50 protein-coding genes (2 of these 50 cut by a window edge) are annotated in these 57671 nt (G+C 42.6%); 20 read left to right on the forward strand and 30 right to left on the reverse strand.

Annotation, left to right across the window (positions count from 1 at the left end; genetic code table 11):
* The 6 genes from recO to ABWT76_RS21510 all read right to left on the reverse strand — a co-directional run.
* On the reverse strand, positions 1-885 hold the 5' portion of the coding sequence (recO, locus tag ABWT76_RS21485) for a DNA repair protein RecO (protein ID WP_054465471.1). Its footprint begins 15 nt before the window's first position; only the first 885 of its 900 coding nucleotides appear in the window; its start codon is at positions 883-885; its stop codon lies off the left edge, out of view.
* A gap of 280 nt (positions 886-1165) precedes the next feature.
* Complete coding sequence (gene deoC / locus ABWT76_RS21490; protein ID WP_190877423.1) at positions 1166-1870, reverse strand: deoxyribose-phosphate aldolase; 705 nt, start codon at positions 1868-1870, stop codon at positions 1166-1168.
* 286 nt (positions 1871-2156) lie between these two features.
* A complete protein-coding gene (locus ABWT76_RS21495) occupies positions 2157-3665 on the reverse strand; it encodes an N-acetylmuramoyl-L-alanine amidase (RefSeq protein WP_190877421.1) in 1509 nt (502 codons plus the stop codon).
* A 435-nt stretch (positions 3666-4100) separates the two neighbouring features.
* Positions 4101-5978, reverse strand: a complete 1878-nt coding sequence (locus ABWT76_RS21500; protein WP_354634927.1) for an N-acetylmuramoyl-L-alanine amidase — start codon at positions 5976-5978, stop codon at positions 4101-4103.
* 574 nt (positions 5979-6552) lie between these two features.
* Positions 6553-7683, reverse strand: a complete 1131-nt coding sequence (locus tag ABWT76_RS21505; protein ID WP_054465467.1) for a cob(I)yrinic acid a,c-diamide adenosyltransferase — start codon at positions 7681-7683, stop codon at positions 6553-6555.
* A gap of 137 nt (positions 7684-7820) precedes the next feature.
* Positions 7821-7988, reverse strand: a complete 168-nt coding sequence (locus ABWT76_RS21510) for a hypothetical protein (RefSeq protein WP_156331603.1) — start codon at positions 7986-7988, stop codon at positions 7821-7823.
* Positions 7989-7995: 7 nt separating this feature from the next.
* Between ABWT76_RS21510 and fraC the strand changes: the two genes are divergently transcribed.
* Complete coding sequence (gene fraC / locus ABWT76_RS21515) at positions 7996-8511, forward strand: filament integrity protein FraC (protein WP_190877419.1); 516 nt, start codon at positions 7996-7998, stop codon at positions 8509-8511.
* A complete protein-coding gene (locus ABWT76_RS21520; protein WP_156331602.1) occupies positions 8508-9512 on the forward strand; it encodes a DUF5357 family protein in 1005 nt (334 codons plus the stop codon). Before fraC ends, ABWT76_RS21520 begins: the two co-directional genes overlap by 4 nt.
* A gap of 231 nt (positions 9513-9743) precedes the next feature.
* Here ABWT76_RS21520 and ABWT76_RS21525 read toward each other — a convergent pair whose 3' ends face one another.
* Positions 9744-11048, reverse strand: a complete 1305-nt coding sequence (locus ABWT76_RS21525) for a C1 family peptidase (protein WP_354634928.1) — start codon at positions 11046-11048, stop codon at positions 9744-9746.
* 137 nt (positions 11049-11185) lie between these two features.
* The gene (locus ABWT76_RS21530) at positions 11186-12196 is read right to left on the reverse strand and encodes an NAD-dependent epimerase (protein ID WP_190877415.1); all 1011 of its coding nucleotides are present in this window, start codon (positions 12194-12196) and stop codon (positions 11186-11188) included.
* Between the two features lie 594 nt (positions 12197-12790).
* Here ABWT76_RS21530 and ABWT76_RS21535 point away from each other — a divergent pair.
* Complete coding sequence (locus ABWT76_RS21535; RefSeq protein ID WP_354634929.1) at positions 12791-15130, forward strand: SLBB domain-containing protein; 2340 nt, start codon at positions 12791-12793, stop codon at positions 15128-15130.
* Between the two features lie 192 nt (positions 15131-15322).
* Entirely contained in the window at positions 15323-17677 is a 2355-nt protein-coding gene (locus ABWT76_RS21540) for a polysaccharide biosynthesis tyrosine autokinase (protein ID WP_354634930.1), read from the forward strand.
* 77 nt (positions 17678-17754) lie between these two features.
* Here the strand turns inward: ABWT76_RS21540 and ABWT76_RS21545 are convergent, their stop codons facing one another.
* A complete protein-coding gene (locus tag ABWT76_RS21545; RefSeq protein WP_354634932.1) occupies positions 17755-19347 on the reverse strand; it encodes an Hsp70 family protein in 1593 nt (530 codons plus the stop codon).
* A 126-nt stretch (positions 19348-19473) separates the two neighbouring features.
* Between ABWT76_RS21545 and ABWT76_RS21550 the strand changes: the two genes are divergently transcribed.
* The 3 genes from ABWT76_RS21550 (at position 19474) to ABWT76_RS21560 (ending at position 20830) form a co-directional block, all read left to right on the forward strand.
* Positions 19474-19782 carry a hypothetical protein gene (locus ABWT76_RS21550; protein WP_354634933.1) on the forward strand — a complete coding sequence of 103 codons (309 nt, stop codon included), beginning with the start codon at positions 19474-19476 and terminating at the stop codon, positions 19780-19782.
* 385 nt (positions 19783-20167) lie between these two features.
* A complete protein-coding gene (locus tag ABWT76_RS21555; protein WP_354634934.1) occupies positions 20168-20509 on the forward strand; it encodes a hypothetical protein in 342 nt (113 codons plus the stop codon).
* Positions 20510-20683: 174 nt separating this feature from the next.
* On the forward strand, positions 20684-20830 hold the full coding sequence (locus tag ABWT76_RS21560; protein ID WP_190877411.1) for a hypothetical protein: 147 nt from the start codon (positions 20684-20686) through the stop codon (positions 20828-20830).
* Here ABWT76_RS21560 and ABWT76_RS21565 read toward each other — a convergent pair.
* From ABWT76_RS21565 to ABWT76_RS21575, 3 genes are all read right to left on the reverse strand, one after another.
* Positions 20827-22374, reverse strand: coding sequence for a serine/threonine-protein kinase (locus ABWT76_RS21565; protein ID WP_190877409.1), 1548 nt, complete (start codon positions 22372-22374; stop codon positions 20827-20829). The genes ABWT76_RS21560 and ABWT76_RS21565 overlap by 4 nt on opposite strands.
* A 156-nt stretch (positions 22375-22530) precedes the next feature.
* The gene (locus ABWT76_RS21570) at positions 22531-23007 is read right to left on the reverse strand and encodes a hypothetical protein (protein ID WP_354634935.1); all 477 of its coding nucleotides are present in this window, start codon (positions 23005-23007) and stop codon (positions 22531-22533) included.
* Positions 23008-23038: 31 nt separating this feature from the next.
* Positions 23039-23533 carry an antibiotic biosynthesis monooxygenase gene (locus tag ABWT76_RS21575; RefSeq protein WP_354634936.1) on the reverse strand — a complete coding sequence of 165 codons (495 nt, stop codon included), beginning with the start codon at positions 23531-23533 and terminating at the stop codon, positions 23039-23041.
* A 1456-nt stretch (positions 23534-24989) separates the two neighbouring features.
* On the opposite strand from ABWT76_RS21575, the gene ABWT76_RS21580 reads away from it, so the two are divergent.
* Positions 24990-25874: a hypothetical protein gene (locus tag ABWT76_RS21580; protein WP_354634937.1), complete on the forward strand. Its 885-nt coding sequence runs from the start codon at positions 24990-24992 to the stop codon at positions 25872-25874.
* Positions 25875-25894: 20 nt separating this feature from the next.
* On the opposite strand, the gene ABWT76_RS21585 is transcribed toward ABWT76_RS21580, so the two are convergent.
* The 5 genes from ABWT76_RS21585 to ABWT76_RS21605 form a co-directional block, all read right to left on the reverse strand.
* Positions 25895-28330: an ATP-binding cassette domain-containing protein gene (locus ABWT76_RS21585; RefSeq protein ID WP_054465451.1), complete on the reverse strand. Its 2436-nt coding sequence runs from the start codon at positions 28328-28330 to the stop codon at positions 25895-25897.
* A 108-nt stretch (positions 28331-28438) separates the two neighbouring features.
* Positions 28439-28669 carry a hypothetical protein gene (locus ABWT76_RS21590; RefSeq protein WP_190877397.1) on the reverse strand — a complete coding sequence of 77 codons (231 nt, stop codon included), beginning with the start codon at positions 28667-28669 and terminating at the stop codon, positions 28439-28441.
* Between the two features lie 856 nt (positions 28670-29525).
* Positions 29526-29798: a hypothetical protein gene (locus ABWT76_RS21595; RefSeq protein ID WP_190877395.1), complete on the reverse strand. Its 273-nt coding sequence runs from the start codon at positions 29796-29798 to the stop codon at positions 29526-29528.
* A gap of 106 nt (positions 29799-29904) precedes the next feature.
* Positions 29905-30699 (reverse strand): GTPase, encoded by a 795-nt coding sequence (locus tag ABWT76_RS21600; protein ID WP_354634938.1) that lies wholly within the window; start codon positions 30697-30699, stop codon positions 29905-29907.
* A gap of 13 nt (positions 30700-30712) precedes the next feature.
* Positions 30713-31306: a GTPase gene (locus ABWT76_RS21605; protein ID WP_354634939.1), complete on the reverse strand. Its 594-nt coding sequence runs from the start codon at positions 31304-31306 to the stop codon at positions 30713-30715.
* Between the two features lie 253 nt (positions 31307-31559).
* On the opposite strand from ABWT76_RS21605, the gene ABWT76_RS21610 reads away from it, so the two are divergent.
* Together ABWT76_RS21610 and ABWT76_RS21615 are read left to right on the forward strand one after the other, a co-directional pair.
* Positions 31560-32390 (forward strand): hypothetical protein, encoded by an 831-nt coding sequence (locus ABWT76_RS21610; protein ID WP_190877389.1) that lies wholly within the window; start codon positions 31560-31562, stop codon positions 32388-32390.
* A gap of 318 nt (positions 32391-32708) precedes the next feature.
* A complete protein-coding gene (locus ABWT76_RS21615; protein WP_354634940.1) occupies positions 32709-32903 on the forward strand; it encodes a hypothetical protein in 195 nt (64 codons plus the stop codon).
* 498 nt (positions 32904-33401) lie between these two features.
* Here the strand turns inward: ABWT76_RS21615 and ABWT76_RS21620 are convergent, their stop codons facing one another.
* Positions 33402-33815, reverse strand: coding sequence for a hypothetical protein (locus ABWT76_RS21620; RefSeq protein WP_054465443.1), 414 nt, complete (start codon positions 33813-33815; stop codon positions 33402-33404).
* A complete protein-coding gene (locus tag ABWT76_RS21625; RefSeq protein WP_231636682.1) occupies positions 33812-34243 on the reverse strand; it encodes a hypothetical protein in 432 nt (143 codons plus the stop codon). Before ABWT76_RS21625 ends, ABWT76_RS21620 begins: the two co-directional genes overlap by 4 nt.
* A gap of 293 nt (positions 34244-34536) precedes the next feature.
* Here ABWT76_RS21625 and ileS point away from each other — a divergent pair, with 293 nt between their 5' ends.
* From ileS to ABWT76_RS21640, 3 genes are all read left to right on the forward strand, one after another.
* Positions 34537-38100, forward strand: a complete 3564-nt coding sequence (gene ileS, locus ABWT76_RS21630; RefSeq protein ID WP_354636433.1) for an isoleucine--tRNA ligase — start codon at positions 34537-34539, stop codon at positions 38098-38100.
* A gap of 206 nt (positions 38101-38306) precedes the next feature.
* Positions 38307-38552 (forward strand): hypothetical protein, encoded by a 246-nt coding sequence (locus ABWT76_RS21635; protein ID WP_054465442.1) that lies wholly within the window; start codon positions 38307-38309, stop codon positions 38550-38552.
* Positions 38549-38971: a type II toxin-antitoxin system VapC family toxin gene (locus ABWT76_RS21640; protein ID WP_054465441.1), complete on the forward strand. Its 423-nt coding sequence runs from the start codon at positions 38549-38551 to the stop codon at positions 38969-38971. The genes ABWT76_RS21635 and ABWT76_RS21640 overlap by 4 nt, the downstream gene beginning before the upstream one ends.
* A gap of 228 nt (positions 38972-39199) precedes the next feature.
* On the opposite strand, the gene ABWT76_RS21645 is transcribed toward ABWT76_RS21640, so the two are convergent.
* Together ABWT76_RS21645 and ABWT76_RS21650 are read right to left on the reverse strand one after the other, a co-directional pair.
* Complete coding sequence (locus ABWT76_RS21645) at positions 39200-39562, reverse strand: PEP-CTERM sorting domain-containing protein (protein WP_054465440.1); 363 nt, start codon at positions 39560-39562, stop codon at positions 39200-39202.
* 81 nt (positions 39563-39643) lie between these two features.
* On the reverse strand, positions 39644-39943 hold the full coding sequence (locus tag ABWT76_RS21650; RefSeq protein ID WP_054465439.1) for a hypothetical protein: 300 nt from the start codon (positions 39941-39943) through the stop codon (positions 39644-39646).
* Between the two features lie 861 nt (positions 39944-40804).
* Here ABWT76_RS21650 and ABWT76_RS21655 point away from each other — a divergent pair.
* The 3 genes from ABWT76_RS21655 to ABWT76_RS21665 all read left to right on the forward strand — a co-directional run bounded on the left by ABWT76_RS21655 (position 40805) and on the right by ABWT76_RS21665 (position 43904).
* Entirely contained in the window at positions 40805-40990 is a 186-nt protein-coding gene (locus tag ABWT76_RS21655; RefSeq protein WP_190877387.1) for a hypothetical protein, read from the forward strand.
* Positions 40991-41247: 257 nt separating this feature from the next.
* A complete protein-coding gene (locus ABWT76_RS21660; protein WP_054465437.1) occupies positions 41248-42168 on the forward strand; it encodes an Npun_R2821/Npun_R2822 family protein in 921 nt (306 codons plus the stop codon).
* A 434-nt stretch (positions 42169-42602) separates the two neighbouring features.
* Positions 42603-43904 carry a pentapeptide repeat-containing protein gene (locus ABWT76_RS21665; RefSeq protein WP_199317259.1) on the forward strand — a complete coding sequence of 434 codons (1302 nt, stop codon included), beginning with the start codon at positions 42603-42605 and terminating at the stop codon, positions 43902-43904.
* Here the strand turns inward: ABWT76_RS21665 and ABWT76_RS21670 are convergent.
* The 3 genes from ABWT76_RS21670 to ABWT76_RS21680 form a co-directional block, all read right to left on the reverse strand.
* Positions 43901-44158: a hypothetical protein gene (locus tag ABWT76_RS21670; RefSeq protein WP_054465435.1), complete on the reverse strand. Its 258-nt coding sequence runs from the start codon at positions 44156-44158 to the stop codon at positions 43901-43903. The two genes, ABWT76_RS21665 and ABWT76_RS21670, sit on opposite strands and share 4 nt — an antisense overlap.
* Before the next feature lie 383 nt (positions 44159-44541).
* Positions 44542-44976: a hypothetical protein gene (locus ABWT76_RS21675; protein WP_054465434.1), complete on the reverse strand. Its 435-nt coding sequence runs from the start codon at positions 44974-44976 to the stop codon at positions 44542-44544.
* 6 nt (positions 44977-44982) lie between these two features.
* The gene (locus ABWT76_RS21680; protein WP_054465433.1) at positions 44983-45555 is read right to left on the reverse strand and encodes a hypothetical protein; all 573 of its coding nucleotides are present in this window, start codon (positions 45553-45555) and stop codon (positions 44983-44985) included.
* A gap of 344 nt (positions 45556-45899) precedes the next feature.
* Between ABWT76_RS21680 and ABWT76_RS21685 the strand changes: the two genes are divergently transcribed.
* Positions 45900-47303, forward strand: coding sequence for an NB-ARC domain-containing protein (locus ABWT76_RS21685; protein ID WP_354634941.1), 1404 nt, complete (start codon positions 45900-45902; stop codon positions 47301-47303).
* Between the two features lie 55 nt (positions 47304-47358).
* On the opposite strand, the gene ABWT76_RS21690 is transcribed toward ABWT76_RS21685, so the two are convergent.
* From ABWT76_RS21690 to ABWT76_RS21700, 3 genes are all read right to left on the reverse strand, one after another.
* Positions 47359-47724, reverse strand: coding sequence for a hypothetical protein (locus tag ABWT76_RS21690; protein WP_054465431.1), 366 nt, complete (start codon positions 47722-47724; stop codon positions 47359-47361).
* Between the two features lie 211 nt (positions 47725-47935).
* Positions 47936-49639 (reverse strand): AarF/ABC1/UbiB kinase family protein, encoded by a 1704-nt coding sequence (locus ABWT76_RS21695; RefSeq protein WP_054465430.1) that lies wholly within the window; start codon positions 49637-49639, stop codon positions 47936-47938.
* A 255-nt stretch (positions 49640-49894) separates the two neighbouring features.
* On the reverse strand, positions 49895-51055 hold the full coding sequence (locus tag ABWT76_RS21700) for a DegT/DnrJ/EryC1/StrS aminotransferase family protein (protein WP_054465429.1): 1161 nt from the start codon (positions 51053-51055) through the stop codon (positions 49895-49897).
* Positions 51056-51320: 265 nt separating this feature from the next.
* Here ABWT76_RS21700 and bcp point away from each other — a divergent pair, with 265 nt between their 5' ends.
* The 3 genes from bcp to ABWT76_RS21715 all read left to right on the forward strand — a co-directional run bounded on the left by bcp (position 51321) and on the right by ABWT76_RS21715 (position 53358).
* The gene (gene bcp / locus ABWT76_RS21705; protein ID WP_054465428.1) at positions 51321-51782 is read left to right on the forward strand and encodes a thioredoxin-dependent thiol peroxidase; all 462 of its coding nucleotides are present in this window, start codon (positions 51321-51323) and stop codon (positions 51780-51782) included.
* 125 nt (positions 51783-51907) lie between these two features.
* Positions 51908-52363, forward strand: a complete 456-nt coding sequence (locus ABWT76_RS21710; RefSeq protein ID WP_054465427.1) for an NUDIX hydrolase — start codon at positions 51908-51910, stop codon at positions 52361-52363.
* A gap of 185 nt (positions 52364-52548) precedes the next feature.
* Positions 52549-53358, forward strand: coding sequence for an alpha/beta fold hydrolase (locus tag ABWT76_RS21715; protein WP_054465426.1), 810 nt, complete (start codon positions 52549-52551; stop codon positions 53356-53358).
* Positions 53359-53488: 130 nt separating this feature from the next.
* On the opposite strand, the gene ABWT76_RS21720 is transcribed toward ABWT76_RS21715, so the two are convergent.
* From ABWT76_RS21720 to ABWT76_RS21730, 3 genes are all read right to left on the reverse strand, one after another.
* Positions 53489-54280, reverse strand: coding sequence for a pantothenate kinase (locus tag ABWT76_RS21720; protein ID WP_054465425.1), 792 nt, complete (start codon positions 54278-54280; stop codon positions 53489-53491).
* Positions 54281-54531: 251 nt separating this feature from the next.
* Entirely contained in the window at positions 54532-55890 is a 1359-nt protein-coding gene (locus ABWT76_RS21725) for an ATP-binding protein (protein ID WP_190877384.1), read from the reverse strand.
* 207 nt (positions 55891-56097) lie between these two features.
* Positions 56098-57671, reverse strand: partial view of a hypothetical protein gene (locus ABWT76_RS21730; protein WP_354634942.1) — the 3' end only. It continues 3616 nt past the right edge of the window; the window shows 1574 of its 5190 coding nt (coding positions 3617-5190); its start codon lies off the right edge, out of view — the gene reads right to left on this strand; the stop codon is at positions 56098-56100.

The raw sequence follows: 57671 nt of genomic DNA on the forward strand, positions 1-57671 counted from the left end.
CAAATAAGTATCTAAGAGTATAGGCGATCGCAGCGATCGCTCCAAATGGACTTGGGCATATTGTCGTAAAAGTTTTTCAATTGTCAGCCAAACTTGGTTAAAGGATAAGTCCCTCAATTTTGAAGGTAACTGACTTAAGATCGCTTCTACCGGGGGTAATTCGGGATGGGTGAGTTGCTGAAGCATGGCTAATTCAACTGCATTAAGCTTGCTGTTAATTGCCGGTAAATTTTGAGTTTCGAGGGTTGAATTTAATCGTGAATTTGATCTTGACATAATCGGCGGTGAGTTTTGCATCATCCATTCAGAAGATACAGTTCCGCCACCGAGTATACTGAAGCCGACTTGCCAGTTAGTTTGGGTAAAATTCGGCTGAAGTTTTTGTTGCGTGAGACAACAGTGATGCACTTGAGGGGCAATTCCCCCCAATGCCAGCAGATGATAAATCCCGTGAGTTAATAATGGAATTACCGGCATAAAACAGGGATGATTATGGACTGTTGGCGATCGCGAAATTCGGCTTAAATGTTCTCCCAGCAGGAAAAACAGTTCCGCTTGGGGTTGATCGCTGAGGGCTTGATAGAGGGCTAATTCTGCCAAATATTGACCCGCTGCCAACTTGCCCAAGTCTTTACTCAGACCGGGATAAGACTCCACGGTTTCTGCTTGAGTGATTCTATCAAGCGATCGCCCCTTATAGATTAACAACTCATTCACCACAAACAAACCACTGCGACCGCCCATTGTTGATTTTGGCTTACGACTCCCAGGGGCGATCGCCTGAATTAAGCCTAATTCTGGGGTTAAAATCGTCAGCAACCGATCCGACTCCCCCATTGGCATCGACTTCAGATTAATCCCCCGCACCTTATAGCTTCGATCCATCTTTTCTCTTCATCTATATTGCTTGAATTGATTGGTTTTACTTGTGCATTTTTACTGTTAAATTGCCTATTATTAAGGCAATTTATTCATTCACCTTATAATTGGGTATATAGGCAATGGATAAAAAACGATTTTATCGGGTTTATTTATTTCATAATAACCACTATTTAATTATACTTTATTGGAGATATTTTTCTACAAAATATCGAAGCAGGCAACAAATGCAAAATCAGCCAATAAAATGCGATTAATTTTATAATTAATCCTGAACAAATCAGAATTAATATTCATCAGACTGACTCAATGGGGGTTCAAATTTTTCCCGTTGACGTAGAATATCCGGCCCGCGAGAAGTCCCCAATCTCGTTGCCCCAGCCACAATTAAATCTAAAGCTTGCCCTGGGGTACGAATGCCCCCAGAAGCTTTAATTCCCACATTACCTTTGGTGATTTCTTTGAGCAATTTCACATCTGCCACCGTAGCGCCCCCATGAAAGCCGGTACTGGTTTTGAGATAAGCCACCCCCGCATCCATGCAAATTTCCGCTGCCAGTTGTTTTTCCTCTTGAGTCAGTAAAGACATTTCCAAAATCGCCTTCACCAATTGGCCGGTTTCCTGGCAAATTTCCGCAATTTCTCGATAAACTTCATTGGTTCTACCGGACTTCAGGGCGCCTAGATTAATCACCACATCCAATTCCGTGGCCCCATTCTCCACCGCTTCTTGGGCTTCGTAGAGTTTCACCATTGGCGTAGTGGCACCACTGGGAAACCCAATCACAGTGCAGACTTTGACGGGTTTGCCATGCAAAAAATTACTGGCAAGTCCCACATAAGCCGGGTAAACACAGACCGTGGGGAAATGATACTTCAGCGCTTCATCACACCAATACTCTACCTGTTCTGGAGTGGCTGTAGGGTTGAGCAGGGCATGATCGATAAAGGAAGCCAAATCGATATTACTGTCAAGTAAAGCTCTGGTCATGGTTGAATCTCTAAGTCATCTATGTTTAATTTGTATCAAAATTTTAAGAAAAATAAACACAAAACCCCGGCTTTTCTTCAAGCCGGGGTTTTATCCGCAGGGGAGTGGGGGAGCGGGGGAGCGGAGGAGCGGGGGAAAACAATTAACAATTGATAATTGACAATTGACAATTAAATACCATGATCAATTATCAATTATCAATTATCAATTATCAATTATCAATTATCAATTATCAATTACACCCCACAACCCAACCAACCAACAATCAACAACCAACCATCAACAATTACCGAGTGCGTTGAACATATTGGAGAATGCCCTGGGCGATCGCCTCAGCAATGCGGGTGCGATTGTCTGGGTTAGCCAAAATCTGCGAATCATCACTGCCGGTGACAAAACCCACTTCCACCAACACTGCTGGCATCTGAGTATTTCGCAACACATAAAATCGAGCCTGCTTAACCCCCCGGTTATTCATTCTCATGGTTTGCAGAATACTATTTTGGATATATTGCGCCAGTAAATTACCGCTTTGGTAATAATAAGTTTCCACCCCATTCACTTCTGTGCGTCCCCCACCCACAGCATTGGCGTGAACACTCACAAATAAATCCGCACTGATGCGATTAGCCAGTTGGGTTCGAGGCGCCAGGTCAATGGTGCGCTCATCCTGACGAGTCATCACTACTTGAATGCCACTTTGCTCCAGCATTTCAGCCAGCTTCTGGGAAATATCCAAAACCACATCAGTTTCCCGAAGTCCCCCCAGACCGACGGCGCCGGGGTCAGTGCCCCCATGACCAGGGTCAATTACAACCACCAAACGCCCATCTTGGGTTCTGGGGGCTTGAATTTGGGGATAATTTTCTGGGGGTAAGGGAGTGGTGGGACGAGGCGATACAGAACCCTGACCGGAGCCAGAAACTCCTGCTTTTGGTTGCAATTGCAGCGCAATTTGATTCGGGCCTTGTGACACAACCCCCATGACGTGGTAATTCGGGTTAGGCTGCACCATCAGGGTGACGGTTTCTGGTTCGTCTTCTCGTTCCTGTAAAGATAAAATCGGATTATTGGCATTAAAACCATTGGGCAATCTTACCCCTTCTCCGAGTTGAGCGGAAAAAATCTGAATGGCATAGTCTAAGGTCTGTCGATCCCAACTAGCGTTGTACTGGATTGGCCGATCGCTTCTAATCAATAATTGCGTCCCATTATTCACCAACTGAACCGACTCAATGGTGGCAAAGCCATTGCCTTGGGCAATTTCCGGCGATCGCTTCTCCCCAGAACTGACTAATGGAGTAACCGATGGTCTGACTGCCGTATTAATCGGTTGAGGTTCAGGTAATTGCACCGTCCAGTTATTCCCGGACACTGGCTCGAATTGCACCCCTGAAGGATCCAGAGTATAACCGTTCGCCAATTCCACCACAATTCTGGCCATATTCGGCTCAACTTGTCCCACGCGCACTTCGCGAATGGCACCGCCGACGGACTGCGATCGCAAATTGCGGGGAATATCGGCAATACTAATTCCCGGCAAATCGATCACTAATCTAACCGGGTCAGAAATCAATTGGGCTTTAGGCTGAACCGGAGTGGCAGTCCTAAAAGACAGTTGATTTTGGGTTGCTTGAAAGCGCCAATTTTGCAGTCGGCTGGCTTCAGCGGGAGAACTCAGGCAAACAACCCCGATTAAACTAGGCAGGATGCATTGCCAGAGCAGAGTTTTCCAAAGTCTGGAGTCAGAAAATTTTCCGAATTTTTTGTCCGTTGGCTGGTTAGTAGTTTTCATGGCACTTTTCTATATAAACTGTTTTGGATATGATACATTGGCGATGATTTTCGGCGGAAACCGAGACTGAGTTTAGTCGTAATCTGGGCTTTTTTTAATGGATTTTGCTCAGGTTGTTATCTATTTCTTTCGGCATGATTCGGTCAATGAATTGTGATAGACATTAAAAATCCCCGAAGACGATTTTTCAGCATGACGTGAAAAAACCGAGCGGGGTTCATTAAAATATAGACGCGATCGCGCCTATATCTGGAGTAATGGTTGTATATCTGGATACGGTATTTTCTCAACGATCTGGAGAACTTCACTAATTTTTAACAATGTTTATGATATTTAGCATATTTTGGCTTAAATTGTATGCCGGTTTTCTCTCCTGATCGCGAGGTTTTGCACACTATATAATAAATAGTTTCATTAATGCTACCGTAAACGATTTTACAAATTTCGTTGCATATACTGTAAAATCCCACGAGCGATCGCCTCAGCCATCAGACTGCGATAAGCGGGGTCAGCCAATTTCGCGGCATCTTGCGCTCCTGTAACAAAGCCCACCTCCACCAACACCGCTGGCATCTGGGTATGTCGGAGGACATAAAATCTGGCTTCGCGGACGCCGCGATTGGGCGATCCAGTCGTTTGCAGAATACTATTGTGAATATATTGAGCCAGTAATTGACCACTGCGACTCTGAAAATAATAAGTCTCGATGCCATTCACATCAGGACGAGTCATATCGATCGCATTGGCATGAATACTAATAAACAAATCCGCATTGACGCGATTTGCCAGTTGTGTCCGAGGTTCCAACTCAACTTCTTGGTCATATTCCCGCGTCATCACCACCTGAACTCCGTTTTGTTCCAGGATATCCCTGACCTGTTTGGAAATGGGCAACACCACATCAATTTCCCGCAGTCCACCAATGCCGATCGCCCCGGTATCATTGCCCCCATGTCCCGGATCGATCACGACCACCACTCGTCCTTGTTGAATTGGACGAGTCTGCGGACTGGGAGTAGTTTGCCTGGGTTGGGTAATCGGCTGGGGATAGGAGGAATTATCTCGGTTGTTTCCTGGCACAGGTGTCACCACCGCTGATTGTTTAGGTTGCAGTTGCAGCGCAATCTGCTGACTACTCGGTTGATAAATAGAATTAGAAGCAATCAAAAAGTTGGGATTGGGCTTCACCAATAGGGTCACGGTTTCCTCGTCGTCTTGCCGTTGTTCCACCGCCAAAACCCCATTGCTGGCACTGAAATTGGGCAGTCTGACTCCTGAACCGATCTGAGCGCCGGGAATCGTGATTCGATAAGCCATCGGCGTATCCCAGCCACTACTATAAGTCAGTGGGCGATCGGCTTTAATCACCAGTTCTGTACCATTTTTGCTCAGTTCAACGGACTCAATGATGCTTAAATCACTGCCTTGGCTAATACTCGGTCGCATACCGCCTTGGGGCCATAGAAGCACCGCACCGGCTGAACTCACCTGAGCATCCCAAGCTTGGGCGCGATCGCTCATATCCAACGTCACACGCACCACTGGGGCTGAACCCAAACCCGGAGTCACTTGCACCCTGCTAACCCCTAAGCCGCTCATATTCTGATTCGGAGTGCGAAAATCTGGGGATAAAGTAGCACCAAATATACTAATCGTCATCCAAGAACCATCCGCCGCGAAATTCTTTTCTATCCGTGGCAGTTGTCCACTGGTACTTAACACAATCCCTTGTTCACTCACCTGAACATTCTGCACAATGGTTTGAGCATTGGTAGAACCGGCGCCCCTTGACCCGTTAGAAGAACTGTTGGCAGCCCCGTTGGGAGCGGGTGACCCCCCAGTGCCGATCCGTTGAGGCGTAGGGATTTGCACTGTCCACTCACTCGCGGAAAGTCCATCAAATTGGACCTGAGTCGGATCAACCGTATAGCCTTCAGCAAATTCCACCACAATTCTGGCGGTGTCGCTTTCAAACTGTCCCACGCGAATTTCTTTAATGGCACCGCCCAGGTATTGAGAGCGTGGTGACTGCCCAATGGTTGTACCGGGCAGATCGATCACTAACCGAGTCGGATTGGCCAACAGTTGGGCTCTGGGCTGAACCCCACCAGCGGTCGTAAAAGATAATCGGTTTTGATTCGACTGAAACTGCCAAGATTGCAGCCTTGCCGCCTCTGCGGGGGTGGCCAGCATTAATAGACCGGCAAGGGTCGGCAGGACTCCCTTGAGTAAGATATTTTTACCCACTTGAGTCTGGGGAAAGGCCTTAACACGCAAGCTAGGGGTGACATTATTCATATTTTCGGACACCACATATATTCTCTACTTTTGGCCACCAGATAGATAGGATTCAAGAAATCCATTTCCGCACTAAATTTTTCCGTAACCAGAAATCAACCAAATGTTTCCAGAAGGTTGGTTGACACAGCACCCCGGAAGACAAACCTCTAATATTTTAATCAGGATTTTCATCAGATGAGGCATTCCTCAAAGATCAATATCTGATAGGGTACAATGTCGATCGCAGTTTCTCAGTATATATGACCCATAGAGATTTGACACTGTAATCCATAAATGGCCAGTGGCTATTACTGCTTCATGCGAAATGGTGGCACCTCAATGCTAATGGTTTAATGGTTGAGAATCTCCTGGCTATGCTTACGAAATTACAAACGGCGATCGTGCGGATCCGGATGGTCAGCAGAGATTTCTTTTGGGACTTCCCCAGAAAAGAAACCGAAACTCCGGGGCTACCTCCTACCCCTGTTCCCTTCTCTTTCTTAACTAAAGCGCTTTTCACTGTCTGAAAACCACACCCCCCAACCCTCTTAAAAAAGCAGAGTTAGGGGGATTGATGTTTTTGCCAGAATTGCTCCAGAATTGTTGATTAAAAATCTACCCCCCGCTTTAACTCAACCCCTTGGTTAGCATAATGCTTATGGCAGTAAACTTCTGAGTGAATGCTGGCCAATTCAAAATAAGCGGGGATATTTTGACAACGACCTGTAATAATAATTTCCGTATCCCGTGGTTTGCGTAAGAGGGCTTCCACAATGGGTTCAACCGGGAGTAATTCTAAATCCACCGTAGGATTTAGTTCATCCAAGATAATCGTTTTATATAGACCAGAGGCGATCGCTGCCCTAGCAATTTCCCAGCCTCGTTCCGCTTCCACATAGTCGATTTCTTGTTGTTTTCCCCGCCACACAATCGCATCTCCCCCGCAACGCTGATGATCCACTAAATGAGGATAACTTTGGCGCAAAGCCGCGATCGCCGCATCCTCAGTGTAGCCGCTGCCCCCTTTCAACCATTGCATAATCAACACTCGGTGAGATTGGTCTTGGGAAATGCCTTTGCCAATGGCTTGCAAAGCCTTACCCAAAGCACTGGTAGACTTGCCCTTACCTGCCCCGGTATAAATTTCAATCCCACTTAACCCCTGTTCCGCCGCTAACGGATGATATTGCGGCTTCATTTCCGAATGTAAATCAGCAATTTCCAGTAACGCCGCCGGGGTATTGCGACCCGTGGCAATAATTTCGACATGTTCTGGTTTATGCTGGAGGGTGCGGACAACTTCATCGACTGACAACAATCCCAAATCTAACAGGGGGTTCAGTTCATCCAAGACCACCACGGAATACAACCCAGAGGCGATCGCCCCCTTGGCCACATCCCAACCCCGTTGGGCTTCCATGCGGTCAAAGCGGGTAATTTCATCGGGACCAAAAAATTCTGCCCGACCTGTGCGAACTTGGTCAATCAAATGAGGAAAGCCCTGTTGCAAAGCAGCGATCGCGGCATCTTCCTCGTACTCTCTCCCTGGCCCTTTCAGAAACCGCAGCAGTAGCACTCGACTCTGATCCGGGGTATTAATTCCCAGGCCAATTGAGCGTAAAACCACGCCCAAAGCGGCTTGAGACTTCCCCTTGCCAGCCCCATCATACACATGGATTTGACCTATAATCCGGTTTTGAACTTGAGCGGTGCGAATGCCGATCCCAGCGCGTGTCATAATTTCGTCTCTTTATCCGTTGTGAATAGTATCAGTAGTAATTCGTTAAGCTAATTGGGAACGCACAACTATAGCATGATTATTGCCTAGTTAAGATAATTTCCTGTTTCTGTCTAGTTTAGAATATCAGAAAGAACTTATGCAGCGTAACCGAGATGTTTTCTTCCTGTCAAGTTAATAAAAAAATCGATTTTTGCCGACTTACCAACCCTTTTTAGTTTCCCCGAACCGATTAAATCATGGTTAACTTTTTCAGCCAATGCCTTTTTCCGTTTTTCTATTTCCTTATTGTATTTTGATTGCAATTGTGAAATGCTTTCCTCAATTATTCCTTTAAAAACCGTTTTTTTTCAAACTTTTTTTTTGTTAATTCAAATTACAATTGAAGCATTATTTTTTTATAAATTTATCAAAATATCTCGAAAAAAAAGCTTAGAATATTCCATCCCAGTCAACTTATTCTCTAACATTATTGGTTGGTTAATTTTTTTTGTATTTGTACCATTGGCAAACTCAGAATTTCAATTTCAATTAATGAACTTTATTTTATTTAATAAATTACCACCCAATCCAGAGTGGCTTATACTCACGTTCTTTATTGTAGTATTTGCTTTGGCATTAACCTTAAAAATTACGACATTTATGCTAATGGAGAGAATTAGTAAATATTCGGATGAACTGGAAACCCCAACCAAAAAAAAATATAGACATTTATCGCTATATCAAATAAAATACCGCAAAAAATATCAGGTTATTATTTGGGGACATTCCTTGAGTCATGGAATTATCTTATTAATTTTAATCTTAGTCAACTGGAATTCAAAATGAGTCCAATATTTCAACAGATAAAAGACTACGTTAACCTTTTTAAGCCACCGAAAGCTATTTCATGGCAAACCATCATACTGCTGAGTATGTTTTCTGGTTTATTTGCATTTTTTGCATATATTTTACCTGGCAATAATGGGATAATTGCCGCTAATTTTACGGCAAATTTTGCTTTATTATTTTTAATAATAGGTGTTTTTTGGCTGCTAACGGAAAAACGTTCAAAATTTTTTGGCATTAAACTGAGACCCATTATAGTTAGCTTATTAATTTGTGTATTTTTATTTAAAACCATAGAAATTAATTTCGTGTTTGTGTTTGGGCAATTTGCCCCAATCCTTTGTGGACTGATGGCGATTATACCGGAATTTTTTAACAATTTTAAACCTAAGCAACCTCAGCCAGAAAAGCTCAAAGAATTAATCAACATTTTTTTGATTTACTTATTAATCAGTTGTTGGTTTACTTTTTACGTTTTTATCCAAAATTGGGCTGAAATAAATTATCCTAAAAACTTTTATATTAATCAAAATTTTAGCCAAAGTTTTTTTGTGGTGCAGACATTACCAATTCAGGACAAAAGTTTTTCTATAAGTAGCAAAATATCAGAAGATATTTTAAATTATTTTGAAGTATATCTAAACAAACAATTAAATGCTAAACCTTGGTCAAGAGTTGAAGCTTATTTAAAAATGTTAAACTCTCAATATTTGAAAAATAAAATTAATCAAGTGTTAATCAATCAAATAGAAGACAGCCAATGGTCAGTGAGACTTGAAGTAGAGCCGATTGACGGCATCAATCCATCAACAATCTCAGAATATAATTTAACCTTATGGGTAATATTGTCAGGAAATAATGATAATCCAGAGCAATATAAGCTCAAAAAAACTTGTAAAGTTAGGCAAAGTTTTATAAATCCTTCTAGTTCCCACCCCAAAGCAGTTGCTGAATTTATTTGCGAAAAAACAAGCGTGATTCAGCCCCGTCATAATCCTTAACTTTTATTTAAAACCTATTTATTTTTTAAACTCCCCAATTATCAAAAATATGGGGAGTGTTTAGGCTTTCAATCACCGTTAGATCACCGATTAATCAGCGAGCAAATCCTATAAACTAACCCTGCTTAAAAAATATTTGTTAATCCCACAATGTTACTTCCTTGATTAGTCCGAGATTACTCAAAGTTATTGGCATCCCTTAAACATTGTTGAAACCCGATTGATTACGCATTAACTCTCGTCATCATCATCGTCTTCATCATCATATTCGTCATCGTCTTCATCATCATATTCGTCATCGTCTTCATCATCATATTCGTCATCGTCTTCATCATATTCGTCATCGTCTTCATCATCATATTCGTCATCGTCTTCATCATCATATTCGTCATCGTCGTCTTCATCATCATATTCGTCATCGTCTTCATCATCATATTCGTCATCGTCGTCTTCATCATCATATTCGTCATCGTCTTCATCATATTCGTCATCGTCTTCATCATCATATTCGTCATCGTCTTCATCATCATATTCGTCATCGTCTTCATCATCATATTCGTCATCATCTTCATCATCATATTCGTCATCGTCTTCATCATCGTATTCGTCATCGTCTTCATCATCATAATAGTAATACTCTTCTTCGGTGTCTTCCTCTTCTTCATATGCTTCATAGTAGTAGTTGCGATCGTCATCCTCGTACCAGACATCAGGGCTAAAATCGAGGTCAGTCAACGCTCGAATTGTCCAGCAGTCCCAACATAAATCAGGATCAGTCATATAGTTATATGGAATATAACAATAACCTTTGTCTCCCCAGTCCTCTCCCCAAGAGTTACGCACAATGAAGGCTTGAGATTTATCAGAATAGCCAACGCAGAGCATCGCATGGGCTCCGTGAGTTTTTCGCCCTTCTTCCGTATCTAAATTCGGCATAGGGACAATTCCCTGGCGACGAGCATGATCAAAAGAATTAAATAGTAATAGTCCAAAAGCAAACGGATATCCCTCGGCTAAACAATGTTTCATCGCGTACAGATCCACATTAATTTCTTCCGCTTCTTCGATGAGAAATTGTTTCGCTTCTTCATACGCTTCATCGGCAGGCCGCTTGTTGACTAATTTTGGATCATAAGGCCAAGTTTCTTCGGTGCAAGCACCCATTTCTTCTAATACGGCAATGCTGCCAGAAATGGTGCTGCCTTGATCTCCTTTGATGCGATCGTATTTCCGGGCATTGAAATAAACAAATAGACGGCTCACATCTCCCGAAAAGCCTAAAATTCTTTTGGCAAGATATTCATAAGCTCCGACTAAAGCATTGGCGGTACAACTGTTGACACTGGATTGATCTTCAACTTTGGTCATGTGCTGACGGAGGTCAACTTTCGGGGGTAATTCTTGAGATCCATAGCGACTGGTGGCATAAGCTCTGGCTTTTGGGGGGGCTTTTTGCGATCGCATACAGCCACCGATTTTGATTTTTTTACCAGTGGACTTTTCCACTAAATAAGATGCCTGATAGGTTTTGGCCATAAAAATATCCTCTTTTTTTCTTTAAGGGGAGTCAGTAAATACAGGGTAAAACGAAGATCAAATTCTGGCAACTACACAGATAGTTAACAGAGTAAGTTTAACCTTCCATCGAATTTTTGCTGGATCAGATCAAGGAATTATACTTGATAATAAGACCGATACCAGTCAACAAAGTGACGAATTCCCACTTCAATTGGTGTACTTGGCTTAAAGCCCACATCTTTGGATAAATCCTCAATATCCGCATAAGTGGCTAGGACATCTCCTGGCTGCATGGGCATCATTTGTTTTTGGGCTTTTACTCCCAAACAATCTTCTAACACTTCAATGAACTGAAGTAATTCCACTGGTTGATTATTGCCAATATTATAAATCTTATAAGGAGCCGCACTACTTCCAGGAGAACCACAATCAAAAGCATAAGCTGGATTGGGTTGAGGAATATGATCTAACACTCTAATAATTCCCTCAACAATATCATCAATATATGTAAAATCACGGCGCATTCGACCTTGGTTAAATACTTTAATTGGCTGTCCTTCTAGAATTGCTTTAGTAAATAAAAAATAGGCCATGTCAGGGCGTCCCCAAGGCCCATAAACTGTAAAAAATCGTAATCCGGTGGTGGGTAAACCATATAGATGACTGTAAGTATGTGCCATCAATTCATTGGCTTTTTTGGTAGCAGCATAAAGGCTGACTGGATGGTCTACGTTGTCATTTACGGAAAAGGGCATTTTGGTGTTGGCACCATAGACCGAACTGGAGGAAGCAAATACGAGATGTTTGACTTGATTGTGCCGACAACCTTCTAGAATATTGACAAAGCCAACTAAATTGCTATCTACATAAGTATGGGGATTGGTCAGAGAATAGCGGACTCCGGCTTGAGCGGCTAAATGTACGACTTTTTCCGGTTGATGACGGGCAAATAAGTCGGCCATTCCTGCGCGATCGCTTAAATCTAATTGCTCAAATTGAAAATTATCCAACTGATTTAATTGGGATAATCTGGCTTCTTTTAAAGCAACTTCATAGTAATCATTTAAGTTATCGATACCAATAATATTAATTTTTTGTTTTGAGATATTTTTGGCAACATAAAAACCAATGAAACCGGCGACTCCAGTTATTAATAGTTTAGTCATGTTTGTTGTGATTAAGAGATAAATATGTTATGATGAAATAGTATAATAATTAATTTAGGTAAAAAAATTTTTGAGATTTTGTGCCTAAATTAAAATATCCGGGAAAATCGATCGCCGAATTAACTCGGCTGAAAGACAAGAATGCAACTATCCTGGCGGCGATCGCCTAAGTCAATCGGATTATGCTTAATCTGATTGATAAGTATATCCTAGAGGAAACAAACAGCTTAAGCTAACGACTATACTTATGTTCAACCTAGATTAGATTAGCTGCCACCGGGGGATAAAACTAGAATGGACGGGGATTGGTTAAACCGAATCCCACTTCCAGCCTAATTATAGTTAAAGTATAGACACGGTGTCCCCTGTGGTTTAAAAATTTTAAGTGATTAGCCCCAAGGGGAGATTTGCCTGGATTGGCCGATAGTTCCGGCTGCTTCTGTATATATAAACTAATACTGAATAACCGATAAGTAAAACTTGACAATGATGCCAGCATATTCTAAAAATCAGAAACTTTTCATCCCCGGTCAGGGAAACAGCCCGTTGATTTCATCCCTAAATCTACCGATTCCGCGCCAGCGCGGATCGCGAATGCGAATCGCACGGATCGCTCTGTCTGCTTGGATTGCTCTGATAGTCTCATTACCAGCGATGTTGTATCCGCAACGAGGAGCGATCGCCCAGCAGATGCCCTCCCCAAAACCAACGGAACCAAACGCGGCTCAGACAAATCCCGCGCCCACCAATCCTGCGCCCACCAATCCCGCACCCACAAATCCCGCGCCCCCCAATCCCACCCAGACAAATCCTCCCAGAACCGTCAGCAGTCCACCCCCACCACAAGGCTTTCCTCCAGCAGCGCGAGTTTCACCGCCCCCGGTAGAAACCGCTTATACCCTCGGTCCGGGAGATGCCATTCAGGTGGATATTTTCAACGTCCCCGAATATAGTGGCTCCAATGGGCAGTATGAAGTGCTAGTCGATGGCACCATCAACATGGCGTTGATTGGTACGGTGAGGGTAGAAGGCTTAACCATCAGTCAACTTACCGGCTTGCTACAGCAAGCATATCGGCCTTATTTACAACGCCCAGAATTACTCACCGTCAAACTGCTGGCAAAACGTCCCTTACAAATTGGCATTGCCGGAGAAGTCAGACGGCCAGGTTCCTACACAATGGGAGGCACTGAGAGTGGCCCCGCAACCATCGCCCAAGTGATTCAACTCGCTGGAGGAATTACCCAATCAGCGGATATTCGTCAAATCCAACTGCGGCGGCGTCAACTGGGCAGACCGGATCAGCTAACCACTCTGGATCTAGCAGGCTTAATTCAACTAGGAGACCTCAGTCAGGACATTTCCTTGCGGGATGGTGACACAATCTTTATCCCCACGGCAACCACTTTTAATCCCTTTGAGGCCAGTCAATTAGCCAGTGCCACCTTATCCGGGGAAGCCACCGCACCGATCAATATTGTCGTCGTCGGGGAAGTGTCTCGTCCTGGTTCCTACACTGTCACCAGGGTGGATGGCACCGGCGGCACTCTCACCATTAGCCGCGCCCTGCAAACCGCTGGCGGAGTCAGCTTATCCGCTGATATTGGTAGTATCCAACTAATTCGCCGACCCAGAGCGGGCGCTCCCCAGTCCATCTCCGTGAACCTTTGGGAGATGGTAGAAAGAGGAGATCTGCTGCAAGACCTGATCCTGCAAGAGGGAGATACTATTGTCGTCCCCACGGCAGCCCCAGAGACGATGACCGAAGCCCGATTGGTGAAACTAGCAACATCAAACTTTGCCGCTGATACCTCACAACCTTTGAAGATTGCGATCGTTGGGGAAGTGACCCGTCCGGGAACCTATACCGTAGGAGCCGGTGGAGGAGGTGGAGATGCTGGAGGAGGTTTGATTGGACTTACCAGATTGACCCTCGCCTTGCAAACTGCCGGGGGCGTAACTCAATCCGCCGATATTGGCAATATCCAAGTGATTCGGCGACCGAGAGCCGGTGCCGAGCAAACCGTCTCAGTCAACCTCTGGGATATGGTGGAGCGAGGAAATCTCACCCAGGATATTATCTTGCAACAAGGAGATACCATTGTGGTGCCTACGGTATCCGCAGAGAATTTTGACCCAGCCCGTTCTATACAATTAGCCACAACCAACTTTGCGGCAGATACCTCTCAATCCTTAAATATTGCCGTGGTCGGGGAAGTCAACCGCCCCGGAACCTATACGGTGGGAGCCGGAGGCGGTGGTGGCACCGGCGGTGGAATCATTGGCTTGACCACGGTGACTCGTGCGATTCAAACTGCTGGTGGCATTACACCTTTAGCGGATATTCGTCAAATTGAGGTACGTCGGCAAAGGAAAGATGGGACTCAACAATTAATCGCTTTGGATCTCTGGCAACTGCTGGAAACTGGCGCACTCACTAACGATATTATTCTCCAACAAGGAGATACGATTGTGGTGCCCACCGCTACCAGTATCGATTTAGCGGAAGCCCCTCAAGTGGCTTTAGCCAGTTTTTCTCCCGGTGCGATCCGCGTCAATATTGTTGGGGAAGTTTTAAGCCCGGGGACGTTGGAGTTGCCACCGAATACTTCGTTAAACCAAGCATTGTTAGCGGCTGGGGGCTTTAACAATAGCCGTGCCCGTAAGGATGATGTGGAGTTGATTCGGTTGAACCCGAATGGCACGGTGAGTCAAGAGGTGGTGCCTGTTGATTTTAGTCAAGGACTGGATGAACAAACTAACCCGACTCTGCGTAATGGTGATGTGATTGTGGTGGGGCGTTCTGGATTGGCTAAAACCAGAGATACCCTCGGAGAAATCGGCGGAACCATTGGCGCTGTAACCAATCCGGTGCTGTCTGTCTTTGGCTTTTTAAACTTTTTCCAAATGTTTGGTGGCTCGAGCAGCAATTAATCGTCCTGTCGTTTTGGATGTTTTCTCAGAAAACTCCAAATTTTTTGGCTTGTGGGTTGTTTAGGCTGTTTTGGATCAGTCTACAATCCACAAAGCCATCCCAGGCGATCGCCATGTCGATCGCAATCTCGATCAAGTATCTTTTAGGATAGGGGTTAATCAAAAGTTATTTATGGGGTATATGAGGTAACAATGCAAACTGCACCAAATTCTCAACCGTCATCATTCGATCAAAATGGTAAACAGCCTCAAATCGTGCCTTTGTCATATTTGGCAGAAGTCCCAGATGCGGATGAGGAAGAATTGGATCTGGGGCAGTTGTTTGCGGTGATTCGTCGTCGAGCTTTTGTGATTTTAGGGGTGGCGATCGCGGTGACTGGGGCAGTTTGGGTCTGGACCGATAACCAAACCCCCCAGTATGAAGGTAAGTTTCAACTCTTGGTGGAACCCGTGACTGGGGAAGGGGCTAATTCCCTCTCATCCCGCTTGGGTGCGTTAGCCGGTGGTTTAGGTATGGGGATTCCTGGATCTAGTGGTTCGGGAGTGGATTACCAAAGCCAAATTGCTTTGTTAAGAAGTCCCAAACTGATGGAACCGATTATTCAACAATTAAAACCTAAATATCCCGAAGTTGAATATAAAACTCTGGTTACAGGTGAAAAACCCCCATTAATTATTGAGCAAAAGAAAGAAGCTACTAAAATTATTGAAGTTCGCTATCAAGATGAGGATCCGGAAAAAATAGACTTTATTTTAAAAAAATTAGCCGAAAATTATCTGAGATATAGTTTTGAAGACCGGCAAACAAATACTCGGAAAGGTATTCAATTTATTGAAGAACAATTGCCGCAATTAAGGCAAAGAGTGGATACGCTGCAAGGACAGTTACAAAAATTTCGCCAAGATTACAATTTAATCGATCCGAAAATTCAAGGGGAACAACTAGCGGGACAAATTACTAAAATTGACGATCAACTTTTAGAAGCTCAAACCGCATTGATTCAGCAACAACAACTTTATACAACTTTGCGGCAACAGGTGGGCTTAGATCCGGATGTGGCGATCGCTTCTTCGGTCTTAAGTGAAGCACCGAGCTATCAAAGCCAACTGAGTAAACTTAGGGAATTAGAAAATCAGATTGCCAAGGAATTAACTCGGTTTACGATCAATAGTCCCCAGATCCAAACGATGCTGCAACAACGCCAACAACTCGAAGGAATGTTGAGTCAAGAAGCCCAACGAGCCCTGGGCAAAGAAATTGTCACCGTGGCCAGAGTCCCCGAAGCCCAGGTTTACCACAACTCCGTGCGCTTAGGATTGATTCAACAAATGGTCGCTGCCGCCAGCCAAATTGAAGTGTTAAAAATGAGAAATCAAGTGCTGGCTCAAGCGGCGGGGATGTTGAGCGAATATCGAGAACAATTTCCGATTGTCATTCGCCAGTACACCGATTTAATGCGGGAGTTAGAAGTTGCCAGTCAAACCTTGAACCAACTCTTAGGTCAACGGGAACAGTTACGCCTAGAAGCCGCCCAGTCAGAAACTCCTTGGGAAATTATTGCTCTGCCCGAAATTCCTCTTAATGAAGATGGAGAAGCGATTCCATTTTCGCCTAATTTGCCCCGGAATTTGGTATTAGGGGCAATGTTGGGTTTAATGTTGGGTTTTGGAGCAGCATTGTTGGTGGAACAGTTAGAGTTTGTGTTCCATAATCCAGAAGATTTAAAACAAGCGACGGATAAGCCTTTGTTGGGGCTAATTCCCATTAGCGATCGCGCCAAACAGTTGGCAAGTTCTTCGTGGATTGCCGATTCTCATGGTCGAGAACGATTACAAGACGATCGCGATTTTGGCTTTTTGGAAGCTTTTCGGGCGTTGAATACCAATATTCGGTTTTTGAGTGCGGATCAGCCGATTCGGGCGATCGCCGTTGCTTCTGCGGTGGCAGAGGAGGGCAAGTCTACAGCAGCAGTGAATTTAGCCCAGGCAGCAGCAACAATGGGTCAGCGAGTTTTGCTGGTGGATGGGGATTTGCGCCGGCCCCAAGTCCATGCCAAGTTGGGCATTCTCAACCGAGAAGGGTTAAGCAATGTTTTGGCCACGGATTTGCAGGCAAAAGACGCGATTCAGCGATCGCCCATTGAAGAAAACTTATTTATCTTAACTGCTGGGACGCTGCCTCCTGACCCGATTCGCTTGTTATCTTCCCAGAAAATGCAACAACTGATGCAGCAGTGGTCGCGGGAATTTGACTTAGTAATTTTGGATACACCGCCTTTAAAGAATGTGGTAGATGGTCGGGTACTGGCGGGTTATACCGATGGGGTGGTCTTAGTGGTGAGTATGCGCCAAACTAATCGCAATACGATTCTGCAAACCTTGGCTGAGTTGAAAACTTGTGGCATTAAAGTGTTAGGAACGATCGCCAACGGAGTCAAGCCTCGCAGTGTCAGTTGGTACGATTATTCTTATCAGTACAATGCTCAAAATGATGCCGCATTTTTATCCGAGAATACGGTAAAACAATCGGAAAGTGAGGCTGGATAATTAAGAATTGATAATTGATAATTGAAATAGATAAATATTAATTATGAATTATCAATTATCAATTGTTAATTGTTTTCCTAACTTAATTGGACAACCACTTGATTATCTAACAAGATTTGATTGGTAAATAGGTCTTCTACGGTAATTCTGAGAAAGCGGCGATCGTCTACTTCAAAGAATACTTTAATGCGATCGCTTCCGGGATTTCCCGGCGGGTTTAACTGGGCAATACTGCGAGCCCCGTCTCGGTCATTTAACGGTTGTACGGAGGTTTGACCGGACATGAGGCTACGAGTGACTAGGCGATCGCCATCAAAATAGACCTCCGTTCCGCCAGTTTCCGCCCCCAACTCACCAATAATTAACTCAATACTGGGCTGATTTTCTAAGGACGCGCCTAACACTAATTCTACCGGCTTTTCCATCGGATACGGTTGCCCCGCTTGAATTAATTTATGCCAATTATGGCGAGAATTGCGCCGATCCCAATAGCGAATCCCATAACTATGATAAAGAAAATCTTTAATTTCAATACCTTGGTTCAGTTGTAACGCACCTTGGGCGATCGCTTCAAAGGGGCGATCGCAGCGAATTTTACTGCGATCGAAATATTGGCCAATCCAACTTTGCACCGCTGGAATTTGTACCGTACCTCCCACCAGCAAAACCGCATCAATATCAGACACTTCAATCCCCTGGCGTCGGGCTTGCTGAAGCACTTGATTCATCGAATCATCTAACTTCTCAAAAAACTGATTTTTTTGCAGAATAGTCTCAAACTCATCTCGACTTAACCCCAGTTCAATACTTGCAAAAGTTTCATCATTAAAATAAACCTCACTTGCCTGCTTTTGTAGGGATAACTGAATCTTCAAGCGTTCAGCTAACCGAGTCGTCAAAGAAGTTTTGGGAATTTTTTTCGTCTGCACAAAATAATCTATCAACCAATTATCTAAATCCGTTCCCCCTAAATTTTGCCCTGCTTTCGCTAAAACTCTGGCGTTTTTCACGGGTTGTCCAGAACTTTCGCTAAACAGTTTTTCGCCCCATTTGAGAATAAATCCCAAAGGTTTTTTACCACTGCTACTATCCAAACGCACCAAAGATAAATCCAGCGTACCGCCGCCAAAATCTACCACTAGCAAAAGTTCTTGTTCTGCCATCCCATAACCTAACGCCGCAGCGGTCGGTTCATCCAGCATTCTGACTTGTTCCACCTGCAAAGATTGGCAAACTTTTCCTAACCAATGGCGATAAGCTTCAAAACTATCTACTGGAACCGTCAGGATTAAAGAATCTACGGGCAACGGCACTTGACGCAATGAATTTAGGAGTTCTGAAAAGAACCATTCACCGACTTTTTCAAAGCTGATTATTTGACCGTCAAGTTCCGGGAGAAAACCTTGGATATCTGCCCCAATTCCCCGTTTAAAAGAGCGAAAAAATCGGGGGTCAGATTTGACATCAAAGCCTTGGTCGAGAACGGCTTGACCCACTTTCACCTGATTTTCGGCGGCATTTTGCACATAAACTAAACTGGGAATTAAGGGCGGATTTTGCCCTAACTGGGATGATAAACCCGGTAATTTAATGGTTTCTGCTTGCTGGGTCGCTTGATTCCAGCGAGTAATGACCGTGTTACTGGTTCCGAAGTCGATCGCTATTGACATGGGGAAAAATTTCAGAAATTAGGCGTTTAATCGTCTTATTCTAAGACTGAATCGGTCGATGATTCAAGCATGATGGGCAGAGAGAGGTCCCCCCAGAAGCCAGGTTTTTGGGATTTTTTGGGATTTTTGGCAAAAAATCCCGGTTTCTCAGTCTTTCTCAGGGCACCCCAGAAACCGGGTTTTTGGAGTTTTGTTGGGATTTTGGGGGGTGGGCTGGCTGGCGATCGCGAATTATATCAAGTCCGTGTATTCGCTGATTATCTACAAAGCTCTGTCATTCCCGCGAATGCGGGAATCCATGTATTCGCTGATTATCTACAAAGCTCTGTCATTCCCGCGAATGCGGGAATCCATGTATTCGCTGATTATCTACAAAGCTCTGTCATTCCCGCGAATGCGGGAATCCATCTTAATGAGAGAGGATTGTTTTTGTAACCGATCGAACGGACTTGGTATTACCTAGCCTGGGTCTTAGCTTTATGGTTAACTGGTTGATTTGGCTGTGTTAAAAATAGGTAAAAACGGGAAATATCGTTAAATTAGCCGTAATTTGATCGAGGGAATTTTATCAAAGGAATATTTGAGCGATCGCTCTGTGATTATGTTATACTGAAAAGCAAAAATTAATCAATAGACATCTCTATAAAACAAGGTATTAATTTGAATTATTTTGTAGGGGCGAAGCATTTGGGCGACAATTTGACGGGAAAATTAGATATCTGTATATCCCAAATGCTTCGCCCTGCCCCAATCAGTCAGCCATAATTTATTGTTTGGAGATTTCTAATAAATTATCATCGGCGATCGCTGAATAAAAAAAATGCAAACAGAGCCAAATACCGCTTATAAATACCCAATTAAAAGTCAGACAGAATTGGAAACAGAGTTTAAGAGACTCGCAGAAGAATGGCGAATCGATACAGGGATGCTGTCATTGGTGACACAGAAGTCAATGCACCCAGCTTATCAGAGAATTATTGGCATGGGACAGCCTGTGGTTCCATTAATTTTGCGCGATCTGGAACAAAAACCAGACCATTGGTTTTGGGCATTGAGGGCAATTACTGGTGATAATCCGGTAAAATCTGAACACCGTGGTCGGATGAAGCTTATGGCGGAAGCTTGGATACAATGGGGAAAAGAACACGGCTATGAGTGGTAGATTGGAGTACCGTAAACTGTTGAGATTTCCTAATTTAGAACGGACTAAATATGAAGTAACCAGCGAGGGAACTGTAGATTATAATTGCTTTATTTGCATAATTTTTATTGCATAATTTTTATTTCTGAATAAAATCGAAAAATAGCGTGGGAATAATGAGCGATCGCTTGTAATGTGGAAGTGTTGTTAGAGGCGATCGCGGATATCCCGAATTTGAGCGATCGCCACTTAATCTTAATCTATTCCAGAAACCGGGTTTTTGGAGTTTTTTTGCGAAAATTTTGGGTTAACCCCAATAAAAAACCCCGGTTTCTGACTTAGGGAATATTACATTTGTCTAATCTTTCTGCCCAATAAGGAATATGAATCTCAAAACCTCTGACATTGATTTTATAAGGGAGATGTCCCGGATTGGCGAACATTGCATAAATAATATTTTTATGCCACTCGTTGTCAACCCGCCAAGCGACCAAATCACCAAACTTATCTGCTAATTCCGGGTCATAAACCCCTGGTTTCCCCCCTAACTCATCAATCCAGATCCATTTTTGAGCAGTAAATCCAAAACGACCCTCACTAGACTCTCTCCATAATTTATTGATTTTTTCTAAATCGCTACAAGGAAAATTTTGAATATCTTTGACATCTAACCAGCCTTTTTTCTGGCGACGAGCCAGCAAAAGCATAATTTCCAGCGTTTCCTCATCAGCCTCTTGAAATTCTTTATTAGCCAACAGTTTCTCTAACTTTTCATAATCAATGGTTACAGGTTGAGGAAATTTGTTTAAATACGGGGAATAAAAATAAAGCAAGAATATAGCAAAAACTCCTCCGCCTAAAAAAGTAACCAATGCTTTTTCAGAGATTTCGGGAATAAATTGGGGGGTACTTTGGTTAACCAATTGAGAAAGTCTGGCAAGTCCGGAAACACAGACTGTTTTCATTTGTGTCACAGCTTGTTTCGCCACTTTTGTGACAGGTTGTGTGACAGGTTGTGTAACCGATTGAGGCTGAAGAAGTGCCAGCCAATCCTGAACGGTCTGAGGTCGTTTTTTATAGTCAAGTTCCATCCCCTTGAGAATAGCCTTGCTCACTGTGTCACTGATTTTTGGATTAATCTCTTTAGGGTCTTGTAAGAGATCGCTGCCAAAAAATTTTCTCTTTTCTTTGTCTCTGTCTAAAGATGATGGTAAGTAATGATCTACTTGAGAAGTAGAACCAGTAACATAACCAGTTAAAAGAACATATAGGGTAGCGGCTAAAGCATAAACATCTGTATAATCTCCTCTTTTTTCTTTGTAAAAATACTGCTCAGGAGGAGCAAAGCCATTAGATAAAAATTGTGTCTGACTGCCTGATTGACCAAAAGTAAATTCCCGGGCAATGCCAAAATCAATTAAAACCACTTGATCTTGATTTTTGCGCTTAATAATGTTTTCCGGTTTCACGTCCCGATGCAGAATTCCTTCCCCGTGAACGAATGTTAGCGCCTCACCAATTTGCTGAATGTATTTCAAAGCTATAGATTCTGCTAAAACTCCCTGCTCAATAACCAACTTCCCTAAATCTTCACCATTAATATACTCCATGACGATGCAGCACAGACCTTGTTCTTCAAAAACCTCCTGATATTTAACAATATGAGGATGATTATTGAATTTTTTTAGCCTTTCAGCTTCATCACGAAAATACTGTTGAAATTTTGGAAAATCTCGCCGTTGTTGCACGGTAGAGTTAGGAGTTTTAATCACCACTTTGGTTGATTGATAGTAGGCTAAGTAAGTGTCGGCAAAACCGCCCGAACCTAGCTCTTTTTCAATCTTGTATCGACCGTTTAAGATTTTTCCCGGTTGCCACTTGACCATTGATGATATTTATTGACTATTTAGTTAGGTTTTTCAGCCAAATCAATAGATTTATTGCAAAATAATAAAAATCCCCCCTTGATCCCCCCTTTAGTTTTTAAGGGGGGCTGCTATCGGTGGGGGATCGACGCCAGTATTTTGCAAGAGGACTAATATTTATTTATCCCATAATTTAGAAATCATAATCGGACTACTTGTGATCAAGGCAGTTATAAATAATAAAAGAATTTGTTGTTCAAAAGAAAGTCTTTCCCATACTTCCCCAACTCCGATGGTGATATAAGCAGTGCGACTCTCTCTTAGGATAATATTTTGTGCCGTGCCTAAATAAGACGTATAAGCGTCAAAAAAAATGCCGAATACATGAAAGTTTCTAAATATTTTATAAGTATCATTTGCATTGGGATTCCATATTTCTTCCGTATTGAAACTTAAACCTAAAATTATCAAACTACCAATGAAAGCAGTCATCAGAACTCCGAAGGATTGAAAAATAGCTGCCAAGCCGTTTAACTGAGTGACACCAAATAAACCAACGATTCCTAGGAAGCTAGTAGCGAAATCCCAAAAAGCTCCCAACCCAAATATAACAATAAAAATCAGCCAACTAAAATTTCCCGATTTTCTATTCACCTTTCTATTCACCAATTTTTTATCCTTTATCTCAAAATGATCTGAACATGAGCATTATCAATGCAGTTAATATAGCCAAGCAAAACAGAATTATGATCAGAATATATCTGGAGATTATCCAAGGATTTTTTGGGCTTGATCGATCCGGGTCAAAGTTGATTCCTGGAAATTTCCTATATATTTGGGGAGAATATGATTCTGATTGTTGCGAAATTGCAATATTCCATTGATTCAGAAAGTCCTGGAATGCTTGAAAGTCTGCATGAGATAAAGCTTGGTTTAGGTGTTGCGAGGATTTCCACTCAATTTGGAGTATCCAATTAGTTTTAATATGGGATAAATTTTGATACAAATTGATACTGTTAAAATTGTCAAAATGGGAAATTTCAGATACCACATAATTCCATTTATCTAATAAATCGTCAACTTGCTCTCGTGAAACAGGAAAAGTATCTATTGTAATTATAGGTTTTGGTCTGGGCAATCTTGTTTGATTACCCCTTGAAGATGGGTGGGTCATTGACATTTTATTTCAGATTTATTCAAAAATGAATAATTAGCGATTTTGGTTTTAAGATTTAGGCTTGATCTCTGGGCTGATGTCTGGGAAATTGTCTGAGTGATAAGAGCATATGGGTTTTCATTTCAATTGCCAGAGAAAACCCTGAATTTAATACCAATTTCCTGCACATCAGGCAACACACCCATTAAGCCACCCTTTTTAAGGGGGGTTGGGGAGATCATTTATCTGTATATAGCAGTTTGAAATATTGTGAGGTGTAGTGTATCTGTGGATTCCCGCATTCGCGGGAATGACAGAGAAAAATAAGTGCCTCATAAAGATGAGAAACGCTATATTTTGTAAATTTGGTATAAATTATCACATTAAGTTATGTTTGGCCATTTGGCCGGTAATTTGGGGTTAAGCAGATGAGCAAAACCTCGGTTTCTGATGCACCACAAAATTTACGCAAAATTACGGAGAAACCAGGTTCGATCAAAAAAATATGCGAAAAAAGGGTGGTTTTGGATTTAGGCAATCAGTCTATTAATTGCTTGAGAAATAATGTAGCAAGTTGGGAGAGATTTTGTCAGTAAGAAAAAGTAATAAAAAGTGATAAAAAGTAACAACTTTTGTCGAGAGATAATTCCAGGAACCGGGTTTTTGAGATTTTTGGCACAAAACCCGGTTTGTTATGCTCTTTCGGGGCGCCCCAGAAACCGGGTTTTTGGGGTTTTTTGCGGAAATTCTGGGTTACAGCGGTTTTCAGATTACTGAACCACGCTAGGGCGAAGCATTCCGGTATTTGGATTAATATTTTCAGCAATAATTTGTCTGCCGGAATGCTTCGCCCCTACAAATCATGGTGGTAGATTTAATAGAAAACCGCTGTAACCCCAGGAAAAAACCCGGTTTCTGCTCTTTGGGTCGCCCCAGAAACCGGGTTTTTGGATTTTTTGCGGAAATTCTGGGTTAACCCCAGGAAAAAACCCGGTTTCTCAGCGTTTCTCAAGACCGATGAATGGTAGAATTTTTTTGGTTGGCTTAGTTAAATTACAGCGGTTTTCTAATGAGTAAACCACACCCGTCGGGGGTTAAAACCCCCGCCTCATAGCGCAAGTCGGATAAATCCGACTAATCATGCTTAGTACGGGTCAACGGCCATTGACCCGTACAGAATTTTAGTCGGTTTTAACCGACTTGCGCTATTAGCCAGGGAATTCATTCCCTGGCGGTTGATGATTTAGCCGCTTGGTTGGCTCAGTTAAATTAATCATCCGGGAATACAGGGCAACTATCAGGCTACGATAGTCAATTTGAAACCAGGAGGTGACAGATGTGGAGTTGTGATGATGTGGCTGATTATTTTATCAAAAACTGGGTTATTGCCTGTAATGATTCTAATGTTGGGTTTCGTTCCTCAACCCAACCTACAGAATAATGTATCATTATTATCTAAAAATACTAGATCCCAAAAACTATGATGAGTGTTGACGAAGCATTGACCCTCGCAGAAACGGTTTTAGAAGCAGAAGAAGAACCGCTGAACGATGTTCAAGAAATCATTTTTCGGGAATGTTGGCAAGGACGCACTTCTTATGAGGCGATCGCTCATGTTTCTGGCTATGATAAGGAATATTTAAAATGCGCTGGGGCAAAACTTTGGCAACAATTATCAGACGCTTTTGGGGAAAAGGTGAAAAAAAGTAATCTTAAATCAGTAATTCGGCGCTACGCACAGCAACATCATTTAAAACCGCGCAATTTAGTCATTGAAGTTAATCTTAGTGGGGCGAGTATTAGTGGAGACAATATTGGTGGAGAAAATATCCTGGGTGATTTGAGTGAAGCTAATTTTTGTTTGCATGATTCTCCGCCCCAAAAAACTTCTCAGGAAAAACCCCCACCTCGGTCAAAATTTCGCCACAGACACTTTTATTCATCGGAAAAAATTGCTGGTTTTCCCGAAAAAACCTATCAATGGCATGGGTGGGAGTTTGACTCGGAATCTGAGGTAAAAATAGCAGAAGCATTAGACCAAACCGGGGTGTTATTTTTCCCCAATGGTAAAGGCAGACTAACTTCGGCAAGAGGTCGAGAAAATTCGGTGCCAGGGTTTTTAATCTGTTATGAAGGCAAGTGGGGATTATTGGCGGTAAAAAAAGGGATATCGCCGGAAAATGTCGCCGAAATTATGCCGGAAAATGTCGCCGAAATTATGCCCGGAGATGATGAGCGATCGCGCCTTTTTCAATCATTGAAATCTCAGGGAATTCACCTGATTGCTGATTACGATGTTGCAGAATGTCTAAAAGAGAGCGATCGCATTGTGCAAGATTTTTTAGACCATTTGAGTAATGCCTAAATCACCTCAATTCTCAAATATTAGCAAATATCCTTGCGCTTTTGCACCCACAAAGTCAAACCCAAATATATCCCCGTATGCAACAACAACATCCCCCAATTTGAGGCTAAGTTATCCCAAGTTGCATCATAAATTGGAGTCGGATCAAAAGGGAGGGGAATGGGGTTCAAATTCGCATCTAAATAATTCTCCGCGTTTGGCACCATTGCATTGACATTTACCAAAGAACCATAAGCCCCCACAGACCAACGACTCAACATGAACCAAGAAATCTTTTCTGCTGCCCCTTCCATTTTAAATAACACTCCAGAAAAAATAATTTGTGGTAGCAATAAAAGCGGCAACGCACTATTGGCTTGAGAACTATTTTTGGCCACGGCAGAAACCAGCAATCCCAGACTGATACAAGTAAATAAAGAGAGAAATGTGGTAATAGCTAACCCTAAAGACCAGGACATTAATTCCGGTTCTGGAGATTTGAAGCCCAGTAAAATTGTCCCGGTAATTAAGAGGGTTTGCCCTAGGGCTAAAAGCCCTAAGACGATCGCCTTTGAACCCAGGTAAGCCCCTAGTCCTAAGTTTACTAATCTTTCTCGAAAATAAATCGCTGCTTCTTTGACAATTTCTTGCAAAGATGCTGAAAATCCCACCCAAAGTGCCGCACAAGTAAACACAAATAATACTTTAAGGGCTAAGGGGGCTAAGGATGGTTCTGGTTCGCCAATTAAAGGATTTTTATCTGGCAGGGCTAATGTCATTAAACCAATTCCTACCGGGGCAGTAAGGAGAGATAATCCTAAGTTGATCTTGTCACGGAGAATTAGTTTTAAATAGCGATTAGTTAAAATCGATAATTGCTGCCAAGGTGAAGCTTTGACTTGTTTCGGTTTGGCTGATTTTTGGGCAGAACTTTGATGACTAGAATTTTGAGTATTTGGCGGTTGACTGCTGAGATAATTAGTGATATACTGGTGATAGTAAGGAGATTTGAGAAAATCAGCAGCCCATTTTTTCACGTTGGCTTCGTTTTCTAGTTGATTGTAAATATCAGCAAAATTCCCGCTGGTGATTTTGAAGAATTGAAAGGCGTTTTTGGGTTCGCCAAAGTAGCATAACCGCCCCCCAAGTCCCATAAACACAATGCGATCGCACATCATAATACTCGCCGTAGCATGGGTGACTAAAATAATCGTCCGACCTTGATCCGCTAATTTTCTCAACAATTCCATCATCTTTTTATCCAAACCCGGATCTAAACCGGAGGTGGGTTCATCTAAAAAGAATAATTTGGGATCGGCTAACAATTCTACCCCAATACTAACTCGTTTACGCTGTCCCCCACTCAGGGTAGCTACCAAGTTATTCTCCAAATTTTTCATTTCAATATCTTTGAGAGTTTTTTCCACGACTTCTTTTAGATCGATATCTGGGGGTAAGCGCAATTTAGCGGCATAAGTTAATACTTCAGTCACGGTTAATTGACTGTAAATAATGTCATCTTGGGGCACATAACCAATTTGATGGCGATACATATTAAAGTTTTGCCGCAAATCATCGCCATTTAGATAAACTTTTCCTTCCGTGGTCGGACTAATCCCTAATAATGTCTTCATTAATGTAGATTTTCCCGTCCCACTTCCCCCCACCAAAGCCACAAACTGCCCTGGTTCGATCGCCAAATTAACCTGGTCTAGTAATCGTATCTCTTTCTTCTCTTTTTGATCGTAAACTATTCGCAGCAAATTTTCTGCATCTAAGCGAATTTGGTTGCCCCGATCCAGAATATGCAGGCGATCGCCTCGCAAGACCAAAGTATAAGGGCCAATTTTAATCGTATCCCCATCAGTCAAATCGGCTTTATCTTGGACTCGTTGATTATTAACAAAAACCCCATTGGTACTAATATCTTGTAATAGATATTTCCCCGTCCCTGCGGGTTGAATAATAGCGTGGCGCCGGGAAATAATCGGGCTTTCTAAATGTAGCTGCGCGTTCACCGGGTCGCGACCAATAACCAATGGCTGATTTTTCGGATCATTCAGATCAACTGAAGACTGGGACGGGGGAACAACCGCTTGATTTCCCATCGGATTAAAATAAGTCAAAATAATCTGGTCTTTGGGATTTTGACCGATCCGTAATTCCATCCCATTGGTGAGTGCCAACCCATCAGTAAAAGTAATCCGAGTTCGGTCTAAAAATAAGCCATTGGTACTGGGTTTATTTTTATAGCCATCATAAATATGGTAGTCATTCCCCACTTGCCGAAGCACCGCGTGCTCGCGGGACAGAATTTTCCACTGCTGAGGATCGGGAACTAGCAGGTCTGCGTCTCCTCCCGGTCTGCCTAAAATATGCATGGGTTTAGTCAATTCCAACCGGATGGTTTGTCCTTGGTTGTTCAGAGTTAAATAAGGTCTGCTGCCGAAAACCGTTGTGGGAATTTGGTTATTCATCTGCTTTACTCCTTGATCGCTACCGATCACCACTTTTTGACTATTATCAGAACTTACGCAAAGCCTCTATCAGTAAGGTGCCGTTCCGTGCGGTAACGCACCAATAAATTATATGTCGAGTAGCTGCGGACAATAACCGTTGATGGGTTGGTTGAATGCTGGAGGCAGCGCGATCGCCTTTGCGGTGGATCCACCGCTGGGGTAGGGCAAGGTTAACAGAATTACCACCCCTAGGGAAATTAGCAGGGGTCTTTGGGGGCGATCGGGGTTGATTTCTGTTTGCCAATGCCACAGCAACAGAATCACACTCAAAGCAACTCCTAAATAACTATTAGACACGAGTGCTTTACGAAAGCTAGAATTGTCTATTCAAATACAAACCGATAAAATTCGGCACCACACACTCCAGGAATTCACCGATTTTTTCTATTTGCATATCAGAGTATTTCTTAGTTTTTACAGCGTTTTTCTGCTGAATAGACCACAGATATTAGTAGGGGCGAAGCATGACCGCATATAATCTCTGGAACAAAATAAAAAATTTTGTACCGGAATGCTTCGCCCTTACGGATATTTGTGGTTGACCAACCTGAAAACCGCTGTAGGGGGCGAATGCAATTCGTCCTAGAGCAATTTTATCTTGGTGAAAATAGAAAAATGCTTATGGGCGAAGCATGACCGTAACAAATTTTTGCTTTTAACCCCTAGATTCTTGGCGGTCATGCTTCGCCCCTACAAAAAAATAAAAAAATGCCTAAAAACCCATAACTAATTTAGCATAATCAGCATAAAAATATCATTTATTTTTACAGTTATTTATTTTAAAATCGCAATGCTTACGACCCTACAATAGATGCTCTTTATAGTTAGCAATGGCCTGCGGGTTCTATTTGGCTATGATACTGGTGGCACAAATCCAGTAAATCTCTTGGTTCCCGTGCCACTTCACATAAAAGCTGAATAGCGGAATTGTGAGATAACCGCATATCAGCTTACCGAATTAGAAAGAGTTTCGTGATGTTTAATAATCTATTTACTCGATCCCCGTTACCAGGTAGAAAGTTAATCTTTTATTATTAGTTTTATTTTTTTATATAAAATTTTTTTGTAAATAAAAAAATATGTAATAAATGGTATAAAAATGTGAAAATTTCATACCATTTATTAAACAATAAAATTCAGGCATATCGTCATATCAATATCCAAAAAATTGCTGTTTTAAGCAATTAAACAAAGCGGTGAGTGCCTCCTGCATCGCATATTCAACGATTCTGTCCCACACCCATCTGACAGATTTTTTGATCCATTCTTGAAAAGACGATTCACTTGCTAAGGCAGCTTCTTTTTGAGATTTAGATAACTGCCGATAATTTCTAATAATTTCTCTCTCTTCAGCAGTATATTTTCTGAGTTCTCTGTAATTGTTTATTAAGAATTTTTCATCGCTATCTAAATCGTCGTAACGCATAAAACAACTCCTTTTTGATTTTCATTTTTTGTCTAATGGTTAGATAAATTAACTTTTTCTAACTCTTCGTAACGCATAAAAACAATAATTTTTTTTAATCTTGATTTTATTGGGCTAATTTATCTATGAAAATTTCTCTTACTTCTGGATTAGAAATAAGCTCTGTGGGGTCAGCCGGATTAAGGGAAAATTTCCAACCGACATTACCTGCTGATTTAATAATTGCAGCTAACAAAAACCAAAGCCGAAATCGCTTAATAGCTGAATAATATTCAATTTGCTCAACTTTAATACCTAAGCTGCGACTGATTTTTTGCTGAATATCCTGACACTTACGATCTATATTGTCTTGTTGTTCGGGAGACGGAAAATTAAATTTGTCATTCCAGCTACCTGGACCCATTTTATCCACTTGATTTAGTCCAATGACTAATCTTCCTTTTAAATTACCCATCACATTTTGAACAATATCTCTGAGAATTTTTTGATCTTGTTCTAAGGCTCTAGTATTGGCTTGTAGAACATATAGAACTACATCAGATTGAGGTAATACTCTGCGATATATTTCCATATATCGTCGATCTAATTCAATATCTTCCCCCATACCGGGCATATCAATAATTGCTAATTTACCCCCATCAGGAAGCCTAACAACTCTTTGATTATCTTGGGTTGTTCCTGTATCGCTATGACTTACTTTTTCTTCTAAGTTAAAAAGTGAATTAATCGTGGTACTTTTACCTACTCCCGCCTTGCCAATAATGGCAACTTTAGGAGGTTTGGCTAATTCATCCTGAAAGATACGTTGAAACTGTTTAAATTCTTTTTCCCCTAACACTCCCCGCAACTTATTAATCAATTCTTCTTGTTCTGGAGATGCTTTTTTGCGAAAAAGTGACATAACACAACCTCACTTATAAAAATGGTTGATGAATTGTATATACAAGCCGATCTAAACCATATCTTTTAACAGTAGAACAAGGTATAATATGTTCTATGGATATTGGTAGATAAGGGGAAAATCGCTTATGAGCCAGACTGATTTTGTCGGGGATAATTTCCTGTTGTTCGGGGGAAGGAATATTATTAACTTCATCCCAATTTTCTGGGTGTACTCGGTCAATTTGATTAATCGCCAAAATTAAATGAGATTCTGGTATTTTTTGACCGTTACTGGTTAAATCTAGGATGGCTTCTTGATCGACTCGTAACGCACGAGTATCAGCTTGAATAACCCAAACAATCACATCTACTTGATGAAATGTGTCAAGAAGTTCTTGTAAACGATTTTGGTGAATATCTTCGCTGGCGCCAACTCCGGGAGTATCATGTAGTTTCCACTTGGGAAGTTGATTCCCATTTAAGGAGGAAACAAAATTTCCCTCATATTGAAAGATATATTTAGTACAATCTATAGCCGGATCTGTTTTCCAATCGAGTCCAAATAAACTATTACATAGACTGGTTTTTCCTGACCCTGCTTGACCAAAAACTGCTAACGTTCTCATTAGAATTGTTGCAGAATAGTGGATAATTCATGTGGGGAATAGAAAACAAACCGAGAGAACTCCTGTTTCTATGTTAAACATTAACGGGGGTCTTACACCTCTCAGGTTTCCATCCCACTATCCTCTTTATAAGCAACTTCTTGGCAAATTGCAACATGGTAGCTATACTATAAACATCACTAAAATTACAGATTTTTTTAATAATTAGTTAATCCAGACAGTTATAAGTCAATAAATAATGGTAATATAGATTATGAAAACTGAGGAAGCATTATATTTTGTGACAACGGCATTAGAGGAAAAACACCTACCTCGATTAAAGAAACTTGAAAAGATTATTATTCGTCAAGTTTTACAAGGAAAGTCGTATCCTGAGATTGCTAAAGATGCTCATTATCAATTGCAATCCATTAGAAATTCTAGTTCTGTGTTATGGCGAAAGTTATCAACGGCTTTTGATGAACCCGTCAATCAAGATAATTTAGAATTAGTTTTGAGACGATTTATCGGAAGAAGACATCATCATATTCATCATAATCAAATTATTTCAATTAATCTTGAAGGGGCTAATCTCACTGGTGCAAGTATCAGTGCAGCTAATCTTAGTGAAGCTAGACGACTAGGACACTTTTTAAATAGTTATAGCGAAGGTGATTTGTATCAAAATGATTTACCAGATCGGAACGATGAGCCGGAAATAGAATTGAAGACGGTTGATGATAAAAATGATTATATCTGGAATAACGTTAGATTTAATACTGAAGTAGAAGCGAAAATTGCTGATATTTTAGATGAAATGAATATTATTTTTTCACCTAATACTATGCTGAGAATGATCACAGCTAAAGGCAAAATTACTAAAAAAGTTTTATTTTTGATTATCGATCGGGGTAAATGTGGAATATTGGATATTATTCCTGATGAGGATAATGATTTAGAAGATGCGAATCATTATATTTTAGGTCAAGGTATTGATTTGATTCGCTATTATACTGAGAATATTTGCCAAAACAACCCTGAATTAATTATACGAGATTTTTTAAAAGGTTTAAGACAAGAAACATTCAATGGCTCAGGAGAATAAAGTTAACCGCCACTATTACCCTAAAATTTCCGGCAAGAAATATATAAATAATAATTAAAGCATAAGTCTATGAAGAGAGACATCTCCTTGTTTCCATTCAACTAAATTTACCCAGTGGGGAGAATTTAAAATTCATAACTTAGAACTACTGAACACCTGTTTCTTTCAGCAACATTCTGGTAGTCCCCTAACGACCAGGTTGTGGGATATGCAGGGCAATCAAGTCGCGGAGTTTTCCGGTCATCAAGGCAGGGTAAATAGTAGACCTCTTGCAAAAATCCGAATTGATCCCCCCAACCCCCCTTAAAAAGGGGGGCTTTGCACGAATTTTGCAAGAAGTCTAGTGTAAGTTTTAGTCCCAATAGCGAATATCTGGCTACGGGAAGCGATGACAAAACGGCGCGGTTGTGGCGGGTGGAAAGTTTAGAGCAGTTGTTAGGGCGGGGCTATGACTGGTTAAAGGATTATTTGGCGACCCATCCAGAGGCAGCAGCGCGGCTGAAGCGGCGTTAGGGGAGTGTGGGGGCAGAGAAACCGGGTTTTTTAATTTAAGTTTATTTTTGGTAGCAGAGATAGTCGCTTTCAACCCGGTTTCTTGGGTTCTCTCGCGGGGTTTGAGAAACCGGGTTTCTTGCCCAAATCTCGGTATTATGGCAAAAATTGTCGCTTTCAACCCGGTTTCTTAGGTCCTTGGGTCTTCTCGCGGGAGCCGAGAAACCGGGTTTCTTAATTTAAGTTTATTTTTGGTAGCAGAAATAGTCGCTTGGGTCCCGGTTTCTTGGTCAAATACCTGTAGGGGCGGAGCATGACCGCAGATAATTTATTGCTTAAAATATTGTAGGGGCGAATGGCCATTCGCCCCTACGGTCAAGAACACGCCCGTATTGCTTAGAATATCATTCCGGCAGATAATTTATTGCTTAAAATATTGTAGGGGCAGACGGTTTGCTGAGGCAGAATTATTTGATATGCAAGCCAATTTTATCTGCCAGCAAAAAAAGCACGTCATATCTAAACCACCCCGACTAATACCAAAGGAGCTAAATCAATGCCTTGCCAATCTGCAATTAGTTCGGTGATGATTTCAGGAGTTGCCAAATTACCGCTAAACCTAGTGAAATTCCCCGTGGGAAAGTTCAGAAAGAAGCTGATAATATTACAGTGATCTTTGACGCCGAAACCGATTTCACAGTCAACTCGCCAGTTATCGACACTGGTGCCATAAGCTTCAACTGCTTTTAATGCTGCGGCAATTTCCGGCGCATATTGATGACGCAAGGCCAAGAAATTAGCTGGGTCTTTGGCCAATTCGCAAAACAACTTAATTGCCTCAAAGGTGAGATGAGTTTTTTGATATTTTAATGCGGCAAGAGATTGGCAAATCTCTAAGGCGGCGATAAATTTTTGTTCATTTGATAGGTTCATTGATTTGGCCTCTGAGTTATTAGGATAGACCAGGGATATCTTTGTTGAGTCAGCGTGTGAGCATCAGGTTGATTCATCCCTTGGCTCACCAGATAGGACTCCAGGATTTCATGCCTTAATAGAATTTCATCGATAGCAGTTTCTGTTCCTGATGCCATTCTAACCCAGGCTTCTGCCATCCGCGAGTCTGGGGCAAACTCATAGCGAGATACCCCACTGCCAAAAGCATAATCTTTCGCCCGTCGAACGTCTTCGATATCCAACTGATAGCGATTGGCAATTTGACCGATATCATCAACGCGATCGACAATGGCATCATAGGCTTTGATGGCATCTTGGAGATACCGACGCTCGTAAAAAGTTAGATGACCCCATCGGTCTGGGGGTAGATTTTTCCCCGGTTCGGGGTTGGGCAGAAAGTTAGACAATGGAATCAGCGTAATTGTGAGATAAGCGAATATTAGTTTACCGAATAGTGGGAGATTGGCTGGGGGTCGAGAAACCGGGTTTCTTAATTTAAGTTTATTTTTGGTGGCAAAAAAAAATTGTCGCAGAAACCCGGTTTCTTGGGTCCTGGGGTCCTCTCGTGGGGTTGAGAAACCGGGTTTCTTGCCCAAATCTCGGTATTATGGCAAAAATTGTCGCAGAAACCCGGTTTCTTGGCGCTGGGACTTATAATGGATCGAGCAATCTTCCAGGAGAATTCGGGAGCCAGCTAACGGTGACAGAAGCTAAAACTTATAAAGATACCGTCAACTTGCCTCAGACCAAGTTTGACATGAGGGCAAATGCCGTAGTCCGAGAGCCAGAAATCCAGAAATTTTGGGCAGATAATCAGATATATGAACAACTGTCCCAAAATAATCCAGGGCCACCGTTTATTTTGCACGATGGCCCGCCCTACGCGAACGGCAATCTACATATTGGTCATGCTTTAAACAAGATTCTTAAAGATATTATTAACCGCTACCAACTATTGCAAGGGCGGAAAGTCCGCTATGTGGCGGGTTGGGACTGCCACGGTTTGCCGATTGAGTTAAAAGTCCTCCAAGCTATGAAGCCAGAGGAACGGGAAGAACTCACTCCGTTGAAGTTGCGGCAAAAAGCCAAGAAGTTTGCTTTGACTACGGTGAAACAACAGAGTAAGGATTTCCAACGCTATGGGGTTTGGGGCGATTGGGAAAATCCCTATTTGAGTTTGCTGCCGGAATATGAGGCGGCGCAAATTGGCGTTTTTGGCCAAATGGTGCTCAAGGGCTATATTTATCGCGGACGGAAACCCGTTCACTGGAGCCCTAGTTCCCAAACGGCTTTGGCAGAAGCGGAGTTAGAATATCCCGAAGGCCATACTTCTCGGAGTATTTATGCGGCTTTTCCGGTGACGAAGTTAGCGCCAACAGTGCCGGAAGATTGGCAGCAGTATTTACCTAATCTCTCGGTGGCCATTTGGACTACGACCCCTTGGACAATTCCGGGGAATTTGGCGGTCAGTGTTAACCCGGATTTGAATTATGCCCTGGTGGAAACTCCCGAAGGCAAGTATTGGATTGTGGCGGCAGAGTTGGTCGATCGCCTCTGTGCGACTTTATCCACCCAACTGACGGTGATTTCCACCATCAAGGGTCAAGCCTTAGAACATTGCACTTATCGTCATCCTTTATATGACCGGGAAAGTCCTGTAGTGATCGGTGGGGATTATGTGACCACGGAGTCGGGGACTGGTTTAGTGCATACTGCCCCCGGTCACGGTTTGGAAGACTACGCCGTGGGTTTGCGTTATGGCTTAGATATTTTTGCCCCGGTTGATGGAGATGGCAATTTTACCGAGGAAGCGGGACAATTTGCTGGGTTAAATGTGCTGGACAAAGGCAATGAGGCGGTAATTGCAGCCCTGAAAGTAGCCGGTTCGTTGCTGAAAGAGGAACCCTACGTTCACAAGTATCCTTATGATTGGCGCACGAAAAAACCCACGATTTTCCGGGCTACAGAACAATGGTTTGCTTCGGTGGAAGGTTTCCGGGAAGAGGCGTTAAAAGCTATTCGTGAGGTGAAGTGGATTCCCGCCCAAGGGGAAAACCGGATTACCGCAATGGTTTCGGAACGGTCTGACTGGTGTATTTCTCGCCAACGGGCTTGGGGGGTGCCGATTCCGGTATTTTATGAGGAAGAAACTGGCGAACCGCTATTAAATGAAGAGACGATCGCCTATGTGCAAGCGGTGATTGCCCAAAAAGGGTCGGATGCTTGGTGGCTGATGGCAACGGAAGCCCTGCTGCCGGAATCTTATCGCAATAATGGCAAAAAATACCGCAAGGGCACGGATACGATGGATGTCTGGTTTGATTCCGGTTCATCCTGGGCAGCAGTGGCGAAACAACGCCCGGGTTTAGTTTATCCCGTGGATATGTATTTGGAAGGGTCTGACCAGCATCGCGGTTGGTTCCAGTCCAGTTTGTTGACCAGTGTGGCAAATAATGGGGTTGCGCCCTATAAACAGGTGTTGACTCACGGTTTTGTGCTGGATGAACAAGGCCGCAAAATGAGTAAATCCATCGGGAATGTGGTTGACCCGGCGATCGTGATTAATGGGGGCAAAAACCAAAAAGAAGAACCCGCTTATGGGGCTGATGTGTTGCGTTTGTGGGTGTCGTCCGTAGACTATTCTTCTGATGTGCCTTTGGGGAAAAATATCCTCAAGCAAATGGCGGATATTTATCGCAAAATCCGCAATACTGCCCGCTTTTTAATCGGTAATCTCCATGATTTCGATCCGGCAAAAGATGCGATCGCTTATGATGATTTACCAGAGTTAGATCGGTATATGTTGCACCGCATGACGGAAGTGTTTGCGGAGGTGACAGATGCTTTTGAAACTTATCAGTTTTTCCGCTTTTTCCAAACGGTGCAGAATTTCTGCGTGGTAGATTTATCTAATTTTTATTTAGATATTGCCAAAGACCGACTATATATTAGTGCGACAGATAGTTATCGTCGTCGTAGTTGCCAAACGGTGTTGGCGATCGCCCTGGAAAATTTGGCTAAAGCGATCGCCCCTGTCCTCTGCCACATGGCAGAAGATATCTGGCAAAATCTGCCTTATTCTACCCCTTATAAGTCGGTATTCCAAGCGGGTTGGGTGAAGGTAGAAGATGAGTGGAAACATCCAGAAATGTCGGAACTTTGGCAAAAGCTGCGGAAGGTTCGCGGTGAAGTCAATCAAGTGATGGAAGAAGCCCGGAAAAATAAGGCGATCGGTTCTTCTTTGGAAGCTAAAGTTTTACTTTATGTTTCTGATACCGAATTGCGGGAAAATTTGGCCAAAATGAATCCGGGAATGGTGGCGGCAACGGATGCGGCAACGGATGCGGCAATGGATGCGGCAACGGATGCGGCAACGGATGCGGCAACGGATGCGGCAACGGATGCGGCAACGGATGCGGCAGAACCCACTCCGTTAAATTCGGAATTTTCCAAAGCGTCATTAAATCCAGAGAAAATCTGGAAAACTATCTTGGAAGTGTTATCAGATTATCCCGATTATGCGGGTAAATTCTTCACGGAATATCAACGAGTATTGGTGATGGTGATGCTATTGGCGATCGCCTCTTTAGCACTTTATATCACTATCGCGGTAATCAATACCCTGAATGAAATTTTCCTGGCGGAAGGATTCTTTAAATCTGTCGGTTTGGGTTATTTAATCTGGTTTGGCTATCGTTATTTACTTAAAGCGGCTACTCGGAAAGAATTATCTGAGTTTATTCGCTACTGGACAGAAGAAATTCTGGGCAAACCATCCGTCAAGGAAATTGCCCCAGAACCGGGATTAGAAATCAGCGATTCTGCCTTAGAAATAGCCCCAGAACCGGCCACAGAAAATACCCCAGAAATTCCTTCTTTACTCAAGGAAAAACTGCTACAACGGGCAAATCGTGGCAGTCAAAAGTTGGAAGTTCGCGATGAGTTTCCCATCCAAGAAGCGATGTTAAATCCACCCACCCCAGTTGAAGAAACGAAGAATTCGCCAACCTTTATTCCTTTGGGTAATGGGGTGGATGAATTGCGTTATCTGTTGATTGCTTCCCAAGTGGAATTAGTGGATTCTGCCGCTAATTTCGAGCAATTGGAGTATAAGATGATTGCTGATAATTTGGCGATCGCTGTGGTGAATGCCGACGGTGAAAAGTGCGATCGCTGTTGGAATTATTCCCCCACTGTTGGTCAGTCATCGGAAGATCCCACTATCTGCGATCGGTGTGTGGCTGCCCTAGCGGGTGAATTTTAACCGCTGAATCTTTCATCACGCGGGGACAGAAACCGGGTTTCTTGGCAAAATCTCTGTCACCCCACCAACCTGTTCATAGAAACCCGGTTTCTTGGTTGGTTGGGCGACACGGGGACAGAAACCGGGTTTCTTGGCAAAATCTGGAAATTTGCAGCAACAATTCTCACAGAAACCCGGTTTCTTAATCTTTTTAGGAGATAACAACTATGATGAGCATAGAAGAAATTCAAAACGACATTCAAACTCTGCCACCAGAAGCGCAAGACTTACTCATTGACTTCATTCAACTTCTCAAAAAACGTTATCCAGAAACCAAGACCGAAAACACAGATGTATCCCCAGAAAGCAGATCCTTTTTAGAAGATGCCCATGAATTTATCGGATGCCTAGAAGGGGGACCCGGCGATTTGGCCACCAATAAAAAATACTTAGAAGGATTCGGCACAGAATGAAACCAACAGTAATTATTGACACAGGGTTTCTGGTTGCTCTTTTAAACCGTAGCGAACAATACCATAGTTGGGTCAAAAATCAACTCAACAATATTTCTTCACCAATCATAACCTGCGAACCTGTGATAACTGAAACCTGCTTTTTGTTAAGAAAAATTTATGGTGCAGAAACAACCATTCTAAACTTGATTAACAGCCAAAAGCTAAAAATTCCGTTTAGACTCATCGATGAATTTTCGATGGTTCATCAATTAATGCAACGTTACCAGTCTGTTCCGATGTCTCTAGCAGATGCCTGTTTAGTGCGTATGGCAGAGATTTATCCGAATAGCCTTGTCTTGACCCTTGATAGTGACTTTAGAATCTATCGGAAAAATAAAAATGAAATCATCCCTTTAGTGATTCCTAACGAGCGATAATTATCACAAGTAGACAAAATATCGGTGTGTGGCGGCCTTAGCGGGTGAATTTTACTCACTGAATTGTTAACGCATAGAAACCGGGTTTCTCACCTTTCTTCTCAGTCTAAGAGGCAAGCCCGATAGTAATATGTATTAGACAAGAGTGCAAAATTCCTAAAAGCCGATGGCGGTTTTAAGGGGGGTTCGGGGGAGCGAAATATTTATTTTGCAAGAGGTCTATTAGTCTTAATTGTTAAGGAGAGAGCGTTTTTTTCTAAAAAAGCGGATGCCAAATGTACCACCAGCTATAGCGCCTAAAATTGAAGAGGGTTCGGGGACTGGATCGGCTGTATGTACCGTCACGCTCCAATCATCAATACCGCCTACAACAGTATAGCCTGAACAATTGCGACAGCTACTGTTGGCGCGGAAGAAACCCCAGGTGATTTCCGATCCATTTTTTGTAAAATCTGGATGAAGATTATTGACATTACCGTCAGCAAAAGCCAAGCTAAAATCTGATGCTTCTAAACCAGTATATGATTTCTGTGTCCAGTTCCGTTCCGGAATATAATGATAAGCTGCTAAATAAGTATTGCCGTCTTGCACTAAAATAAGTCCAGATCCCTGACCTTGAGATCCCCGGTTAGTAAACGCAAACTCTAAATAGTCAATTGACTCAATTGCTCCTTAAGTTTGAGGATTGTATGTGGCTCCAACCCACAAATGTGTGCTAGAAATTGAACCATTCTGACTGGAACTTCCTCGATTAACAGTCTGATTAATCTGCCGATATCCAGAGGAGGTTCCACCAATGTGGTTAACAGATACACTGCCACCTGTTCCAGAAGAACGAGAAATTACCGTCCAATCTTGATCGTTAAACACCGAATCGGAAAAGACAAACGTTGCGGCTTTGGCTGGCAGGGAGACTCCCATCGCAATTCCAGCGGAAACAATAGCTGCCAGGGTAGAAAGTTTCAAGTTCATAATTGCACCTTGAATTGAGTCTTCAGTATTTATACTCAATCTAGCTCTGTTAAACTTTCCTCAGTGTGATTTCAGTCATTTTTTAAGATGATTTCGATTCTAAACTTTTGGGAAAAACCCTGAAACGATTACCACAAAAACGAATCAAATAAATGTAAAAAAATATTTGAATTTATAAAGATTGTTTGCGAATTGTTAAATAAAATATCAAATTTATTTTGAGGTCGAATAATGCTTTGCTGCATCGGAGTTGCAAGAAAGTTGCTGATAGTTTTAGGTAAGTGAGCGCTCACCAATCAATATATTGCAGTGGATAGCGGATCTGGCAGCGGATGTAGCAGCATCTAGAATATCTTTCAGAGGCGATCGTGCAGACGAGTCAGCTTGAGACGATTCTCATAAGTGGGTTATAATAGATCGGGGATGACAAGCATCAAGACAGGAGACAGGAGTTCAAATTTATTTGGAAATCTTTGATTTAATCTTCCTGGATAAAATAGTTGAGAAACTCGATCGCAAGCACAATGTCCAAGAATACGAGGTAATAGAAGTTTTACTGCGGTTTTCACTTATACGATAAGCATGAAAAAGGAAACCGTCAGAATGAAAACGTCTATGCCGCTTATGGTCAAACAGACAGTGGACGATACTTGATTGTTTTCTTCATCTATAAGGAAGATGGCAATGCCTTAATATTATCTGCGAGGAAAATGACCAATGCCGAAGCCTCTATTTTCAATGCTATTTCTTATTAAGAGATCGGAGAGTTTTGGGATGACCATGATACCGCCTATTATTGGGACAAAACTTATCCAGTTGAATGTACAATTAATCTTGACCCTGAATCTCAGGTGAGATATTATGGCATCGATCGCAATTTATCAGACCAAATTTATCGGACAAAATTTATCAGAGAAAATTTATCAGACCAAATTTATCAGAGAAAATGCGATCGCCCCTATAATTACTTTCCCAGGGTTGGTCTATGATCGGAATATCCCACGAACAGCGATCGCGCTTATTGCTGCCCGACCCGCTGAATTTTAATTGCCCAAGGGTTAACTAGGGTTAACTAAAATCAAAGCAGATTTGGTTAGTTTATCTAACATTATTCTGGGGTATTCTGGGGAAAGATTGAATCATTATTCGCTAAAACCTTACTGAACACTTAAAAGTAAAAATTTCTTTATATAAAATGAGCGTAACCCCCATCCCCTAGACACAGTAGCCTAAAATATACCCTACAATAAAACTGTCCACCGATGGTTTCCACCACCCACCAATGATTAAATGAGGATTGCTCAATGACTCGTGGCATTTATATTACGGCAAATGACCGGGTAATGGATCAGGCGATCGCCTTACTGAATAGTATCCGAGCTTACGATAGTGAAACGCCAATTATTTTGATTCCTTACGATGATAAGTATCAAACCGTAGCCGCACGGCTGGAAAAAGACTATGGGGTGCAAATTTACCCAGATTTAGCTTTTATCGATCGCCTATCCAAAAACTTACAACAAATTTTTGGCGAAAATTTCTTTGCTCGACCGAATCAATTTAGAAAACAAGCCTGTTGGTTTGGACCCTTTGATGAATTTTTATACCTGGATACCGATATTGTAGTGTTTGAGAAAATCATTGACTGTTTAAATTACTTATCCGACTGTGACTTTCTCTGTTGTGACTATCAACATTTAGGCGGCATCACCAATGTATTTACTCCAGCGGTGATTGAAAATCAGGTGTTCGCCCAAACCGATTTACAAGATTTGTTTAATTGTGGCTGGTGGGCGGCAAAAAAATGCTTAATCACCGAACAAGATTTATCCGAAACTTTTCGAGAATGTGCTGCCCATCCAGAATATTTTGATTTTTCCCAAAAAACATCGGATCAACCGATTATTAATTATATGATTTTAAAGCTAGTCAAACGGCGGTTTAATCTTGTGCGGCGTCCTGGTGGTGCCCCCGGAAGTTGGGCGGGCAGTCGCCATTTCCAACGCCAAGGAAATCAACTGATTGATGGAAAAATTGGTCAACCTTTGCAGTACCTCCACTGGGCGGGGATTAGAATTGAACCAGGTTGTCCCTACTGGGATATTTGGGAACATTACCGATATCTCAACGAGCCAAAACCGGAAACAAGCCCCCAAATCGTTGAATCAAAAAATCTGGGTAGTAACATAAAAAAAATGCTGAAATTTTTTTTACAAAAAATGTAGTAGCAGTCATATATTTGATAATTAAACCAAATCTATGATTTTCGTTATTTCTGGCGAGTGCAAATCTTATAAATACGTTTAAATACGTTTTTTGGTTTAATTTGGGAAAAAAACTGCAATTCAAATTCATCTATATTCATCTATTATTCCTTAATTAAACCGGATAGTGATTCTTAGAAAATCATAACCCAAAAAAGCCGATCTATAAAAATAAATCAGCCAATTTGTTTCGGCAATCCTCTGCTGAAATCAAAGGTAAAACCCATCATCGATGGTTAAATGATTCACCATCAGAGGGCAAAAATGCTATCATATGTGTCATCAATCAATTTCACCTTCAGGGAAAATGGACAAATGACGATTAGCGGAGCATCCATTGCTAGAATCGATCGGCCAGCCAGAAAGTATAGCTAGAAATTTTTTGTAGTTGCATTTTGACCAGCAAAGACCCAATTGGCAACGAATTAAAACCCCTCCACATTGAAGTGGCAGACCTAAAAAAAGAAGACCTCCGAGGAGCGTATCTCAGAGGTGCATATCTTAGGGATGCCGATCTCAGTGGCGCTGACTTAAGTGAAGCCTGCATCAGCTATGCCGATATGATTGGCGCAAACCTGACGGGTGCTAACTTGAGTGGGGCGATTTTGACTGAATGTAACCTGAATATTGCTAACTTAAGTGATAGTAAATTAACTGAGGCAAATTTGCGGGGCGCAAAGCTTTTGGGTGCAGACCTGAGTGATGCGGATCTCCGAGGGGTGAATTTGCGATCGGCGACCTTAATTAGTGCCAATCTGAGTGGGGCGAACCTCAGTGGAGCTAATCTGAGTGGGGCTGACTTAAGTGAGGCGGATCTCCGAGGCACGATTTTGCAACGGGCAGTTTACGATCTGAGAACTCGTTTTATTGAAGGCTTCGACGCCCAAAAAGCCGGTGCTTACTGGATTACTTCTAATATCTCGTTGCCACAAGTGAACCTGAGTGGAGTGGATCTTAGTGAAGTGAACCTGAAGCGATCGGATTTACGGGGTGCCAACTTAAGGAACGCTAAATTAATTGCCTGCAATCTGGAAGCCGTGAATCTATTCCGAGCTAACTTGAGTGGCGCCGATTTGCGAGAGGCGAATCTGAAAGGAATTAACCTGCAAAAGGCGGTCTATGATATTAAAACACAAGTGTCTGATGGGATCGATCTGGCATTGTTCGGTGCTTATAAAATTGCCCCTAATGTTTCTTTGTTAGAAGTCAACTTAGCTGGGGTAGATTTGAGTGGGGCAGATTTACGGGGAGCTAATTTAAATAATGCAAATTTAAATAAGATTTTGCTGTTAGATGCTGACCTCACTAAAGCGAATTTAAGAAAAGCTTCTCTAGAAAATGCGAATCTGAAAAATGCCGATCTCAGATGGGCTGATTTGATTGGGGCAAATTTAAGTCAGGTAGATTTGAGTCAAGCAGATTTACGATGGGTTGATTTGACAAGAGTTGACCTCCGAGGCGCAAATTTACGATTGGCCGATTTGCGAGAAGCGGATTTAACAGGTGCTAGTTTAAATCAGGTAAATTTAAGTGAAGCGGATCTCAGAGGGGTGGATTTGACTAGAGCGGATCTCAGAGGAGCTAATTTGAGCAAAGCGGATTTGAGAAAGGCCGATTTGACTAAGGCGAATTTACAATGGGCGAATTTGGAGGGAGCTAACCTTGACGATGTAGATTTGAGTACCACATTTTCCTAAACTTGTTGAAATTGCTGCCGAACTTGACTCAGAATTTTTTCATCTACGGTTTCAACATCGTAGGCACTGCTATCTACGGCGGTGATGATTAACCAGGGCTGAATTTCATTGATGCGGTAGCCGGCAAATTTTCCGTCAATTACTTGAGTAATGTCTGCTGCTAATTGTAATAATAATTCCCCGGATATCAATTCCCCGGATATCAATTCTTGAGCATCGGCAATTTGATTTTTTCCGCTGTTTTTCCCAGACATTCTAGGTGGCTGATTTGCTACTTGCTGGTTAAAAGGGGGCGATCGCCTGGAGAATATCTATCAGGTTCACCCCTAGGAAACCATCAGTAGTTTGGTCAGTAATTGTAATGCCTTGCATGACTTTAACTCCTATTTATTGATATTACTTAGAATGAATTTAAGGGAGAACCGCCGCCACCTTGTCTCTTGAAACCCGATCAAAAACCCGGTTTTTTGACTCTTTGCAGGAAATCAGAAACCGGGTCTATTGACAAATATTGTTGGCATACAAAAGTTATCTTTGAAACCCGGTTTCTTTCCTAGAGGGTAATTAAGTTAGAACTCCCCAGCCCATTGTCCGGGAAAATATCAGATAAATTCGTCTCCCTGGCTAATCGGCTAATTCAATATTCGCTATATTCCTTAACTAAATAGCGAACGCTCATCGGACTGATAGTAGTCAGTAGAGTAATAAACCAGATCACTCCTATAACAGCAATTTCACTTTGTCTACCGGGAAGGATAAATCGATAATTTCCTGCCAGAGATGTGAAAAAGTCAAAAACTATACACAATAGCCAAGGTGCTGCTAAAATCCAGCGTCCTTCGCTGGCTTCTTCCCAAACATTTATCGTGATTAAATTGAAACAGAACACAATAACGGCTCCCACAAAAGCAATGCCGTAGACGCCAAAGCTGTTAGCATTCATATTCAGAGACAGAGTAAATTCTGGGCCAGCCACTATCGAAACTACTCCCAAAAATGTTGTCACTCCGTCCCAAATCATGCCGATCGCAAATCCAGTAATTAAGATTGGGATTATTTCTTTGTCTCTCATTTAATTTCAACCCATGAGTATTAAAGTCGCAATCAACAAGGCGACAACAAAACAAAAAGTAGCTATGATCGCATAGAGTCGGTTGCCAGATATGGTTTGAATATTCCAATCTGACATAGGTTTTGGCAGATACCCAAACATATTGCCTAATTGCTGAATGGTTGCTGCCCATCCCGCCAAGAAATCATTTCTGATTGAACCGGGGTTTTCGATATTAGCTATATTCGCCAAAGTATCAAATATATTAATTGCCAATTCTTGATGAGAATTTACCAGGTCATAATCTTCTAATTTCGGATCCCTTACTCGGTCAATATTTTTGAGCAGCATTTGATGCTGATATGACCATAATTCAAAAGTTATTTGGTAAATTAGATAGACTCTTAATCTGAGAAAAGTGCCATGTTTTTGGTATTCCTCATCAGTCTCTTGGGCAATTCTTAAACCTTTTGAGATTATGGCCTTCAATTCAGGTGTGTTGTGAGGTTTAGGGATTTTTTGCCGCAGTTGCAGCAGCACGCTGACAAATGTGTATCCTCCACCATGCGGATCTGGATTTAAATTTTTGACTATCGTCATGGCAAGATGAATTTAACTAATCGATCGGCTAAGAATATCCAGCGGTTTTGTTTAGGATGATTGGCAACCAAAAAACCCGGTTTTCAGAGAAACCGGGTTTTTGTATCTCGAATCACTCATAAAAATTAAAACCGCTATATAACAAGGTTGTTTTTCTTACCCAATGATGTTGTCCAGACGATTTTAGCGGAAAACTATAATATTTTCAGTATATTAAAGTATAATTAAGTATAAATTGCGATCAAATTTAATAAAAATAAAAAGTATAATTTAGTGACATAGGTATGACAAAGTATGTTACAGTATGATCGTCCTACCCTCACCAGCACTCCCAAAAAAAATCTATGGACTTTCAGGAAGTCTTAAAATGGACAGATGAGCAAATATTCGCCAAGACTGGGGAACACCTGGATTCTCTGCAAGCAACTATCCTGCAAGGAACTTGGCAGGGACAAAAATATCCAGAAATAGCTGAAAACTACAAATGCAGCGAAATTCACGTTAAGAAGAAAGCGGCGAAATTATGGCATATGTTATCAGAGGTGTTGGGAGAAGATATTCATAAACTTAATTTTCGGGCTATAGCCGAGAGATTCCACATCTCAAATATTTCAAGTGATTTTGTTCAAATTGGCAATCAATTTGGCAATATTAATATATGCGGGGAAAAAATACATAATTCCAAAGTGCCATCACCCTCTAAATCACCCCAAAACTCTCAACCAAGTCCCAGACAAACTCAAATTGATTTAAGGGACGCTCCGGAAATATTTAGATTCTACAATCGCACACCGGAACTGGCCACCCTCAACCAGTGGTTTTTAACAGATCGCAGCCGACTAATTGCCATATTCGGATTGAGTGGTATTGGCAAAACTGCTCTCGCTGTTCAGCTTGTAGCACAGATTCAAGATAAGTTTGATTATATTATCTGGCGCAGCTTGAATAAGGCTCCCACCCTGGCACAATTGCAAGCTAATATCATTCAATTTCTAAATACAAATAATAATACAAATAATCCTGCATTTACAGAAGAATTGAAGAATAATTCAGCCACCTTGCTTGATTATTTTCGCTCCGATCGCTGTTTGGTGATACTCGATGATGTGCAGATGATTTTCAGTAACAAAGAATTAGCCGCTGAGTATCAACCGGGCTGGGAAAATTATGGCTTATTTTTTGAGCAAATCGCCGAATTATCCCATAACAGTTGCTTGCTGCTGCTGGGCTGGGAAAAACCTAGATCCGTGACTAAATTAGAGGGAGAAACTGCCCCAGTGCGATCGCTGCAATTGAATGGCTTGGGACAGGCCGCAAGGGAAATTTTCCGAGAAAAAGGTTTAAAAGATGAGGACAAATGGGACGAGGCGATCGCTCTTTACGGGGACAACCCTTTATGGCTGAAATTAATTGCCGCCACCATCAATGATTTATTTGGCGGTAGAGTTGGGGAATTTTTAACCTACGATACGCTATTTTTAAGCGAGGATTTAATTGCCGTTTTAGATCCCATGTTTCAGCGCTTATCGGATGTGGAAAAAGTGGCGATCGCCGCTTTAGCGAATGCAACGACGCCGGTTTCCCTGGCTCAATTGCAAAAGTCAACCAAATTATCTCCCTCGGATTTATTAAAAGCCATGCAATCTTTAAGCCGTCGTTGCTTAATTGAAAAACGGGATGAAGCCAAAGAAACCGTTTTTTCTATGCAGCCAGTAGTGAAAGCTTATGTCAAAAGCCGGAGAGACTAGAGAGAAAAAAACCCGGTTTCTTCAAGAAACCGGGTTGCTTTAATTTATGAATAATTTAGAATAAGGCGTCTAAATCGATCGCCTGGGAACCGCCCCGCATTAACTGTCCTAATAGTTTACCTAACTGCCACCAAACCAAGCCACTGGTGGCCAGGGTCATGGGAATGGAAAAAGCATAAGAGATATCTACAGGAAAGGTAAAGATTTGTAGACCAGAAGCAAGAAAAACACATATGCCGATCGAGATGCCAAAAAAAGGCAATTGTAGTTCTAACTTATTCACTTCTTCGATTAGGTTAATGCTGCGATCGCGCGACCAGTTGCGTACCATCAGTTCCAACGTCGCTTTAAATGCAAGACCTGATGTCACTCCAGCAAACAAACTGGCAAATACTAAAAAATAGGGGGGGTCTAAATACACCGGGAAAGTTACTCCTTTATTTACAGGATCAAAACAGAATCAGATTTGATTCTAATGTTAACTGTTGATTGTTGATTGTTGATTGTTCATTGTTGATTTTTGTTTGTTATTTGACAGACATCTCGCTAACTAACAACCACCAACAATCAACCACCAACAATCAACCACCAACAATCAACCACCAACAATCAACCACCAACAATCAACAAAATTATTTTTCCGTAGTCAAAGCCGCCACAGCGGGCATAAATGCCGCCGCGCTTTGTCGGGAAAAATTCGCCAACGCATCCATCGCGGCATTAAACAGTTGATTGGGTTTGATATCATCTTTAACCAACTCCCAAATCCGTTTAACTTCTTCCGTATGCAGTCGGTCATCTTCAATCAAAGCCAACAATAGCTGACGGCGGAGAAATTCGCCCTCTTCAGACATGAGGTATTGCAAACCCAGTCCCGCAGTGGGCAAAATGTCAAAGTTGCCATCAGAACGAGCGATGGTAATCATATTTTCCAGACGCTGCCACTGGAATTTGCCATCTTTAAATAGCACTTCCAGCAGTCTTCGGCGTAACTGGGGTGACTCACCTTTCAGCAGTCGTCGGGCTATATAAGGATAGCCGATATCGACGATTTTAAAATTCGGATCGACGCTGAGGGCTAATCCTTCTTGGGTGACGACAGAACGAATAATTAAGGCAAATTTGGCAGGAACCCGGAAAGGATATTCAAACATCAATTCCGAGAAGCGATCGGTCACGGTTTTAAAGTTAAAATCCCGGACACTTTTGCCCATAATATCTCCGAGCACATCTTCCAGAGCGGGGATAATCGGTGTAATATCAATATCGGGAGTTAGAAAGCCTAACTTGACAAAATCTTTGGCTAAGTCCGTATAGTCTTTATTGATTAGATGTACCACCGCATCTACTAGAGTTTCTTTGGTGGTTTCATCTAGCTGATCCATCATGCCGAAATCAATATAGGCCATTTGACCATCGGTGGTGGCAAAGAGATTTCCCGGATGGGGGTCAGCATGGAAAAAGCCAAATTCTAATAACTGTTGCAAACCAGTGGTGACACCAATTTCCACGATCGCATTGGTATTAATTCCGGCTTCTTCTAAATGTTGAGTGCCGGTGAGTTTATAACCGTTAATCCACTCCAGGGTTAAAACATTATCGCTACTGTAACGCCAGTAAATTTTGGGAACTTTAACTTGGGGATTATTTTGGAAATTCAGGGCAAATTTTTCCGCATTGCGAGCTTCATTGGCATAATCAACTTCTTCAAACAGTTTGATGCCGAATTCATCCACAATTAGGGTTAAGTCATGGCCTAAATTTAATGGCAACCACGGAGCTAACCATTTCGCCCCTAAGCGCATTAAATATAAGTCCAAGGTGAGAATGGGTTTTAAATTAGGGCGCTGTACTTTCACCGCCACCATATCGCCGTTATCCCGTAACCGGGCTTTGTAAACTTGCCCTAGACTCGCTGCGGCTACGGGTTGCGGGGAAATTTCTTGATAGATTTCTTCGACGGTGCGGTCTAGTTGTTTTTCAATGATTCTGAAGGCGATCGCATTGTCAAAGGGTGGCAACTGGTCTTGTAACTTGACTAATTCTTCTAAAAAGTCTTTCCGAATTAAGTCTGGTCGAGTCGATAAAGCTTGACCGACTTTGATAAATGTCGGGCCAAGTTTTGTGAGGATTTCCCTCAGTTTACTGGCTCGTTTTAATTTGCTTTTCTCAACTTGACCCGTCCATTGGTCTAAGAGGATTGCCAGAAGCCATCCCAGAAAAGAAAAAATAATCCGCAAAGAACGCCATAAGGCTTCCCAAGGACGGTAGCGGTAGTAGTCGGCGATCGCTTGGGGATCGTACTGTTTTAACAGAGCGAGTTGATGCTGACTCACGCTTTTATTGGCCTCAATGATCAGAATGTTAACTTTTGGACACAGGCGGCGGTCTATGTATTTTCAGGCTTTTGGTGCAGCCAATCCCCGAAAAACGCCTCACAAAAATGCTATATGGCATTGATTAAGAGATTTTTTTAGCCCGCCCAAATTTATATCAGTGTTTATGCTTTTCTTAATTATACTACACAAAAGTATATATTTCGACAAAATTCAGTAAGTTTCACTCTTGTCAAGGAATAGTTTCCGTCATGGTTAGGATCGGGCTTGGGATCGGGATAAAGAATTCTTTAATCCATTTACCACTGACTCGATTTCTCCTAGGGAGAGTTCAGGAAACATGGGCAGGGATAAAACCTCTTGACATATCTTCTCCACCCAGGGCAACTGACCCATTTGATAGCCCAAGTGCTGATAAACCGGCTGCAAATGCAAAGGGAATGGATAATAGACCGTTGAGCTAATGCCTTGGTTTTGCAGTTCTTGGCGCAGGGAATCGCGCTGATTTTCTGCTGGATTGTTTTCCGTTAATTCTTGACTTTTGACCCGAATCGTGTATTGATTCCAAACCGCCCGACTACCGGGAGTTTCTTGAGGCAGAATTACCCCAGGCAAATCAGCCAATCGCTGATGATAATCCGCAGCCACGGCACGACGGCGATCGTTCCAGGAATCTAAATAGGGCAGTTTAATTTGTAGTATTGCCGCTTGCAAGGCATCCAAACGACTATTGATGCCAATTTTTTCGTGATAATACCGTTGAGTTGCCCCATGATCTTTAAGGACGCGCATTTTCGCCGCCAGAGTTGGATCGTTGGTGGTGACGGCGCCCCCATCCCCAAAAGCCCCTAAATTTTTGGTGGGGAAAAAACTAAAACACCCAAGATGGCCAATGCTACCAGTTTTTTGTCCCGCCCATTCGCTCCCTGCGGCTTGGGCGACATCTTCGATTACCGCTAAACCATGAGTTGAGGCGATCGCCATCAACTGGGTCATATCCACCGGCTGACCAAACAAATGCACCGGAACGATCGCCCGCGTTTTCTCCGTAATGGCGCTGGGGACTTTTGACGCATCTAAATTAAATGTCTCAGCCTCGATATCTACAAAAACTGGGGTTGCCCCAACCAAACTAATGGTTTCAGCGGTGGCCATAAACGTGAACGGACTGGTAATCACCTCATCTCCAAGGCCGATATCTAAAGCCCGCAACGCCAAATAAAGGGCATCGGTGCCATTGGCACAGGAGACACATTCAGCGGTGCCAATATATTGGGCAAACTGCTGCTCAAAATCTTGCACCGTCTGACCGCCAATATAGCGACCCGATGCCATCACCTGTAATACAGCGGATTCTATCTCTGCGGCAATGGTTTGATATTGCCGCGATAGGTCAAGAGGAGGAATTGTGTTCACATCACTTCACCAGAATTTTTACCTATAAAAACAGATTTTCTGAAAAAAGGGAATCTGGCGAGGACAAAATTCTGGCGATCGCGGTTATGCACTAAGTTCGACTTTTGTCAAGTTCAAAATTTACTTTGTGAGGTTCTCTCTGATATGTACGAGGGAAAAGGGATAAGGGATAAGGGATAAGTGGTAAATGGCAAGTGGCAAGTGAAAAGTGGCAAAATCGATCGATATATCGATATAATGGGCGATCGCTATTCAAAATGGAGAAATGACTTTACAAATTGGAGATATTGCCCCTGACTTTACTTTAGCCGATGCCAATGGCAACTCGGTTTCTCTATCGGATTTTCGCGGCAGTCGGGTGATTTTATATTTCTATCCACGGGATAACACCCCAGGATGCACCAAAGAAGCTTGCAGTTTTCGAGATGCATACCCAGATTACCAATCTCATAATATAGTAATCCTAGGGGTGAGTACCGATGATGGAAAATCACACCAAAAGTTTATCAGGAAGCATCAATTACCATTTCCTTTGCTTTGCGATCCGGACGGAACGGTGGCAACCCTGTATGGGAGTTATGGATTAAAAAAATTTATGGGCAAAGAATATATGGGCGTATATCGTCATACATTTGCGATCGCCCCTGATGGTAAAATCGAAAAAATTTATCGTAAAGTTAAACCCGAAACTCATGGGGTAGAAATTTTGCAAGAACTCATTGCTTAAATGTTTGTAGGGGTGCAGAGGGGCAGAGGGGCAGAGGTGCAGAGGTGCCTGCCTTCGCTAGAGGGTTTCCCTTGCTCCAGAATCTCCCTATTTTTTAGTTGATAATTAGTTTATAAAGTTAAGATATGAAAAATTTATTGCGATTTGCTAAATCAACGATTAAACTATTATTGCGCCATCCCATCACCGGAACTTGTGTAATTCCCGTGTTAGCCGATGGGCAAATTGTTTTAGTAAAACGGCGAGATAATGGCCAGTGGGCTTGTCCTGGCGGCATGGTTGACTGGGGGGAAAATATTCCCGATACCGTTAAAAGAGAATTATTAGAAGAAACGGGTTTAGAGTTAGTTAAAATTAATCGCTTAGTTGGGGTTTATTCAGAAGTAGACCGCGACCCCAGATTTCATTCAATTTGTGTGATTGTGGCTGCCGAGGTTCAAGGTGAGTTTAACATTGATGATCAGATTGAGATTACCGAAGTCAAAGCATTCCCTGTGAATGAGTTACCTTTCGGTGAACTGTCTCACGATTTCGATCGCATTTTGCAAGATTATATCAATGGGAAAACTAGCTTGACTTAAAATTTGCTTGATTCACTTGCTTGATTAACAAGCGGGTTACAGGAGTGAGTTCCTTTATTTGGTAGGGATGAGAACACGGACTCTGTAGAATTGATTTCTAATTATTACAATCCCATTGCTCTGTCCACTTTAACCCACTATGATTGATTTGGCGCGAAATCATTTATTTTATCTATCGAGTGTCAATGCCGCTACCAGTTCGTAATTCTCGAATTAAGTTGTCTCAGGGGCTATTATTTTGGCGAGAAGTTGGCCAAGGATCCCCGATAGTATTTTTGCATGGTTCCGGGAAAGACAGCAGCCAATGGTTGCCAGTGATGCAACAGTTAAGCCGTCAATCCCAATGCTTTGCACCAGATTTATGGGGGTTTGGGGAGTCGGAAGCGATAGATATTCACTATTCGATCACCCTCCATGTGGAATCTCTCGAAGAGTATCTCGATAGCTTGAATCTCTCCAAAATATATCTCGTCGGTCATTCTCTGGGGGCTTGGGTGGCGGCAAGTTATGCCCTGAAGCATCTAGAACGGGTAAGTGGTTTGGTCTTGTTGTCCCCAGAAGGGGTATTGACTGACGATTGGCAGAAAAATTGGCAGCAGCAATATTGGCAACAACAGAGAAAGGCGATCGCCTCTTGGTTGTGGCGATCGCTTTCTAAGTTAGTCAACCAATTGCCTTGGGACTTGCCCCTACAACGGTGGCTGCAAAAATTAGCCCTGAATCAAGCTACAGACCCCACCACCAAGCTAATATTTCAACGTCGTCGGGCGGAAATTGAGGCGGAATTTTTACAAGATCGGTTGAATTCTCTGAAAACCCCGGTTTTGGTTTTATGTGGCGATCGCGACAAACCGCAGACCCTGGAAATATCTCGCGCTTATGCCAGTCTTTGTCCTCAAGCAGAACTCAAAATCATCCCCGAAGCCGATGGATCTCTGGCGGAAACTTTGCCCGATCGCGTCGCTGAGGCAATTCAGCAGTTTTTGCCAGCATAGAATTGTTGTTGGTTGTTGGTTGTTGGTTGTTGGTTGTTTGTTGTTTGTTCTTTGACTCAGGCAACGAATAACGAATAACCATCAACCATCAACAATCAACAATCAACCATCAACAATCAACCATTAACAATCAACCATTAACAATCATTTCCATCCCCCAAAAGACTAAATGCGGGTCAAAAATGGCGCGATCCGCGATCGCCGAATCACGCGATCGCAGATAAGCCAGCAAACCGGGCCCACCGCCTCCCGTCACCACGATTTGACTTTGGGGATAATCTTGCCACCAAGCGGCGATAAAATCGCGCACTCCCGCCACAATGCTATAAATCACGCCACTTTGAATACTAGACGGGGTATTTAACGCCCAGCGATCGGGGAGTTCCTGGGGAATTGCCACATCTGGTAAACTCGCGGTTCCCGTCCATAAGGATTTTAGCTGTAACCGAAACCCCGGTAAAATTGCCCCGCCAACTAACTGGCGATCGCTATTCACCCCGGTAAATGTCATAGCAGTTCCCGCGTCCACCACCAACACCGGAAAGCCAAATTTTTCCCCAGCCCCCAACGCAGCTAAAGCCCGGTCAATCCCCAAAGTTGGATATAGTCCTTTTAACGGTAAATCATCCAAAGCGATCGCTTTTGCCTGGGCATATCTTTGCCAAAGTTGCGTCTGCTCTGGCACCACTGAAGCGATCCACAGCGACGCCCCCCTTGATAAGGGGGGAACCGGCAAAATTTCCGGCCATAAATCATCGGCAAAACCGCCTTTAATTAACTCCTGAACTATTTCTGGGTTAAGATGCGGCGTATCCCAAGCGGTGAGTAATTCTTTCCCCTGGAACTCAGCCCAATGCAAGTGAGAACTGCCAATCATTAAAGCTAACCAAAAATGATGATTTGCCGTGGTTGGGGGGTTCATGGTTGGTTGTTGGTTGTTGGTTGTTGGTTGTTGTTGGGTAGGGATTCTTTTGTTGGTGGTTGGGAAATTTGGTTATAGGATTTTTATACCAAATCCGGTTCTATCGTAGGGGCGAAGCATTGCAGTGTATGGGCGAATGGCCATTCGCCCCTACTGATTAAAATATTAAATTGACTGCCGGAATGCTTCGCCCCTACCTGCCGGAATGCTTCGCCCATATTGCTGTAATCAAAATATTTGATATTTTGGTATTATTGAATTTTCTCCGTTCTGAACAAAATCGGATTCACCTCATACCAAGCGCCTTTTTCATCCCGATATTCATACACTAACAAAGTTCTAATTAACTTAGAAAAATCTCGATCGCCCGATGAATCTTTCGTCTGGTGGACGCGATTTAATAACTCCCATTCATCCGGGGTAAGTTGAGCCGTTTGCCCAGCAACTTGATTCACCACCACTGCCTCTAAACCGGCAGAGGATAAAGGAAACTTTTTCTCTTTAATAATCCAACTATTTAAAATAATCAGTAAATTTCGCACATGACCGCCGCTGACTTCACAAAGTTGCTTTAACGGCTCTTCTCCATCAAAAATTTCCCCAATTTTCGTGAGTTTTTCCGCTTCACTTAATTGGGAAAATGCGCGGGATAATACCATAAGATAAAGTAAATTTATTCCGGTTTGATCCACCTCACCATCCCGGTTTTTTACCCGAATCATCGGTAAAATAATGGGGTCGTTTTTAAACTTTTGTCGGATGACCGTATATTCATCAGAATAACACAAGGCCAAAGGCATGGTATAAACCACATGACAAGCAAGACGACTGAGTTGATCGCCGCGATCGCCAAACAAATAAGCGGGCAGGGTTTTCCCTGGACTTTTTTCTGTATTAATTAACTTATCCAAGCCATCGATTATAATCACTAAACCATTTTTGCCATTAGCTTTTAAGGTGTCATTAATAGGAATAAATAGCCCGTTATTTAAAACATCAAGAAATCCATCGGTTTTGGGTTCCAGGTAATTTCTTAAGCGGTCTTGTAAATTGGCATTTTTGCGAGATTGGGCTTTAATTTCGCCGATAATCGTGGATAAACCTACATTGACATTATTATCAAAATCAACCCCTAACTCAAATTTCCCCACACCGGGAATTTCCCCAGTCTTCACATCCAGCTTAATTTCGGTAAATAGCAGATTTTTGGCCTTTTGCATCACTCCTTGCCAGCCGCTTTCTGCTTGTTTCATCAAGGTTTCTAACTCTTGGGCAGTCCGACGAGCGATCGCCAACAAAATATCACTCACCTCCACATTACCCATATCCAAATCATCGGTAGCTTCAAAATAGATTACATGATAATTTTCCGCTTCTAACTCACTTTTCAGGCGATATAACTCTGTTGACTTGCCACAACCAATATGTCCCGTAAACAAATGACAAGTAAAATCCTCACTCCAAGTAATCTTATCTTTTAACTCCGCAATCAATTCTCCCCCGCGCACCGCCGAAAAATCAACATAATAACTTTTATCTTCCTGCTTAGAAATATCCAGGGTTTTAGCGGGATTCGTCGCATTGTAAAATTGTTGTGGCTTTAGTAACATAATTTATTTTTTCCTTGGTTTAAACCTTTTTATTCGCTAGATACTATAACCTCTTTTTGTCCTTTGTGCCTTTGTGGTGAAAATAAAACCACCGCATATCGCGTATTGGTGCGTTACGCTTCGCTAACTCTTTGTGTCCTTTGTGCCTTTGTGGTGAAAATAAAACCACAGAGACACAGAGGACACAAAGAAAAAACCCACACTCCCCTATCTTCCCACCCCATCACACAAACGCCGGTTTTCTCTCGCTTGCTCATCATCACTATTAGCCAAATAATCCCTGACCAAGTTGCACCCCTCCACCAACAAATCATCTAAATCCAAATTCCATAAAATAACTTTCCCGTCACCACTCGCAGAAACCAAGGTCTTGCCATCCGGGGAAAACGCCACACTGATGACCCAGTCTTGATGGCCTTCCAGGGTATGCAGTAATTTTCCCTCTCGACTCCAAAGTTTGATGGTCTTGTCCCCACTCCCAGAAGCAATGATCTGACCATCGGGGGAAAAGGCCACACTCCTGACCAAACTTTGATGACCTTCCAGGGTATGCAGTAATTTTCCCTCGCGACTCCAAAGTTTGATGGTGTTGTCCTCACTCCCAGAAGCGATGGTTTGGCTATCAGGGGAAAACGCCACACTCCAGACCGAATCTTGATGACCTGACAGGGTATGCAGTAATTTTCCCTCGCGACTCCAGAGTTTGATGGTCTTGTCCTTACTCCCAGAAGCGATCATATGACCATCGGGGGCAAAGGCCACACTGCTGACCCAACTTTGATGACTTTGCAGGGTATGCAGTAATTTTCCTTCTCGACTCCAGAGTTTGATGGTGTTGTCATAACTCCCAGAAGCGATGGTCTGGCCATCAGGGGAAAAAGCTACACTGCTGACCGAACCTTTATGACCGGACAGGGTATGCAGTAATTTTCCCTCGCGACTCCAAAGTTTGATGGTCTTGTCCTTACTCCCAGAAGCGATAGTCTGGCCATCCGGGGAAAACGCCACACTTATGACCCAGTCTTGATGACTCTTCAGGGTATGCAGTAATTTTCCCTCGCGACGCCAAAGTTTGATGGTCTTGTCCCAACTCCCAGAAGCAATGACAAGACCATCGGGAGAAAACACCACACTCCTGACCAAACTTTGATTACCTTCCAGGGTATCCAGTAATTTTCCTTCTCGACTCCAGAGTTTGATGGTCTTGTCCCAACTCCCAGAAGCGATGGTCTGGCCATCGGGAGAAAACGCCACACTGTTGACCAAACCTTTATGACCTGCCAGGGTATCCAGTAATTTTCCCTCGCGACTCCAAAGTTTGATGGTCTTGTCCCCACTCCCAGAAGCGATGGTCTGGCCATCAGGAGAAAACGCCACACTATAGACCGAATTTTGATCACCTGCCAGGGTATCCAGTAATTTTCCTTCTCGACGCCAAAGATTGATGGTTTTGTCCTTACTCCCAGAAGCGATGGTCTGGCCATCAGGAGAAAACGCCACATCATAGACCCAATCTTGATGACTCTTCAGGGTATGCAGTAATTTTCCCTCTCGACTCCAGAGTTTGATGGTCTTGTCCTTACTCCCAGAAGCGATGGTCTGGCCATCGGGGGAAAACGCCACACTCAAGACCGAATCTTTATGACCATTCACATTCAGGGTATGCAGTAACTTTCCTTCTCGACTCCAGAGTTTGATGGTCTTGTCCTCACTCCCAGAAGCGATGGTCTGGCCATCGGGGTCAAACGCCAAGCTGCTGACCGGCTTTTGATGACCTTCTT

The sequence above is a fragment of the Planktothricoides raciborskii GIHE-MW2 genome (assembly GCF_040564635.1).
Taxonomy (GTDB): domain Bacteria; phylum Cyanobacteriota; class Cyanobacteriia; order Cyanobacteriales; family Laspinemataceae; genus Planktothricoides; species Planktothricoides raciborskii.

Excerpts from the sequence above, each read along its gene's own strand:
- ABWT76_RS21580 (WP_354634937.1), top strand. The coding sequence starts at position 24,990 with ATGATGAGTGTTGACGAAGCATTGACCCTCGCAGAAACGGTTTTAGAA.
- ABWT76_RS21620 (WP_054465443.1), bottom strand. The coding sequence starts at position 33,815 with ATGAACCTATCAAATGAACAAAAATTTATCGCCGCCTTAGAGATTTGC.
- fraC (WP_190877419.1), top strand. The coding sequence starts at position 7,996 with ATGCTTTCCTCAATTATTCCTTTAAAAACCGTTTTTTTTCAAACTTTT.
- ABWT76_RS21525 (WP_354634928.1), bottom strand. The coding sequence starts at position 11,048 with ATGGCCAAAACCTATCAGGCATCTTATTTAGTGGAAAAGTCCACTGGT.
- ABWT76_RS21600 (WP_354634938.1), bottom strand. The coding sequence starts at position 30,699 with ATGTCACTTTTTCGCAAAAAAGCATCTCCAGAACAAGAAGAATTGATT.
- ABWT76_RS21635 (WP_054465442.1), top strand. The coding sequence starts at position 38,307 with ATGATGAGCATAGAAGAAATTCAAAACGACATTCAAACTCTGCCACCA.
- ABWT76_RS21675 (WP_054465434.1), bottom strand. The coding sequence starts at position 44,976 with ATGAGAGACAAAGAAATAATCCCAATCTTAATTACTGGATTTGCGATC.
- ABWT76_RS21660 (WP_054465437.1), top strand. The coding sequence starts at position 41,248 with ATGACTCGTGGCATTTATATTACGGCAAATGACCGGGTAATGGATCAG.
- ABWT76_RS21680 (WP_054465433.1), bottom strand. The coding sequence starts at position 45,555 with ATGACGATAGTCAAAAATTTAAATCCAGATCCGCATGGTGGAGGATAC.
- ABWT76_RS21565 (WP_190877409.1), bottom strand. The coding sequence starts at position 22,374 with ATGGTCAAGTGGCAACCGGGAAAAATCTTAAACGGTCGATACAAGATT.
- ABWT76_RS21720 (WP_054465425.1), bottom strand. The coding sequence starts at position 54,280 with ATGAACCCCCCAACCACGGCAAATCATCATTTTTGGTTAGCTTTAATG.
- ABWT76_RS21575 (WP_354634936.1), bottom strand. The coding sequence starts at position 23,533 with ATGTCAATGACCCACCCATCTTCAAGGGGTAATCAAACAAGATTGCCC.
- ABWT76_RS21605 (WP_354634939.1), bottom strand. The coding sequence starts at position 31,306 with ATGAGAACGTTAGCAGTTTTTGGTCAAGCAGGGTCAGGAAAAACCAGT.
- ABWT76_RS21685 (WP_354634941.1), top strand. The coding sequence starts at position 45,900 with ATGGACTTTCAGGAAGTCTTAAAATGGACAGATGAGCAAATATTCGCC.
- ABWT76_RS21585 (WP_054465451.1), bottom strand. The coding sequence starts at position 28,330 with ATGAATAACCAAATTCCCACAACGGTTTTCGGCAGCAGACCTTATTTA.
- ABWT76_RS21610 (WP_190877389.1), top strand. The coding sequence starts at position 31,560 with ATGAAAACTGAGGAAGCATTATATTTTGTGACAACGGCATTAGAGGAA.
- bcp (WP_054465428.1), top strand. The coding sequence starts at position 51,321 with ATGACTTTACAAATTGGAGATATTGCCCCTGACTTTACTTTAGCCGAT.
- ABWT76_RS21530 (WP_190877415.1), bottom strand. The coding sequence starts at position 12,196 with ATGACTAAACTATTAATAACTGGAGTCGCCGGTTTCATTGGTTTTTAT.
- ABWT76_RS21655 (WP_190877387.1), top strand. The coding sequence starts at position 40,805 with ATGGCATCGATCGCAATTTATCAGACCAAATTTATCGGACAAAATTTA.
- ABWT76_RS21495 (WP_190877421.1), bottom strand. The coding sequence starts at position 3,665 with ATGAAAACTACTAACCAGCCAACGGACAAAAAATTCGGAAAATTTTCT.
- ABWT76_RS21535 (WP_354634929.1), top strand. The coding sequence starts at position 12,791 with ATGCGAATCGCACGGATCGCTCTGTCTGCTTGGATTGCTCTGATAGTC.
- ABWT76_RS21555 (WP_354634934.1), top strand. The coding sequence starts at position 20,168 with ATGCAAACAGAGCCAAATACCGCTTATAAATACCCAATTAAAAGTCAG.
- ABWT76_RS21710 (WP_054465427.1), top strand. The coding sequence starts at position 51,908 with ATGAAAAATTTATTGCGATTTGCTAAATCAACGATTAAACTATTATTG.
- ABWT76_RS21670 (WP_054465435.1), bottom strand. The coding sequence starts at position 44,158 with ATGTCTGGGAAAAACAGCGGAAAAAATCAAATTGCCGATGCTCAAGAA.
- ABWT76_RS21595 (WP_190877395.1), bottom strand. The coding sequence starts at position 29,798 with ATGCGTTACGACGATTTAGATAGCGATGAAAAATTCTTAATAAACAAT.
- ABWT76_RS21520 (WP_156331602.1), top strand. The coding sequence starts at position 8,508 with ATGAGTCCAATATTTCAACAGATAAAAGACTACGTTAACCTTTTTAAG.
- ABWT76_RS21640 (WP_054465441.1), top strand. The coding sequence starts at position 38,549 with ATGAAACCAACAGTAATTATTGACACAGGGTTTCTGGTTGCTCTTTTA.
- ABWT76_RS21540 (WP_354634930.1), top strand. The coding sequence starts at position 15,323 with ATGCAAACTGCACCAAATTCTCAACCGTCATCATTCGATCAAAATGGT.
- ABWT76_RS21505 (WP_054465467.1), bottom strand. The coding sequence starts at position 7,683 with ATGACACGCGCTGGGATCGGCATTCGCACCGCTCAAGTTCAAAACCGG.
- ABWT76_RS21545 (WP_354634932.1), bottom strand. The coding sequence starts at position 19,347 with ATGTCAATAGCGATCGACTTCGGAACCAGTAACACGGTCATTACTCGC.
- ABWT76_RS21725 (WP_190877384.1), bottom strand. The coding sequence starts at position 55,890 with ATGTTACTAAAGCCACAACAATTTTACAATGCGACGAATCCCGCTAAA.
- ABWT76_RS21650 (WP_054465439.1), bottom strand. The coding sequence starts at position 39,943 with ATGAACTTGAAACTTTCTACCCTGGCAGCTATTGTTTCCGCTGGAATT.
- deoC (WP_190877423.1), bottom strand. The coding sequence starts at position 1,870 with ATGACCAGAGCTTTACTTGACAGTAATATCGATTTGGCTTCCTTTATC.
- ABWT76_RS21715 (WP_054465426.1), top strand. The coding sequence starts at position 52,549 with ATGCCGCTACCAGTTCGTAATTCTCGAATTAAGTTGTCTCAGGGGCTA.